At 54.6% G+C, this 57,671-nt stretch carries 53 protein-coding genes and 2 tRNA genes (1 of these 55 running past the window's edge); 34 read left to right on the top strand and 21 right to left on the bottom strand.

Features of this window, described 5'->3' with window-relative positions:
- Positions 1-407, top strand: the final stretch of a protein-coding gene (carB, locus tag B3729_RS12830) for a carbamoyl-phosphate synthase large subunit (RefSeq protein WP_286788090.1). 2,815 nt of this gene lie to the left of the window's left edge; 407 of the gene's 3,222 nt are visible here — the last part of the coding sequence; its start codon lies beyond the left edge, outside the window; its stop codon occupies positions 405-407.
- Positions 404-880 carry a transcription elongation factor GreA gene (greA, locus tag B3729_RS12825; protein ID WP_286788089.1) on the top strand — a complete coding sequence of 159 codons (477 nt, stop codon included), beginning with the start codon at positions 404-406 and terminating at the stop codon, positions 878-880. The genes carB and greA overlap by 4 nt, the downstream gene beginning before the upstream one ends.
- 179 nt (positions 881-1,059) lie before the next feature.
- On the opposite strand, the gene yhbY is transcribed toward greA, so the two are convergent.
- Positions 1,060-1,371 carry a ribosome assembly RNA-binding protein YhbY gene (gene yhbY / locus B3729_RS12820; protein ID WP_010796801.1) on the bottom strand — a complete coding sequence of 104 codons (312 nt, stop codon included), beginning with the start codon at positions 1,369-1,371 and terminating at the stop codon, positions 1,060-1,062.
- A gap of 267 nt (positions 1,372-1,638) precedes the next feature.
- Between yhbY and B3729_RS12815 the strand changes: the two genes are divergently transcribed.
- The 17 genes from B3729_RS12815 to B3729_RS12735 all read left to right on the top strand — a co-directional run bounded on the left by B3729_RS12815 (position 1,639) and on the right by B3729_RS12735 (position 17,462).
- Positions 1,639-1,944 carry an SAM-dependent methyltransferase gene (locus B3729_RS12815; RefSeq protein WP_312125553.1) on the top strand — a complete coding sequence of 102 codons (306 nt, stop codon included), beginning with the start codon at positions 1,639-1,641 and terminating at the stop codon, positions 1,942-1,944.
- A gap of 78 nt (positions 1,945-2,022) precedes the next feature.
- The gene (gene ftsH, locus B3729_RS12810) at positions 2,023-3,933 is read left to right on the top strand and encodes an ATP-dependent zinc metalloprotease FtsH (RefSeq protein WP_019366086.1); all 1,911 of its coding nucleotides are present in this window, start codon (positions 2,023-2,025) and stop codon (positions 3,931-3,933) included.
- Between the two features lie 7 nt (positions 3,934-3,940).
- Positions 3,941-4,789 (top strand): dihydropteroate synthase, encoded by an 849-nt coding sequence (gene folP, locus B3729_RS12805; protein ID WP_286788088.1) that lies wholly within the window; start codon positions 3,941-3,943, stop codon positions 4,787-4,789.
- Positions 4,790-4,804: 15 nt separating this feature from the next.
- A complete protein-coding gene (gene glmM / locus B3729_RS12800; protein WP_010796805.1) occupies positions 4,805-6,142 on the top strand; it encodes a phosphoglucosamine mutase in 1,338 nt (445 codons plus the stop codon).
- Between the two features lie 66 nt (positions 6,143-6,208).
- Positions 6,209-6,967, top strand: a complete 759-nt coding sequence (tpiA, locus tag B3729_RS12795) for a triose-phosphate isomerase (protein ID WP_286788087.1) — start codon at positions 6,209-6,211, stop codon at positions 6,965-6,967.
- Positions 6,967-7,353 carry a preprotein translocase subunit SecG gene (gene secG, locus B3729_RS12790; RefSeq protein ID WP_286788100.1) on the top strand — a complete coding sequence of 129 codons (387 nt, stop codon included), beginning with the start codon at positions 6,967-6,969 and terminating at the stop codon, positions 7,351-7,353. The genes tpiA and secG overlap by 1 nt, the downstream gene beginning before the upstream one ends.
- Before the next feature lie 12 nt (positions 7,354-7,365).
- Positions 7,366-7,451, top strand: a tRNA-Leu gene (locus B3729_RS12785).
- Between the two features lie 84 nt (positions 7,452-7,535).
- Positions 7,536-7,612 (top strand) — tRNA-Met (locus B3729_RS12780).
- A 128-nt stretch (positions 7,613-7,740) separates the two neighbouring features.
- The gene (rimP, locus tag B3729_RS12775; RefSeq protein WP_010796808.1) at positions 7,741-8,199 is read left to right on the top strand and encodes a ribosome maturation factor RimP; all 459 of its coding nucleotides are present in this window, start codon (positions 7,741-7,743) and stop codon (positions 8,197-8,199) included.
- Positions 8,200-8,246: 47 nt separating this feature from the next.
- Positions 8,247-9,728, top strand: coding sequence for a transcription termination factor NusA (nusA, locus tag B3729_RS12770; RefSeq protein ID WP_010796809.1), 1,482 nt, complete (start codon positions 8,247-8,249; stop codon positions 9,726-9,728).
- A 26-nt stretch (positions 9,729-9,754) separates the two neighbouring features.
- Positions 9,755-12,349 (top strand): translation initiation factor IF-2, encoded by a 2,595-nt coding sequence (infB, locus tag B3729_RS12765; RefSeq protein WP_286788086.1) that lies wholly within the window; start codon positions 9,755-9,757, stop codon positions 12,347-12,349.
- Positions 12,350-12,443: 94 nt separating this feature from the next.
- A complete protein-coding gene (gene rbfA, locus B3729_RS12760) occupies positions 12,444-12,824 on the top strand; it encodes a 30S ribosome-binding factor RbfA (RefSeq protein WP_286788085.1) in 381 nt (126 codons plus the stop codon).
- 2 nt (positions 12,825-12,826) lie between these two features.
- Positions 12,827-13,741, top strand: a complete 915-nt coding sequence (truB, locus tag B3729_RS12755; RefSeq protein ID WP_286788084.1) for a tRNA pseudouridine(55) synthase TruB — start codon at positions 12,827-12,829, stop codon at positions 13,739-13,741.
- A gap of 95 nt (positions 13,742-13,836) precedes the next feature.
- Entirely contained in the window at positions 13,837-14,106 is a 270-nt protein-coding gene (gene rpsO / locus B3729_RS12750) for a 30S ribosomal protein S15 (protein WP_074829470.1), read from the top strand.
- A 154-nt stretch (positions 14,107-14,260) separates the two neighbouring features.
- On the top strand, positions 14,261-16,366 hold the full coding sequence (gene pnp, locus B3729_RS12745) for a polyribonucleotide nucleotidyltransferase (protein WP_197873312.1): 2,106 nt from the start codon (positions 14,261-14,263) through the stop codon (positions 16,364-16,366).
- Between the two features lie 235 nt (positions 16,367-16,601).
- A complete protein-coding gene (locus tag B3729_RS12740) occupies positions 16,602-16,964 on the top strand; it encodes a BON domain-containing protein (protein ID WP_010796815.1) in 363 nt (120 codons plus the stop codon).
- A gap of 54 nt (positions 16,965-17,018) precedes the next feature.
- Positions 17,019-17,462 (top strand): PA2169 family four-helix-bundle protein, encoded by a 444-nt coding sequence (locus B3729_RS12735; RefSeq protein WP_010796816.1) that lies wholly within the window; start codon positions 17,019-17,021, stop codon positions 17,460-17,462.
- Here the strand turns inward: B3729_RS12735 and B3729_RS12730 are convergent, their stop codons facing one another.
- The 16 genes from B3729_RS12730 to dksA all read right to left on the bottom strand — a co-directional run bounded on the left by B3729_RS12730 (position 17,463) and on the right by dksA (position 37,627).
- Positions 17,463-17,774, bottom strand: coding sequence for a DUF2845 domain-containing protein (locus tag B3729_RS12730; protein WP_010796817.1), 312 nt, complete (start codon positions 17,772-17,774; stop codon positions 17,463-17,465).
- 9 nt (positions 17,775-17,783) lie between these two features.
- On the bottom strand, positions 17,784-18,077 hold the full coding sequence (locus B3729_RS12725; RefSeq protein ID WP_019367430.1) for a DUF2845 domain-containing protein: 294 nt from the start codon (positions 18,075-18,077) through the stop codon (positions 17,784-17,786).
- 8 nt (positions 18,078-18,085) lie between these two features.
- Positions 18,086-20,944, bottom strand: a complete 2,859-nt coding sequence (locus B3729_RS12720) for a DUF748 domain-containing protein (protein ID WP_286788083.1) — start codon at positions 20,942-20,944, stop codon at positions 18,086-18,088.
- Positions 20,945-21,024: 80 nt separating this feature from the next.
- Positions 21,025-22,041 (bottom strand): class I SAM-dependent rRNA methyltransferase, encoded by a 1,017-nt coding sequence (locus B3729_RS12715; protein WP_286788082.1) that lies wholly within the window; start codon positions 22,039-22,041, stop codon positions 21,025-21,027.
- A gap of 71 nt (positions 22,042-22,112) precedes the next feature.
- Positions 22,113-22,991: an oxygenase MpaB family protein gene (locus B3729_RS12710; RefSeq protein WP_286788081.1), complete on the bottom strand. Its 879-nt coding sequence runs from the start codon at positions 22,989-22,991 to the stop codon at positions 22,113-22,115.
- An 87-nt stretch (positions 22,992-23,078) separates the two neighbouring features.
- On the bottom strand, positions 23,079-25,028 hold the full coding sequence (acs, locus tag B3729_RS12705) for an acetate--CoA ligase (protein ID WP_286788080.1): 1,950 nt from the start codon (positions 25,026-25,028) through the stop codon (positions 23,079-23,081).
- A 161-nt stretch (positions 25,029-25,189) separates the two neighbouring features.
- Positions 25,190-26,854 carry a glucose-6-phosphate isomerase gene (gene pgi / locus B3729_RS12700; RefSeq protein ID WP_286788079.1) on the bottom strand — a complete coding sequence of 555 codons (1,665 nt, stop codon included), beginning with the start codon at positions 26,852-26,854 and terminating at the stop codon, positions 25,190-25,192.
- Between the two features lie 182 nt (positions 26,855-27,036).
- Positions 27,037-27,891 carry a pantoate--beta-alanine ligase gene (panC, locus tag B3729_RS12695; RefSeq protein WP_286788078.1) on the bottom strand — a complete coding sequence of 285 codons (855 nt, stop codon included), beginning with the start codon at positions 27,889-27,891 and terminating at the stop codon, positions 27,037-27,039.
- Entirely contained in the window at positions 27,888-28,688 is an 801-nt protein-coding gene (gene panB / locus B3729_RS12690) for a 3-methyl-2-oxobutanoate hydroxymethyltransferase (RefSeq protein WP_150348152.1), read from the bottom strand. The genes panC and panB overlap by 4 nt, the downstream gene beginning before the upstream one ends.
- 255 nt (positions 28,689-28,943) lie before the next feature.
- Positions 28,944-29,429 (bottom strand): 2-amino-4-hydroxy-6-hydroxymethyldihydropteridine diphosphokinase, encoded by a 486-nt coding sequence (gene folK, locus B3729_RS12685; RefSeq protein ID WP_286788077.1) that lies wholly within the window; start codon positions 29,427-29,429, stop codon positions 28,944-28,946.
- Positions 29,430-29,432: 3 nt separating this feature from the next.
- Complete coding sequence (locus B3729_RS12680) at positions 29,433-30,836, bottom strand: polynucleotide adenylyltransferase PcnB (protein WP_286788076.1); 1,404 nt, start codon at positions 30,834-30,836, stop codon at positions 29,433-29,435.
- Between the two features lie 688 nt (positions 30,837-31,524).
- Positions 31,525-32,955 (bottom strand): sigma-54-dependent transcriptional regulator, encoded by a 1,431-nt coding sequence (locus tag B3729_RS12675; protein ID WP_286788075.1) that lies wholly within the window; start codon positions 32,953-32,955, stop codon positions 31,525-31,527.
- 62 nt (positions 32,956-33,017) lie between these two features.
- Positions 33,018-35,975: a sensor histidine kinase gene (locus B3729_RS12670; protein WP_286788074.1), complete on the bottom strand. Its 2,958-nt coding sequence runs from the start codon at positions 35,973-35,975 to the stop codon at positions 33,018-33,020.
- Positions 35,959-36,135 (bottom strand): hypothetical protein, encoded by a 177-nt coding sequence (locus tag B3729_RS12665; RefSeq protein WP_010796831.1) that lies wholly within the window; start codon positions 36,133-36,135, stop codon positions 35,959-35,961. The genes B3729_RS12670 and B3729_RS12665 overlap by 17 nt, the downstream gene beginning before the upstream one ends.
- 103 nt (positions 36,136-36,238) lie before the next feature.
- Positions 36,239-37,126 carry a tRNA glutamyl-Q(34) synthetase GluQRS gene (gluQRS, locus tag B3729_RS12660; protein WP_219652533.1) on the bottom strand — a complete coding sequence of 296 codons (888 nt, stop codon included), beginning with the start codon at positions 37,124-37,126 and terminating at the stop codon, positions 36,239-36,241.
- A gap of 57 nt (positions 37,127-37,183) precedes the next feature.
- Complete coding sequence (dksA, locus tag B3729_RS12655; RefSeq protein ID WP_010796833.1) at positions 37,184-37,627, bottom strand: RNA polymerase-binding protein DksA; 444 nt, start codon at positions 37,625-37,627, stop codon at positions 37,184-37,186.
- Between the two features lie 238 nt (positions 37,628-37,865).
- Between dksA and B3729_RS12650 the strand changes: the two genes are divergently transcribed.
- The 6 genes from B3729_RS12650 (at position 37,866) to deoA (ending at position 44,253) form a co-directional block, all read left to right on the top strand.
- Positions 37,866-39,038: a pyridoxal phosphate-dependent aminotransferase gene (locus B3729_RS12650; RefSeq protein WP_286788073.1), complete on the top strand. Its 1,173-nt coding sequence runs from the start codon at positions 37,866-37,868 to the stop codon at positions 39,036-39,038.
- 21 nt (positions 39,039-39,059) lie between these two features.
- Entirely contained in the window at positions 39,060-39,767 is a 708-nt protein-coding gene (gene sfsA / locus B3729_RS12645; protein WP_125888599.1) for a DNA/RNA nuclease SfsA, read from the top strand.
- Positions 39,768-40,133: 366 nt separating this feature from the next.
- Complete coding sequence (locus B3729_RS12640; RefSeq protein WP_286788072.1) at positions 40,134-41,072, top strand: nucleoside-specific channel-forming protein Tsx; 939 nt, start codon at positions 40,134-40,136, stop codon at positions 41,070-41,072.
- Positions 41,073-41,130: 58 nt separating this feature from the next.
- Positions 41,131-41,544, top strand: a complete 414-nt coding sequence (locus B3729_RS12635) for a cytidine deaminase (RefSeq protein ID WP_074829428.1) — start codon at positions 41,131-41,133, stop codon at positions 41,542-41,544.
- A 66-nt stretch (positions 41,545-41,610) separates the two neighbouring features.
- A complete protein-coding gene (locus B3729_RS12630; RefSeq protein WP_010796838.1) occupies positions 41,611-42,876 on the top strand; it encodes a NupC/NupG family nucleoside CNT transporter in 1,266 nt (421 codons plus the stop codon).
- A gap of 69 nt (positions 42,877-42,945) precedes the next feature.
- Positions 42,946-44,253 carry a thymidine phosphorylase gene (gene deoA / locus B3729_RS12625; RefSeq protein WP_286788071.1) on the top strand — a complete coding sequence of 436 codons (1,308 nt, stop codon included), beginning with the start codon at positions 42,946-42,948 and terminating at the stop codon, positions 44,251-44,253.
- A 236-nt stretch (positions 44,254-44,489) separates the two neighbouring features.
- On the opposite strand, the gene B3729_RS12620 is transcribed toward deoA, so the two are convergent.
- The 3 genes from B3729_RS12620 to B3729_RS12610 form a co-directional block, all read right to left on the bottom strand.
- Complete coding sequence (locus B3729_RS12620; protein ID WP_150348146.1) at positions 44,490-45,287, bottom strand: Crp/Fnr family transcriptional regulator; 798 nt, start codon at positions 45,285-45,287, stop codon at positions 44,490-44,492.
- A 75-nt stretch (positions 45,288-45,362) separates the two neighbouring features.
- Positions 45,363-45,650, bottom strand: a complete 288-nt coding sequence (locus B3729_RS12615) for a TfoX/Sxy family protein (RefSeq protein WP_010796841.1) — start codon at positions 45,648-45,650, stop codon at positions 45,363-45,365.
- A 115-nt stretch (positions 45,651-45,765) separates the two neighbouring features.
- Positions 45,766-47,307: an AAA family ATPase gene (locus B3729_RS12610; protein WP_010796842.1), complete on the bottom strand. Its 1,542-nt coding sequence runs from the start codon at positions 47,305-47,307 to the stop codon at positions 45,766-45,768.
- Between the two features lie 117 nt (positions 47,308-47,424).
- Between B3729_RS12610 and mrcB the strand changes: the two genes are divergently transcribed.
- From mrcB to B3729_RS12595, 3 genes are read left to right on the top strand one after another with little or no spacing between them, the layout of a single operon-like run.
- Positions 47,425-49,746 (top strand): penicillin-binding protein 1B, encoded by a 2,322-nt coding sequence (gene mrcB, locus B3729_RS12605; RefSeq protein ID WP_125888595.1) that lies wholly within the window; start codon positions 47,425-47,427, stop codon positions 49,744-49,746.
- Positions 49,747-49,757: 11 nt separating this feature from the next.
- On the top strand, positions 49,758-50,495 hold the full coding sequence (locus B3729_RS12600; protein WP_150348143.1) for a tetratricopeptide repeat protein: 738 nt from the start codon (positions 49,758-49,760) through the stop codon (positions 50,493-50,495).
- Positions 50,495-50,821, top strand: a complete 327-nt coding sequence (locus B3729_RS12595) for a YqcC family protein (RefSeq protein ID WP_010796845.1) — start codon at positions 50,495-50,497, stop codon at positions 50,819-50,821. The genes B3729_RS12600 and B3729_RS12595 overlap by 1 nt, the downstream gene beginning before the upstream one ends.
- 3 nt (positions 50,822-50,824) lie before the next feature.
- Here the strand turns inward: B3729_RS12595 and B3729_RS12590 are convergent, their stop codons facing one another.
- Entirely contained in the window at positions 50,825-51,274 is a 450-nt protein-coding gene (locus B3729_RS12590) for a DUF4124 domain-containing protein (protein WP_125888593.1), read from the bottom strand.
- A gap of 387 nt (positions 51,275-51,661) precedes the next feature.
- On the opposite strand from B3729_RS12590, the gene B3729_RS12585 reads away from it, so the two are divergent.
- The 6 genes from B3729_RS12585 to msrQ all read left to right on the top strand — a co-directional run bounded on the left by B3729_RS12585 (position 51,662) and on the right by msrQ (position 57,665).
- Positions 51,662-53,389 carry an acetolactate synthase 3 large subunit gene (locus B3729_RS12585; protein ID WP_010796848.1) on the top strand — a complete coding sequence of 576 codons (1,728 nt, stop codon included), beginning with the start codon at positions 51,662-51,664 and terminating at the stop codon, positions 53,387-53,389.
- A gap of 2 nt (positions 53,390-53,391) precedes the next feature.
- Positions 53,392-53,883, top strand: a complete 492-nt coding sequence (gene ilvN, locus B3729_RS12580) for an acetolactate synthase small subunit (protein ID WP_010796849.1) — start codon at positions 53,392-53,394, stop codon at positions 53,881-53,883.
- A 39-nt stretch (positions 53,884-53,922) separates the two neighbouring features.
- A complete protein-coding gene (ilvC, locus tag B3729_RS12575; protein ID WP_010796850.1) occupies positions 53,923-54,939 on the top strand; it encodes a ketol-acid reductoisomerase in 1,017 nt (338 codons plus the stop codon).
- Positions 54,940-55,107: 168 nt separating this feature from the next.
- Positions 55,108-55,974: a CDP-diacylglycerol--serine O-phosphatidyltransferase gene (pssA, locus tag B3729_RS12570; protein ID WP_074829418.1), complete on the top strand. Its 867-nt coding sequence runs from the start codon at positions 55,108-55,110 to the stop codon at positions 55,972-55,974.
- A gap of 63 nt (positions 55,975-56,037) precedes the next feature.
- On the top strand, positions 56,038-57,048 hold the full coding sequence (gene msrP, locus B3729_RS12565; RefSeq protein WP_286788070.1) for a protein-methionine-sulfoxide reductase catalytic subunit MsrP: 1,011 nt from the start codon (positions 56,038-56,040) through the stop codon (positions 57,046-57,048).
- Entirely contained in the window at positions 57,048-57,665 is a 618-nt protein-coding gene (gene msrQ, locus B3729_RS12560; RefSeq protein WP_286788069.1) for a protein-methionine-sulfoxide reductase heme-binding subunit MsrQ, read from the top strand. Before msrP ends, msrQ begins: the two co-directional genes overlap by 1 nt.
- The last annotated feature ends 6 nt before the right edge of the window (positions 57,666-57,671 follow it).

The raw sequence follows: 57,671 nt of genomic DNA, 5'->3' as shown, positions 1-57,671 counted from the left end.
CTAATAGTGGTTGTGCCTTTATCAGTGTTCGGGATGACGATAAGCCTTTTGTCGCTGAAGTCGCTAAAGAGCTGGTTGAGCTGGGCTTTGAGGTTGTTGCTACGGCTGGTACGGCCCGTGTCATTGAGGATGCTGGCCTGCCGGTTCGCCGTGTTAACAAGGTTACTGAAGGTCGCCCACACGTTGTCGACATGATCAAAAATGATGAAATTACATTGGTGATCAATACAACCGAAGGTCGTCAGTCTATTGCTGACTCCTACTCAATTCGCCGGAATGCGCTTCAACACAAGATCTGCTGCACGACAACGCTTGCAGGCGGCCAAGCGATTTGTGAAACTTTGAAGTTTGGTGCAGAAAAGTCTGTGCGCCGGCTTCAAGATTTACATGCAGGAATCAAGGCATGAACAAATATCCTATGACAATCCAGGGCGCTCGCGCCCTGGAGGAAGAGCTCAAGCATCTCAAGGCGGAGCTTCGTCCCCAAATTACACAGGCGATTGCCGAGGCGCGCGAGCTGGGTGATTTGAAAGAAAATGCGGAATATCATGCGGCTCGCGAGCAGCAGGGTATGGTCGAGGCGCGTATTCGTGATATCGAAGGGCGTTTATCCAATGCCCAGGTAATCGATATCACAACGATTCCGCGCTCGGGCAAGGTGATTTTTGGTACAACCGTTGAGATCATAAACGTTGATACGGACGAGTCGGTGACGTATCAGATCGTTGGTGACGACGAGGCAGATATAAAGTCTGGCAAGATCTCGGTTAGTTCTCCAATTGCTCGCGCATTAATCGGCAAGCAAGAGGGCGACGCGGTGATCGTCAAGACCCCGGGTGGCGATGTTGAATACGAAATCGTCGAAGTGCGTCATATCTGATGTAGGTAGCCAGCTGTCCAATCGCTTCCCTTGAGGTAGCGATTGGAGGCGGGTAGGCAGGTTGTCAAAAGATGACTTGTCGAACAAGCATTAAGGTGAGAGGTCTGCCCAAGGTGGGCCTGCTTTCTCTTCCCATCAGACAGAATGCAGTTATCTGTATGCCTGATTCGTCCCGGGCATTACAGGCTGTGGCGGACTACGTTTGAAAGCGAACGGTTCTGCGGCTGAGCCTTGCGATAGATAAGTGCCATTTTGCCAATGGTCTGAATCAGGTCGCATTTGGCGGACTGGCAAAGTTCTTCCATTAGGGTTCGCCGATCTTCGCGCTCACTTAAATTGAACTTGACCTTGATGAGTTCATGATCGTTGAGTGCCCGCTCAAGCTCAGCCAGTACACCTTCAGTAAGACCATTTTCACCTACTATCAATACAGGCTTTAAATGGTGTCCGATAGATTTGAATTGCTTTTTCTGCTCTTGATTGAGAGCCATAATTAAACCCCAGAGAAAAGGTATCTATTGTACCCTAGCGGCTAGGTATAGCCCAGAAGGACAGGATAAAGTACGCGTGGCTCGATCAGAAAAGCAGCGTGTTTTTGCTCAGGTAACATTGTTCAGAGTGTTTTCGCGCAACATAAAGTTTTGAACGAATTGGCGAGGCGACTAGTGGAGCTTCCGAAGACCTTGTTATTTCTGATAGGGCCCCAATATGTGGGGTTTGAGTACAGTAAGTCAGCTGCAAGCTAAGTATTTTGTAAGCTGACGCCTGATCCTGCGCAGTGTCTACTGCGTCCGGCTGGTGAATTCTTAATCAAAATATTTCAAGACGAGGGGTTTGGCAGTTACCTAAAGCTGGAGCGGGAGAACTTCGACAAGGTTGTTATGCGCACGTCTTCTGCGTCACAAGATCGTCTGCATGAGCAGTATTTGCTGGTGCGAGGCCTAAAGGTAACGCGCAGTCAGATGCAACGGCAGACTCTTCTGAAAGTCTCAGCTAAAGTGAGAAGAGCGACGGATCTCATAAAGGGTTACAGACGGCCGCTGCTCAGCGTCAGCGTTGTGTAGTAACTTACCGGCCAATAGCCGGTTTCGATACGAACGGTTCCAAGCGAAGCCGGCTCAGAGGGTAGTCAATTGAACGATATGGCAAAGAATCTGATTCTGTGGCTCATCATCGCGGCCGTACTGGTCACGGTGATGAACAATTTCTCCAGTCCCAATGAGCCGCAAACGCTCAATTATTCTGACTTCATTCAACAAGTGAAGGACGGTCAGGTTGAGCGTGTGACTGTCGACGGTTACGTCATCACGGGAAAACATCGTGGCGGCGATACGTTCAAGACGGTTCGGCCTGCTATTCAGGACAACGGTCTGATTGGTGATCTGGTCAACAATAATGTGGTCATTGAAGGCAAAATGCCTGAACAGCAGAGCATCTGGACGCAGCTACTTGTAGCGAGCTTCCCGATTCTGGTGATCATTGCCGTATTTATGTTCTTCATGAGGCAGATGCAAGGCGGCGCAGGTGGACGCGGCGGCCCCATGAGCTTCGGAAAGAGCAAGGCACGACTACTATCTGAAGATCAGGTGCGAACAACGTTCGCAGATGTTGCTGGCTGTGACGAGGCAAAAGAAGAAGTTACTGAGCTGGTAGAGTTTCTACGTGACCCCGGTAAGTTCCAGCGCCTGGGCGGACGTATTCCTCGTGGTGTGCTGATGGTAGGTCCGCCCGGTACAGGCAAGACCCTGTTGGCAAAGGCTGTTGCCGGTGAGGCCAAGGTACCTTTTTTCACTATCTCAGGTTCCGACTTCGTTGAAATGTTCGTGGGCGTTGGTGCTAGCCGCGTTCGTGACATGTTTGATCAGGCGAAAAAACATGCGCCCTGCATTATTTTTATCGACGAGATCGATGCGGTTGGCCGCCACCGTGGAGCGGGTATGGGCGGTGGTCATGATGAGCGTGAGCAGACCCTGAACCAATTGCTGGTTGAGATGGACGGCTTCGAAATGAATGACGGTATCATCGTCATAGCTGCTACCAACCGTCCTGATGTACTTGACCCTGCTTTACTACGCCCGGGTCGCTTCGATCGTCAGGTCGTAGTAGGTCTTCCAGATATTCGTGGTCGTGAGCAAATCCTTAAGGTTCACATGCGGAAAGTTCCAATGGGAGATCGTGTGGATGCCGCTGTTATTGCGCGTGGCACCCCGGGGTTTTCGGGCGCTGACCTTGCCAATCTGGTAAACGAAGCCTCTCTATTTGCAGCGCGTTCCAATAAGCGCACCGTAGATATGCGTGAATTCGAGTTGGCCAAAGACAAGATCATGATGGGCGCAGAGCGCAAGACAATGGTCATGTCCGAGAAGGAGAAGCGCAACACTGCTTATCACGAGGCGGGGCACGCTATCGTAGGTCGCCTGGTGCCTGAGCATGACCCTGTCTACAAGGTCTCGATTATTCCTCGTGGACGCGCTTTAGGTGTAACCATGTTCCTGCCTGAGGAGGATCGTTACAGTCTGTCCAAGCGGGCACTGGAGAGTCAGATCTGCTCGCTGTTTGGAGGACGAATCGCTGAGGAGATGACGCTTGGCTTCGAAGGTGTCACTACTGGCGCTTCGAATGACATCATGCGCGCTACTCAGTTGGCTCGCAATATGGTCACCAAGTGGGGCTTGTCTGAAAAGCTCGGCCCGCTACTCTACGGTGAGGAAGAAAGTGAAAGCTTCCTGGGTCGTGGTTCGGGTGGTGGTAGCGGCAGCATGTCAGGTGAGACAGCCAAAGAGATCGACTCTGAAATCCGGCGAATCATCAATGACTGTTACAACACAGCCAAGCGTCTGTTGGATGAGAATCGAGACAAGCTGGAAATGATGTCTGACGCTCTGATGAAGTACGAGACGATTGATGCTGATCAGATCGACGACATCATGGCAGGTCGTGTGCCGAGGGAGCCGCGTGATTGGCAGGACGGTTCAGGTCCTACCGGCACCAATGCTACTCAAGGAGATAGTCGTCCCGAAACACCAATAGGTGGACCGGCAGGCGAGCACTAATTTCTCCATGATTCCTGTTTCAATCCAAACCCGACTGCTTTGCGGCAGTCGGGTTCTTGATTTATCACATCCCCATGTCATGGGGATCCTCAATGTCACCCCTGATTCCTTTTCTGATGGCGGCCGGTTCAATACCTTGGATAGCGCGCTGTTTCATGCACGTGCTTTGGTATCGGCAGGTGCCACCCTTGTTGATATTGGCGGCGAGTCAACAAGGCCTGGAGCTCCTGCTGTTTCAGAGGACGAAGAGCTCAGTCGGGTAGTGCCTGTAGTTGAAGCTATATCCAAAGAATTGGACGTTATCATTTCGGTTGATACCTCTTCACCTCAGGTGATGCTTGAGAGTGCAAAGGTGGGGGCGGGACTGATTAATGACGTGCGTGCCTTGAAGCGTCCCGGTGCGCTTGAGGCTGCCGCCGCAACAGGCTTACCTGTCTGTCTGATGCATATGCAGGGTGAGCCTGGGACAATGCAGCAAAACCCTCATTATGAGGATGTGGTTACCGATGTGATTGCCTTCCTGAGTGAGCGGGTTGCTGCTTGTGAAAAGGAAGGGATTCGTCGCGACCAACTTATTCTTGATCCTGGCTTCGGGTTTGCCAAAACGCTTGAGCATAACCTTGTTCTGTTCAAGCGTATGCCAGAGTTGTTTGAGCTGGCGTTGCCGCTGTTAGTAGGCGTTTCACGTAAGAGCATGATCGGGGCGGTCCTGACCAGGCCTGTCGAAGAGCGTTTATATGGCAGTCTCGCTTTAGCTGCACTCGCGGTTGCCAAGGGAGCCAGTATTATCCGGGTGCATGATGTAGAGCAGACGGTTGATGTTATAAAAATGATTGCTGCGGTAGAGCAGGCTTAAGGCAAGGCGATAGCAATGGCTAGAAAGTATTTTGGAACAGATGGAATTCGTGGTCGCGTAGGTGAGTATCCCATTACGCCTGACTTTATGTTGAAGTTGGGATGGGCTGCGGGCATTGCGTTTCGTAGTCAGGGTATCTGTCGTGTCTTAGTGGGTAAGGATACGCGTAACTCTGGTTATATGTTCGAATCTGCACTTGAGGCCGGCCTTTCAGCCGCTGGCGCAGATGTCATGCTTTTAGGGCCGATGCCAACGCCAGGTATCGCTTATCTTACGCGTACATTCCAGGCTAATGCCGGCATTGTTATCAGTGCCTCCCATAACCCGTTCTACGATAACGGGATCAAGTTCTTTTCCGGGTTGGGCACTAAGTTGCCTGATGAGGTAGAGCTGATGATTGAGGAGTTACTGGATCAGCCGATGACTGTTGTGGAGTCTGCTCGCATCGGTAAAGTGTCTCGTATCAATGATGCCGCAGGGCGCTATATAGAGTTCTGCAAAAGTAGTGTGCCAGCGGGTACCAGTTTTGCTGGTATGCGGATCGTAGTCGACTGTGCTCACGGTGCGACTTACAAGATTGCCCCAAGTGTCTTCCGTGAGCTGGGTGCTCAGGTTAGTGTTATCGGTGCTCAGCCAGATGGTCTCAATATCAACAAAAATTGCGGCTCTACTCATTTAGGCGAGCTGCAGAAGGCTGTGCGGGATCAGCATGCTGACCTTGGTATTGCCTTTGATGGCGATGGTGATCGTGTGTTGATGGTTGATCATACAGGCGCAATCGTTGATGGGGACGAGCTCTTGTTCCTGATTGCGAAGGATCTCAAGGGCCGCAATCGCCTTGATGGTGGGGTCGTGGGTACTCAGATGAGCAATCTGGGGTTGGAGCTTGGTCTGGCTGAGTTGGGAATTCCATTTGCCAGGGCCAAGGTCGGCGACCGCTATGTCATGGCTGAGCTCTTGTCCAAGAAATGGACGCTAGGTGGCGAGAGTTCTGGTCACATTGTATGTTGCCAGTACACCACAACGGGCGATGCCATTATTTCCGCTTTGCAGGTTTTGATGGCATTGAGGCGCGCTGGGCAAACATTGGCAGAGGCGCGTAAGGGCCTCAAAAAGTATCCTCAAGTGCTTATCAATGTGCGCTACTCCGGAGATGTAGATCCCTTAGCCCATCCTGACGTACAAAAAGCATGTACAGAGGTGACCGAGCAAATGGCGGGTAAAGGGCGTGTTTTACTGCGTAAGTCGGGAACAGAACCGCTTGTTCGAGTAATGGTTGAAGGCAGCGACGAACGCCAGGTTCACAAGCATGCAGAAGCCTTGGCTAAGCTGGTAAGTGAGGTATGTGCTTGATTTGGCTTGTCAAAGCAAAAAAACTTAGATAATATCTGCGCCCACTTCGCTCACTGAGGCATTAGCATGCGCAAGCCTTTGGTCGCTGGTAACTGGAAAATGCACGGAACACGTGCAGATGTAGCCGAGCTGATAGAAGGGTTGAGTAAGCTCGCCTTGTCTGATGAAGTTGAGATGGTAGTGTTTCCGCCATTTCTGTTTATTGATCAGGTAGAGGTAGGCCTTGCGGATAGTAGTATAGGCCTCGGCGCGCAAGATTGTGCCGTGCAGCCTGAGCAAGGTGCGCTCACTGGTGAGATATCAGCTTCTCAGTTACGCGATGTGGGCTGTGAATATGTCCTTGTAGGGCATTCCGAGCGTCGTTTGATCTTGCTAGAAGATGACGATACGGTTGCAAAAAAGTTTGCTTCAGCCCAAAAGATGGGTATAGTGCCGGTCCTTTGTGTTGGTGAGACTCGAGAGCAGCGAGAAGCTGGTAAGACCTTTGACGTTGTTAAAGGGCAGCTCAAGTCTGTAATAGATGTGCTGGGTGTCGAGGCTTTTGAGTCTGCGGTTGTAGCCTATGAGCCTGTATGGGCGATAGGTACAGGATTGACAGCAACTCCTGATGAGGCTCAGGCGGTGCATCAGGAATTGCGACAGTTTATCCGCTCTTATAGCAGTGTTGTGGCTGATAAAGTTCGGCTGCTATACGGTGGAAGTGTAAAGGGCGGTAATGCTGCCGAATTGTTCGGTATGCCTGATATCGATGGTGGGCTTGTAGGTGGAGCCTCCCTAAATGCGAATGAATTTGGCGTGATTTATCACGCTGCTGGAAGTAAATGATGTTAGAAACTCTAGTTGTTGTCGTGCATCTGCTAATGGCGCTGGGACTGGTTATCCTAGTTCTTCTTCAGCAGGGTAAAGGTGCGGACGCTGGTGCTTCTTTTGGTGCAGGTGCTTCGGGTACTGTTTTTGGAAGCCAAGGTTCTGCTACCTTTTTGAGTCGTTTTACTGCTATACTGGCGGCGGTTTTTTTTGCTACTAGTTTAGGTTTGGCTTATTTCGCTAAGGAAAAAGCCAACGCGTTGCAGGAAGTGGGACTTCCTAAGCCTGCAGCCATGCAGCAGGCGCCTGAAGTTCAGAAGCCTGCGGCAAATGATGATGTTCCTATGTCACAGCAGAAACCTTCGACATCCTCAGAAGGTGATGTTCCGGGAAATCAGAAATAGTAAGAAGTTTTTGCCGAAGTGGTGGAATTGGTAGACACGCTATCTTGAGGGGGTAGTGGCCAACGGCTGTATGGGTTCGAGTCCCATCTTCGGCACCATATTTAGACGCTGAAAATAGTGTCGTGAGCGTAAGTAGATTGACCTGAAAGAGACTCTTTCTTATACTTTCGCTCCAGCTTTGACGCGGGGTGGAGCAGTCTGGTAGCTCGTCGGGCTCATAACCCGAAGGTCGTAGGTTCAAATCCTGCCCCCGCAACCAGTCAACAAAGGCCCCTTTATAGGGGCTTTTTGTTAGCTGAACAATCAGGTCGTGCGTTCTTGCAGCGACCACAAGGGATGGGCGTTATCGCCCATTTTTTATTTGCACAGCATGCGTGAGGCAACCAGGTGTCGAGCAAGCTAGAACAGTTGCAAGCCATGCTGGCCCCCGTCATCGAAGCGCTTGGCTATGAATGCTGGGGCATCGAGTACATTTCCCAGGGCCGGCATTCTCTGCTAAGGGTCTATATCGATCATTCAAACGGAATTCTGGTTGAGGACTGTGAAAAAGTCAGTCGTCAAGTTAGCGGGATTTTAGACGTAGAAGATCCTATTCCGGGCGAATACACCTTGGAGGTTTCATCTCCAGGTATGGATAGACCTTTATTCACTCTTGAGCAATTCAACGCTTTTGTCGGTGAGCAAGTAAAAATAAGGCTTCGTTCGCCTTATGAAGGCCGCCGCAATTTTCAAGGCCTTTTGCGCGGTGTGGAAGAACAGGATGTCGTGGTTCAGGTTGATGACCATGAATATCTGCTTCCCGTCGAGATGATCGATAAGGCTAATGTCATTCCCCGATTTGAATAAGGCGCAAATCCGCGGATCCCAAAGGATTGCGACAGGCGAGGCGTACGATGAGTAAAGAAGTTCTACTGGTAGTGGAATCGGTTTCCAATGAAAAAGGTGTTCCGCCCGGTGTCATTTTCGAGGCATTGGAGCTAGCCCTGGCCACTGCCACAAAGAAACGCTACGAAGAAGATGTAGAGCTGCGTGTGGCTATTAATCGCCACAACGGTAGTTATGAAACGTTTCGCTGCTGGACAGTTGTCAAAGATGAAGACTTTGATAATCCAGCAGCAAACCTGACGCTCGATGAGGCTCAGGAAATCAATCCAGATGCCAAAATTGGCGATCTGATTGAAGAAAAGATCGAATCCATAGAGTTCGGCCGCATTGCGGCTCAAACAGCCAAGCAAGTTATTGTCCAGAAAGTGCGTGAAGCTGAGCGTGCTCAGATTGTTGATGCTTACCGCGAAAAAGTGGGTGAGATCATTTCTGGTACAGTCAAAAAAGTTACGCGAGACAATGTAATCGTCGACTTGGGCAACAATGCAGAAGCCTTACTGGCTCGTGATCAGATCATCCCACGGGAAAACTTCCGTGTTGGCGTTCGGGTTCGTGCACTGCTCAAGGAAATCCGTACGGAAAATCGTGGCCCTCAGCTAATCCTGTCGCGCACAGCGCCTGAAATGTTGATTGAGCTGTTCCGGATTGAAGTACCGGAAATATCTGAGCAGCTGATTGATGTTATGGCCGCTGCTCGGGATCCAGGCTCGCGTGCCAAAATTGCTGTGCGCTCGAAAGACAAGCGTATCGATCCGCAGGGTGCTTGTATCGGCATGCGGGGATCGCGTGTCCAGGCCGTGTCTGGCGAATTGGGCGGTGAGCGAGTAGACATCGTTTTGTGGGATGACAACCCTGCTCAGTTCGTTATCAATGCCATGGCGCCTGCTGAGGTTGCGTCAATCATTGTTGATGAAGATACCCACACCATGGATATCGCAGTTGCCGCTGATAATTTGGCTCAGGCTATTGGTCGTAGTGGCCAAAACGTTCGCCTTGCAAGTCAATTGACAGGCTGGACGCTGAACGTGATGACCGAAGAGGACATCATGGCCAAGCAGCAGGCAGAGACGGGCGATATTCTTCAGCAGTTTGTAGACGAACTGGACGTAGATGAAGAGTTGGCTCAGGTGTTGGTTGAAGAAGGTTTCACCACGCTCGAAGAAATCGCCTACGTTCCCATGGAGGAAATGCTCAATATTGATGGTTTCGATGAAGACATCGTCAATGAGCTTCGTAATAGGGCTAAGGACCGCCTGTTAACCCGTGCCATCGCGACGGAAGAACAACTGGCTGACAAGAAGCCGGAAGAAGATTTGCTTAGTCTCGAAGGCATGACTGAGGAACTCGCGCTTGAGCTGGCGCAGCGAGGCGTTGCCAATCGCGAAGATCTTGCCGAGCAGTCCATTGATGACCTGCTCGATATTAACGGCATGAATGAAGAGCGTGCCGGCAAGTTGATCATGGCTGCCCGTGCCCATTGGTTTGAGTGAGCGGTGCTGCCTGAGGAGAAGAGTGCATGACGCAAGTCACGGTGAAAGAACTGGCCCAAACGGTCAATACACCGGTTGAACGCCTGCTGCAGCAAATGCGGGAAGCGGGTCTGTCCCATAGCAGTGCAGACCAGGTTGTGACCGACACTGAAAAGCAAAAACTGCTGTCTCATCTGAAAGGAAACACCAAGCTGGACGAACCGCGTAAAATAACGCTCCAGCGCAAGACTCAAACGACATTGAAGGTGTCTGGAAGCAAGACGGTTAATGTCGAAGTCCGTAAAAAGAAGACCTACGTCAAGCAAAGTCCCGATGAGTTGGCGACCGAACAGCAGCGTGAGCTTGAGGCGCAGCGCGAGGCCGAAGAGGCTGCTCGCTTGAAGGCCGAAGAAGAAGCTCACCAGCGAGCAGAAGAAGAGATTCGCTTGAAGGCCGAAGAGGAAGCTCGCCTTAAAGCTGAAGAAGAAGCTCGCCAGCAGGCTGCTGCCAAGGCCGCTCAAGAAGTGGCAGAAGCGGCTGCGAAAGCCGCTACAGAAACCAAGCCCGAGGAAGTAGTGGAAGAAGTGGTTGCAAATAAAGCAGCACCGGCAGCGCCGGCGGTTGCATCTGATGAGCGTAAGCGCGAAGAACCGCGTCGTCCCGTAGCGCCGCCTGTAGCAGGCAAGCGGGATGAGGATGAGCGTCGCGATCGCAAGCATGCACAGCACCGTCCTTCCTTGAAGGAGAAGGATAAGGTTAGTAGTCCGCGCGTTGTTCGTAGCGCCGGCGATGATGAAGATGATGGTTTTGGCGGTCGCCGTGGCGGCCGAAACAAGTCCAAGCTCAAAAAGCGTAACCAGCATGGCTTCCAGAACCCTACAGGGCCGGTTGTTCGTGAAGTCGCTTTAGGCGAAACAATTACTGTTGCCGAGCTGGCCCAGCAGATGTCTGTCAAGGCAGCTGAAGTCATCAAGTTCATGTTTAAGATGGGCTCGCCTGCTACGATCAACCAGGTGCTGGATCGTGAAACCGCTCAGCTGGTTGCTGAGGAGCTTGGTCACAAGGTTAAGCTGGTTAGCGAAAATGCGTTGGAAGAGCAGCTGGCTGAGTCCCTCAAGTTCGAGGGCGAGCAGGTTCACCGTGCGCCGGTGGTTACGGTCATGGGTCACGTTGACCATGGCAAGACTTCCTTGCTGGACTACATCCGTCGCGCCAAGGTTGCAGCAGGCGAAGCGGGTGGCATTACCCAGCATATCGGCGCCTACCATGTAAACACTGATCGTGGCATGGTGACGTTCCTGGATACCCCTGGTCACGCAGCATTTACCGCCATGCGTGCTCGTGGTGCTCAGGCAACCGACATCGTTATTCTGGTTGTCGCTGCCGATGACGGTGTCATGCCACAGACAGAAGAAGCTATCCAGCACGCTAAGGCTGCTGGTGTGCCGATCGTTGTTGCCGTAAACAAGATCGACAAGCCTGATGCAGATCCGGACCGTGTTAAACATGATCTGGCTGGGCGTGATGTCATCCCAGAAGAGTGGGGCGGTGATACTCAGTTTGTTCATGTATCTGCCAAAGCAGGTACTGGCGTTGATGAGCTGTTAGAAGCCATTCTTCTGCAGGCTGAAGTTCTTGAATTGACTGCAACACCTTCGGCTCCAGGTCGTGGTGTAGTAATTGAGTCGCGCCTTGATAAGGGTCGCGGACCGGTTGCTACTGTTCTGGTGCAAAACGGTACTCTGCGTCAGGGTGATATGGCCCTGGTCGGTGTTAACTTCGGTCGTATCCGTGCCATGCTCGATGAGAACGGCAAGCCGATCAAAGAGGCAGGCCCATCCATCCCCGTCGAAATTCTTGGTTTGGATGGCACGCCGGATGCCGGTGATGAGCTGACTGTTCTGACCGATGAGAAAAAAGCGCGTGAAGTTGCCTTGTTCCGTCAGGGTAAGTTCCGTGAGGTCAAGCTGGCACGTGCTCAGGCAGGCAAGCTCGAAAATATTTTCGAAAACATGGGCCAGGACGAGAAAAAGACGCTTAACATCGTTCTCAAGTCCGATGTGCGCGGCTCTCTAGAGGCTCTGCAAAGCTCGCTAAGTGGTCTGGGTAACGATGAAGTTCAGGTGCGTGTTGTTGCTGGTGGTGTAGGGGGTATCACTGAAAGTGATGCGAACCTAGCGCTGGCTTCTAATGCGGTTCTCTTCGGCTTTAACGTTCGTGCCGATGCTGGTGCTCGTAAGATCATTGAGCAGGAAGGTTTGGATCTACGTTATTACAACGTGATCTACGACATTATCGAAGATGTTAAGAAAGCGCTAACGGGTATGCTGGGCAGCGATGTTCGCGAGAACATTCTGGGCATTGCAGAAGTTCGTGACGTCTTCCGCTCGCCGAAGTTTGGCGCTGTTGCAGGCTGTATGGTTGTTGAAGGCATGGTCCATCGCAATCGTCCGATTCGTGTTCTACGTGAAGATATTGTGATCTTTGAAGGTGAACTTGAATCTCTGCGTCGCTTCAAAGATGACGTGGCTGAAGTTCGTGCCGGCATGGAATGCGGTATCGGTGTGAAGAGCTATAACGACGTTAAGGTCGGCGATAAGATCGAAGTTTTCGAGAAGGTCGAAGTAGCACGCTCGCTGTAATTCACGCAAGCGAAAAGCCAGGAGCTGGAAGTTGCCGCAAGGCAGCTTCCAGCTTCGTCTTTTTAACAGCACCTGGCTTTAAGAGAGAGCGAAGATGGCTAAAGAATACACTCGTACTCAGCGCATCGGTGATCAGATGCAGCGTGAGTTAGCGCTTTTGATTCAGCGGGAAATTAAAGATCCTCGTCTGGGCCTGGTAACGATTACTGACGTCAATGTGGCGCGTGATCTTTCCCACGCCAAAGTATTTATTACTGTTTTGGGTAAAGATTCGTCTGAGGATATTGCCCAGAATTTAGGGATTCTGAATGAAGCCTCTGGCTTTTTGCGTCAGCAGTTAGGACGCGCAATGAAGCTTAGGACGATCCCGCAATTGCGCTTTCATTATGATGAGAGCATCCGTCGCGGAGCGGAACTGTCTGCGTTGATCGAGCGTGCAGTATCTGAAGATCGTCGTCACGAGGATGGAGAGTAAGCGTGGCGCAAGTGAAACGAATCCGTCGATCGGTTAACGGTATTCTGGTACTCGACAAGCCGCGAGGCCTGACCTCTAATGCGGCCCTGCAGAAGGTACGCTGGTTGCTTAATGCTGAAAAAGCGGGGCATACCGGTAGCCTTGATCCATTGGCAACAGGTGTTTTGCCGTTGTGCTTTGGTGAGGCAACAAAGTTCTCCCAGTATCTGCTTGATGCGGATAAAGGGTATGAAACGGTCATGCAGCTAGGTGTCACTACAACGACAGGTGATGCCGAGGGTGAAATCGTTGACCGTCGAGAGGTGAACCTTGACGCCTCGGCTGTAGAAGCAGCCCTGCCAGTGTTTCGAGGTGATATCCTACAGGTCCCGCCTATGTATTCGGCGCTGAAGCGAGACGGTCAGCCGCTCTATAAGCTGGCTCGTGCAGGCGAGGTGGTGGAGCGTGAACCGCGTTCTGTTACTATTAGCCGTCTCGAGCTGCTGGCGCTGACAACGGATCGCGCTACACTCGATGTGCACTGTAGCAAGGGCACCTACATTCGGTCCCTGGTCGAAGACTTAGGCCAGACGCTTGGTTGCGGAGCTCATGTAGCGGAACTACGCAGAACCCAGGCAGGCCCCTTCGCTCTGGCTCAGTCTGTAAGCCTTGAGATGCTTGAAAAAGCGCACGAAGAAGGTGGTGCAGAAGCGTTGGATGCCTTCCTGCTCCCGGTTGATAGTGGTCTGGAGCACTGGCCGCTGCTACAACTGACCGAGCACACAGCCTACTATTGGTTGCATGGTCAGCCAGTGCGAGCGGCGAACGCGCCCAAATTTGGCTGGATGCGAGTACAGGATAATGAAGGTCGCTTCATCGGTATCGGTGAGGTGACTGACGACGGGCGTATTGCGCCGCGTCGTTTGGTTCGGTCGTAAGACTGATATGAGGGTGGCTGTTAACAGGCATGGTCATTCCTCTTCTCTGAACACGGGGGTAGTTCCCTCGGCCTGTTATATCTAGGAGCCCTATCATGGCACTTAGCGTTGAAGAAAAAGCCCAGATCGTTAGCGACTACAAGCGCGGCGAAGGCGATACCGGTTCTCCGGAAGTGCAGGTTGCTCTGCTGTCTGCCAATATCGACAAGCTGCAGGGTCACTTCAAGGCCAACAGCAAGGACCACCACAGCCGTCGTGGTCTGATCCGTATGGTTAACCAGCGTCGTAAGCTGCTGGACTACCTGAAGGCCAAGGACACTACTCGTTACAGTGACCTGATCAGCCGTCTGGGCCTGCGTCGTTGATCACGATGCAAGCTGGACGCTAGTCGCTTAAAAGCTGGGGGTCGGCTATGCCGGTTTCCAGCTTTTTTGCTTCATGCGTCCCCTGAGATCGCGCCGGGTCCGATACCCTGCCGCTCTCAAGATTTCCCCAAGGGCAATACAAGAAGGAAATACTGTGAATCCAGTAATCAAGACATTCAAATTCGGTCAGCAGACCGTAACCCTGGAGACGGGCCGTATTGCGCGTCAGGCCAGTGGTGCAGTACTTGTCAGTACTGAAGACGTTAGCGTCCTGGTCACTGTTGTGGGCGCCAAGTCTCCAGCAGAAGGCCGTGACTTCTTCCCGCTGTCTGTCCACTATCAGGAAAAGACGTATGCGGCAGGTCGTATCCCCGGTGGCTATTTCAAGCGTGAAGGTCGTCCAAGCGAAAAGGAAACATTGACCTCCCGCCTGATCGATCGCCCGATTCGTCCTCTATTCCCCGAAGGCTTCATGAACGAAGTACAGGTTGTCTGTACTGTAGTTTCTACCAACAAGAAGTCTGATCCGGATATTGCTGCCATGATCGGTACGTCTGCCGCTCTGGCTATTTCCGGCATTCCGTTCGCAGGCCCGATTGGTGCTGCACGCGTAGGGTTCCACCCAGAGCTGGGCTATATCATCAACCCAAGCTATGAGCAGCTTCAGAGTTCCAGCCTGGACATGGTTGTTGCAGGTACCTCTGACGCGGTTCTAATGGTTGAGTCCGAAGCGGACGAGCTGACTGAAGACCAGATGCTGGGCGCTGTACTGTTTGCCCATGAAGAGTTCCAGGTTGTCATCGAGGCAATCAAGGCATTTGCTGCTGAAGCAGGCAAGCCTACGTGGGACTGGCAAGCGCCGGTCGAGAACACAGCTTTGGTTAACCAGCTGCGTGCCGAATTTGGTGAGGCAATCTCTCAGGCTTATACCATTACCATCAAGCAGGACCGTTATGCGGCTCTGGGTGAGCTGCGCGATCAGGCTGTGGCCAAGTTTGCGGGTGAGGAAGAAGGTCAGTACAGTGCTGCCGAAGTCAAGGAAATTTTTGGCCTGTTGGAATATCGCACTGTACGCGAGAACATCGTAAGCGGTAAGCCGCGTATCGATGGTCGTGATACCCGTACTGTTCGTCCGCTGAATATTGAGGTGGGTGTTCTGCCCAAGACTCACGGTTCCGCACTGTTTACCCGTGGTGAAACTCAGGCACTGGTAGCGACTACCCTGGGTACTGCGCGTGACGCTCAGATCCTCGACATGCTGGAAGGCGAGCGCCGTGACACCTTTATGCTGCACTACAACTTTCCGCCTTTCTCGGTCGGTGAATGCGGACGTATGGGTAGCCCAGGCCGCCGTGAAATCGGTCATGGCCGTCTGGCACGCCGTGGTGTGCAGGCTATGCTGCCTTCTCAGGAAGAGTTCCCCTACAGCATTCGTGTTGTTTCAGAGATCACTGAGTCAAACGGCTCAAGCTCCATGGCTTCTGTCTGTGGTGCCTCTTTAGCATTGATGGATGCTGGTGTTCCAGTTCGCGCTCCGGTTGCTGGCGTTGCGATGGGCCTGGTAAAGGAAGGCGACAGATTTGCTGTTCTGACCGATATTCTAGGTGATGAAGATCACCTCGGCGATATGGACTTCAAGGTAGCCGGTACTGACAAGGGCGTTACCGCTCTGCAGATGGACATCAAGATCAACGGTATTACCGAAGAGATCATGGAAGTCGCTCTGGCTCAGGCTCTGGAGGCTCGCCTCAACATCCTGTCCCAGATGAATCAGGTAATCGCCAAGCCGCGTGCAGAGCTGTCTGCCAATGCACCGACCATGATTGCCATGAAGATCGAGCCGGACAAGATCCGCGACGTCATCGGTAAAGGCGGCGCTGTTATTCGTGGAATCTGTGAAGAAACCAAGGCGTCGATCGACATCGAAGATGATGGCAGCGTCAAGATTTACGGCGAAACCCGTGAAGCTGCCGAGGCCGCCAAACAGCGCGTTCTGGGTATTACTGCAGAAGCTGAAATCGGCAAGATTTACGTTGGTAAGGTCGAGCGCATTGTCGATTTCGGTGCGTTCGTAAATATCCTGCCTGGCAAAGATGGTCTGGTACACATTTCCCAGATCAGCGATCAGCGCATCGAGAAGGTTTCCGATGTACTGAAAGAAGGACAGGAAGTGAAGGTATTGGTATTGGACGTGGATAACCGCGGCCGTATCAAGCTCTCTATCAAGGATGTCGCAGCAGCTGAAGCTTCTGGCGCCTGATAGTTAGTAAGTTGAAAGCCCAGCCTTGGCTGGGCTTTTTTATGTCCGTTGTTCATGCAACTTGCATGTATTGCATGAACGATTTATTGCAATGTGCAACGGTTTATTAAAAAGCCAAATTATTAACTTATTGATATTTAATGATTTTTTTGTGAAGCCGAGTTGGCATGCTGATTGCGATCATGATTAGTGCTAGCGCCAGGATACGGCGTACACTCAAAACAGGAGTCACACCATGAAGAAGACTTTCAGCCATTTCGCTCTTGCCGCCGCCGCTGTTACCGCTCTAAGCATGCCGCTTGCCGGAGGTGCGTTTGCTGCCACAAACCATCAAACGATGACGTTGGCCGCTAATGACAACGTGGAGAAGGCAGAGGAAACAGTTTCCGACACATGGATCACTGGAAAGGTGAAATCTTCTTTCCTTGCTGATGATCATATCAAAGGGACCGATATCAAGGTCGAGACCAACAAAGGTGTAGTCTCCCTTTCAGGTACCGTTGCGACAGACGCTCAGCGTGAGCTGGCTGTTGAGAAAGCAAAAAATATCAAAGGCGTTAAAGCCGTATCGGCTGATGGCTTGAAATCGGCCGAGTAATCTAAAGTGGCGGGCTTGAAGCCCGCCACTTTTAGTATCTGTGAGGTAAGTGCCATGTCTGGAAAAGCAGATGCCTTTGTGGATCTGATTGAAGTTTCTCGTAATGGCAGAACATTCTACGAGTCAGCGATCAATGCAGTGAGCAGTCCCCAGCTCAAAGCGTTGTTCTCTGAGATGGCTCAGATGAAAGCGGGTCTGGTTATCCTGTTAAGTAGCCAGACATCCTTGCATGGCAGGCAGCCTGCTAATGACAGTCTTTTTGTAAGCTCTTTCAAAGTGCTTTATGAACAGACCAGAGCTGCTCTGGCAGAAGCGGGGGATACCACCTATATTCAAGTGTTAGAGGAGTCTGAGGACCAGCTTCTCCACCTGTTGGAACAGGCCATACACGATATGCCGGAACTGGAAGCCAAGCCGCTGGTTCAGGAGCAGCTACAAAAAGCCAAGCTGTGCCATGATCACCTTTTAGAGCTCAAGCTTCGCCTTAACGTGGCCTAATTACTGGCCGCGCTTGCTTTCAATCTTGAACAGCCGGTCGCCGCGAAACGTCAAATAGTGATACATGCCGTTCCATGGGCCATACACCCATTCTTCGACTTTAACGTCGCTGCGTCTTCTGTAACTGTCTACAACCTCAATGTAACCCAGGTTAGCACGGCTGCCGGGCCTTCCACATTTACGGTAAATTTCGCTGATATGGTCATCTGTATTGACCAGCTGACTACCGCATCGTAAGGACTCGGCATGAGCAGGCCACACTATGGTAGAGAGGATGAGCAGTACAGAGACTCGAAGAGCATTAAAGGGCATGAACAGGCTCTAATCACGTGTGAATTCGATGCTGACAAGCCGGTTGGCTTCAAATGTCAAAATGTAGGTTCCACCATTCCAGGGACCGTAAACCCATTCTTCCCGTGTCGATTCCCTACGACCATAGTCACCCTGCGTGTAGCCTATAAAATCTCGATGCGCAGGTTCGCCGCATTTCTGTTGTACCTCAAACGTACGGTCGCCCCGGTTAACCAAGTTACTGCCGCAGCGGAGCGTGTCACCTAGCGCCACCGAGGCGGAGAGCGCTAGTAATAGGGCTATGGCGGTTGTGGTGTATCTCATCTGCTGTCCTAGCTACTGCCAAGATGAAGTTGTGCCGCGATACGCCCATTATTGCCTTGCTGGCTTGTATTGACATCAATTAAATAAATACGGCCTTCCTCAAGCCCGGTCTTTTCTACGAGGTATTGCTTGATGTTTTGAGCACGCGCCTGTGCCAGTCGTCGCAGAAGCAGATCACTCGTTTTCCATGAATCAAGAATGGCAGCACTCAGACGCTGCTGCCGCTCGGTATCGCTCAGGTGTGTCCACTCGGCAGGCGGCTGTTGTTTAAGGCGGGTACGGTAAATCCCTTCTAGCAAGGCAGGTCGCATATCTTCCGGTACGGCAAGCTGGGTGGCATCTGCGGGAACCTTGTCGCCTCGCCGCTGCAGCAAATTGTAGTACTGTGTCTGGAATTCGCGCTCCAAGCGCTGCGCAGAAAGTGAAGGGCCGTCGATCTCAACCGCGCTACGGCCTTCTACATCCAGTTGCAGCTGCGGACGCCTTTTTAGCGCCTGGGCCAGCGTATCGAGCGACTGACGCGCCTCACCCGTCAAGTTGACCGAGGCCGCTTCAAAGGGTATCTCGTTGAGATCCGTTTCTGCTCGACCTGCCAAGCCTGCCAGCATCTTGAAGGGCGATTGGACGGCCCTTGCAATAACGTTGCGCATCGTTTGCCAGATGATGGGCGCCACGCTGAAGTTAGGGTCGTTGAGGTTACCCGCGACAGGGAGAGTCAGGTCAATTCTGCCGTGGGAGTCCTTGAGTAGCGCAACCGCAAGCCTGACAGGCAGGTCGACGGCATCAGGGCTGTCAATCCGTTCACCTAGCTCAAGCTGATCCAATACCAGATGGTTTTGAGCATCCAGCTTGCTGTTGTCGATCCGGTAGTTGAGATCCAGGTCCAGGCGCCCTTTGCGGATGGCATAGCCGGCGAATTTTCCGGAATAGGGCGTGAGGGTTGTAAGTTCAACATGACGGAATGCTGCTGTTACGTTGAGTTTGTTGAACGGATCCAGTGGGTTCAGACGACCTTTGATATTGACGGGTGCAAAGCGATCCACCTTGCCGGTCAGGCTTATTTCCGCCGGATCGGAGGCCTTTGTATCCAGCGTGCCGACCTGACCGTTCAGCTCCTGAATAGCCGTTATGAAGCTGGGCGTAAGGCTATAGTCTGCAAAATTGGCCGAGCCGTTAACGACATGAATACCGCCGATGTGCAGGGTTAGCGGAGTGGTGTTGTCAGGTGCTTCGTCTTTGGGTTGAGGAATCAGCAGCTGACGAAAGTTGGTGGTCAGGTCTTCGTTGATAATAAGACGGGCATAGGGGCGCAGCAGGGTAATGTCATCAATGGCGAGACGCTGGCCATGCTCGTAGCTGATACCTTTGAGCGTAAGCGTTTGCCAGCGCAGGAAGTCACGCTGGCGCTGGGTATCTAGAGTATGTAGCTGGGTGAGCTGGGCCTGCCCGGTCACGGACAAGGCAAGAGGCGCTGTATCATGGAGAGAGAGGTTGATGTCGCTTGCCAGCATGCCGCTCCGCACTTCAAGGCGGATATAGGGGGCAATATAGGCTTGGGCCAGACGCAGGTCGATATCATTATTCACGATATGCAGGCGAGCGGTCACAGGACTCAGTGTCAGCTCACCGCTAACCTCAAGCTGCCCATGTAGACCAACTTGAGCGTTGAGGTTGACCGTGGTCGGCATTTGGCCTGCCAGATCAAGGCTGGATAACGCCAGGTTGATGTCCTTTATGTCCAGATCTACAGGTGCTGAAGCGGCCAGGTCTTTTAGATGAAGACGGCCGCCTTGTAGGTCAGTCTTGCCAATGCTGATCTGCCAATTCGGTGTGTCGGGTAACGCCTCGGGTTGCTCCGGGAAGGTAAACAACTTGGCCCAATCCAGCTGACCGTCCCGATCCCGAGATACCCAGGCCTCCAAGTTTCGGGTCTCGAGCTTTCCCAGATGGATCTGGCGTTTGGTCAGGTCCAGTGTGGCATCGGCAATAGCGAGGTGGTTTAGATGTATCTGTGGCGTGGCATTGACTGCTTTGCTGGAAAACTCATCAAGGCTCAGGCTGGTCTTGGACAGTTGTAGTTGAAAGGTTTTTCCTGTTTCGAGGTGGTACTGAGCATGCCCATTCAACCGACCCTTATCGAGTGAAAGCGGTAGCGCTTCGCTGACGTAGGCCCACCAGGGGGCCAGCGCAGCCTCCTTGAGCTCCAGGGAGCCATTAAGGGTGAAGGGGACCAAGTGGAGCGTTCCTTCGCTTGTGAGTGCCCCATCCTGGCCTGCTTGGGCATTCAGGCTGTAGCGGCCTGGATTTTCTGTGCGGGTGCCGATGTTTTCCAGGGTCAGATCAATGGGGTTGAAACTGACTTCGACGGGCTGTTTGAGCTGTTGATCTCGGTAATGCACTTGGGCCCTCTGAAGGACAAGAGCATCGATGGTCAAGGGAAAGGGTGGCTCGGTTGCATTTGCCGTAGGCTTGTCTTGAGGGTCAGAACTCTCAGGCGTTTTAAACAGCTCGGTAAGATTTAGCGTACCGTCTTTCTCGAGCGTAACGTCGACAAGGGGCTCTTCCAGCTCCAGACGCGCCAGATGTGCTTCCCTTCGCCATAAGCTGTTCAGCTCAAGGTCAGCATAGAGGCGCTTGGCTGCCAAGACGGGGTGTTCGGGAGAGCCAATGCGAAACCCTTTCAGTTCTACTTCAAATGTGAAGGGATTAAGGCTGATCTTATCGATCTGAGCAGGCTGCGTGGTGTAACGCGTCAACTGTTGGTTTGCAACGTGCAACGCAACGCGCGGGAGAATCAGAAAACCAAGCAGGCAATACAGCAGGAGGAGCGACAACACAATGGCGGCGCGTTTCAATGCTTTGGGCATGGCGTCTATCCATCAAGAGTGCTCTCCAGTATCGCACGTGCCGCTGTGGTGCCAACGGCAGCATGCGCAAAGCGTGATCGTTACAACTGTAAAATCAAGGTTTTAAGGGGCGGCTGGCCGTCAAAGGACGGGAAGTCCTCGTCTGGCGCGATAACCTGACAGTCACGTACCGGTCTTCCTTGTTTGCTGGCGCAGCGCAGGACAGACTCGCGCCATTCTGCCATGGAGACTTTGGCCAGGTTGTTACAGCACACCAGGGTGCCGTTTTCGGCAGTAGCCAGAAGCGCTGGTTTGAGCAGGCTTTGATAGTCACGCTGAAGGTCTACCGTTCCAAAGGCACTTTTGGCCCAAGCCGGTGGATCAAGAAATACAAGGTCGAATTGCTTTGGGTCCAGGCGAGGATAACTGGGCAAGCGCTGGCCTCGACGATGAGTGATAGGTAAGCCGGCTAGCTGGCGAATAGCGGGGAAATAGTCCGACTGAACGAACTGCATGGGCGGCAATGAAGGATTGAGAGTACCGTTTTCCTGACCTACAGCCAGATTGCGCGTAGCGAAGTCCAGATTCCAGACCTCCTGCGCTCCACCAGCCGCCGCGCAGAGTCCTACACCGCAAGTATAGGCAAAGAGATTCAGGACTGACTTGTCCTGGCTGTTCTGCTTGACCCAGCCTCGCGCGTTACGCAGGTCAAGAAAGAGTAACGGGTCTTGGCCGGCATGGCGGCCCCGCACACGATAGGTCAAGCCCCATTCGCGAGCGGCGGTGGCCTCCAGTGCATCTGGTTCGGTTGTATGGGCGGTGCTGCTGCGATCAATCCGGGAATTGCCTTGCGACCGGTCGTTATAGACAAGAAATAATTCCTGGCCCAAAAAACGCTGAACCTGCTGATGCAGTGCAAGGATTACCTCATTTTCAACAGGGGCATGAAAGCTCTGAATCAGTAACTGCGGGCCGTACCGGTCGAGTGTAAGTCCTGCTGCTCCCTCCTGTGATCCATGAAACAGTCGATAGCAATCCGTACCCTGGGTATGAAGTCGTGCAAGGAGCGACTCACGGCGGGACAATGCTGTGTCCAGGGCGGAGAAAAGGGTTTGCATGGGCAGGCCTTGAAGCGAAGAGCAATGAAGGCGTACAGAATACAGATTATTGCGTCCTGCCGTACGACCGATCAGGACTTGGTGGGCTGACCCATGCGGCGTCGTGCCCGATGTGAGGAACCGTTGCGAACCGCCCAGCGTAGCAGGGGAGCTGTACGGTTGACTCCAGCCCTTACCAAATGCCGCTCCGCATGGCCGGGCAGGATATCCAATTGCTGGGCGGCCCATTCAGGTAGCAGATCAATCCCTGCTCTCATGATCAGTGAACCGAACGGCTTGGCCAGCGCACTGGGTGCCGGCGCTGAAAGCAGGATCTGCGTAATCTCACGCGTACGTTCGTCACAGACCAGCTCTGGGCGCATCATATTGAGGTAGTGTTCGATTTCTATCCGGGATGCCGGGACCTGCTGAGCCCCCAGTTGCTTGGCAATCAGAGAGACTTCGCGGTAATAACGGTCCTGCTCTGCGAGGGAAAAGTGGGGATTGAAATAGCGAAGGTAGGCTTTCAGGAAGCTGCTTACCTCTGCGACGTGTACCCACGTCAAAAGATCAGGGTCATCGGCTGCGTAAGGGCGTCCATCCAGGGCAACTCCTTTGATATGACCATGAATCGTCCGGACTTTTTCGATCAACCGTTGTGCATCGGCCTGGTTGCCAAAGGTAGTGGCGGCAATGAATTGGCCGGTACGCCGTAATCGGCCCAGCATATCTTCTCGAAAGCGGGAGTGATCCCAGACACCTGCCAGTGCCAAGGGATGCAGCATTTGCAGAAGCAGGGCGGCGACCCCGCCGATCATCATGCAGGTAAAGTCACTGTGTACCTTCCAGCAGGCGGAATCAGGTCCGAACAGGCCAGGATCCCCAGGTGGGTTTTCGTAATCGACTCCGCCCAGGCTTAGCCCGGTAAGGCTCATGACCTGACTTTCAATACGGCGTCGCAGGATTTCCATTACAGCCCCAAATGATGCTTCATCACGTAAAGCTTAATGGATAACGAGCCGCCAGACATCCAACGCTATGCCCGGCGGCGGTTTTACTCACTTTTTGGCTGCAAGATTCTGCCGATGCTCAATCAGCTCCTGCACGACGGAAGGATCAGCCAGGGTGGAGGTATCGCCCAGAGTGTCCAGCTCATCACAGGCAATCTTGCGCAGGATACGTCGCATGATCTTGCCAGAGCGTGTCTTGGGTAGCCGCGGCGCCCACTGGAGGAAGTCCGGTTTTGCAAAGCTGCCAATCTCGGAACTGACCTGAGCCAGCAGGCGCTTTTTCAGCTCATCCGTGGGTTGCACACCGCCCATTGGGGTGACAAATGCATAGACGCACTGGCCTTTCACATCATGGGGGCAGCCTACTACAGCGGCCTCGGCCACTTCGTCATGCAAAGCCAGCACGCTTTCCACTTCTGCCGTGCCGATTCGGTGGCCGGATACGTTGATTACGTCATCCACGCGGCCGGTAATCCAGTAATACCCATCTTCATCACGGCGGGCACCGTCACCGGTGAAATAGTAGCCGGGGTAAGCCTTGAAGTAGGTATCGATCATACGTTGATGATCGCCATAGATGCTTCGGATCTGGCTGGGCCAGCTGGCCTTGATAGCCAGAACACCTGCGGCAGGGCCTTCGATCTCCTTGCCTTTGTCGTCCAGAAGAACAGGCTGAACGCCAAAGAAGGGGCGTGTAGCCGAGCCGGGCTTGAGGTCCGTTGCGCCAGGGAGCGGTGCGATCAGGATGCTGCCTGTTTCGGTCTGCCACCATGTGTCGACAATAGGGCAGCGCTTCTCACCTACGACGCGGTAGTACCATTCCCACGCTTCAGGGTTAATGGGCTCGCCTACACTACCCAGCAAGCGGAGGCTGGCGCGGGAGCTTTTGTGCACATGGGCGTCTCCCTCACGCATTAGTGCCCGAATGGCGGTGGGGGCTGTATAGAAGATGTTAACCTGATGCTTATCCACGACCTGCCAGAAGCGTGAGGCATCCGGATAACTGGGCATGCCTTCGTACATCAGCGTTGTTGCCCCATTGGTCAAGGGACCATAGACGATGTAACTGTGGCCGGTTACCCAGCCGACGTCCGCGGTGCACCAGAAGATCTCACCTTCGTGATAATCAAATACATACTTGAAGGTCATTGCAGAGCCCAGCAGGTAACCCCCGGTGGTATGTAATACCCCTTTGGGTTTACCGGTCGAGCCCGAGGTGTAGAGGATGAAGAGCGGATCTTCCGCATCCACCGGTTCGGCTGGACATTCATCACTGACGTTTTGCACGGCGTCGTGGTACCAAACGTCCCGACCTTCGGTCCATGCAATATTGCCCTTGGTGCGCTGTACTACGATCACATTGGAAACATTCGGGCATGAGGCTAAGGCCTTATCCACATTGTTTTTGAGCGGGACACATTTGCCGCCGCGGGTCCCTTCATCGGCGGTAATGACGGTACGGCAATCGGCATCCAGGATACGGTCGCGCAGGGCGTCGGGAGAAAAACCGCCAAACACCACAGAGTGGACCGCACCCAGCCGGGAGCAGGCCAGCATGGCATAGGCCGCTTCGGGAATCATGGGGAGATACAGGCACACACGCTCACCTTTCTTGACGCCATGCGCCTTCAGAACGTTAGCCAGCCTGCAAACATTCTGGTGCAACTCACGGTAGGTGATTTTCTGGGAGTCGGAGGGATTGTCGCCTTCCCAGATAATGGCGACCTGGTCCGCACGCTTGTCCAGATGGCGGTCGACACAGTTGTAGGACACATTCAGTTGACCACCCTTGAACCATGAGGCTTCACCCTTGGCCAGATCGCTATGGTGAACTTCATCCCACGGTTTGAACCAGTCAAGCATGGCTTTGGCCTGCTCACCCCAAAAGCGCTCAGGGTCTTCAATGGACTGGCGATAGAGACGCTCATAGCCTTCTTTATCCAGAAGGGCTTGCTTTTGCACTGCTTCGGGCACGGGGTAGCGATGGTGTTCCGACATGGCGGGCTCCTGTTGTGGTTGTTCTCCGCTTCCATCCACATTAGGCGCTATTTGGGCGATGGGGTTCAGCCAGGCGATAGAGTGTGTGTATTTCTGGCCGAAAGTCGTAGGTGAAAATAAAAAAACGCCGCAAGAGCGGCGTTTTGAGCGGAGCGGATTGGTCAGCCGCGATGGTGCTGGCGGAAGTACTCGATCAGACCTTGAGTCGAGGCATCTTCCGCAGCCTCTTCTCCATTGCCAACCAAATGCTGATAGACGCTGTTACCCAGCTCTTTACCCAGCTCTACGCCCCACTGGTCAAAGGCATTGATACCCCAGATCACGCTTTGTACGAATACCTTGTGCTCATAGAGCGCCACCAGGGCGCCTAGGCTGCTCGGGGTTACGCGCTCGAATACCAGCGTATTGCTGGGGCGGTTGCCCGGGATGACCTTGTGCGGAGCCAGGAATGCTACTTGCTCATCAGGCAGGCCCTTAGCGCGCAGTTCGGCTTCCGCTTCTTCAAGCGTCTTGCCGCGCATGAGGGCCTGGCTCTGGGAGAGGCAATTGGCATACAACCAGGGGTGATGATCAGCAATGGGATGATGGCTGGAGGCCGGCACGATGAAATCGCATGGAATCATCGGGGTGCCCTGGTGCATCAGCTGGTGATACGCGTGTTGCCCATTGGTGCCTACGCCACCCCAGATGACCGGGCCGGTTGCCGTGGCGACGGGAGTACCGTCCTGGCGAACACGCTTGCCATTGGACTCCATATCCAGCTGCTGCAAATGCTTAGTGAAGTCGCGCAGATAGTAATCGTAGGTCAGTACAGCGTGGCTCTGAGCATCCCAGAAGTTGCCATACCACACACCCAGCAGGCCCAGCAGCACGGGCAGGTTGCTTTCGAAGGGCGTGTTCAGGAAGTGCTGGTCCATAGCATAGGCGCCAGCCAGCAATTCCTTGAAATTGGATACACCGATGGCAATGGCAACAGGCAGGCCGATTGCCGACCACAGCGAGTAACGGCCGCCGACCCAATCCCACATCGGGAAAATGTTTTCTTCGCTGATCCCGAACTCAACGGCTGTCTTCACGTTACTGGAGACCGCAATGAAATGCTTATGCAGATCCTGCTCGGCGCAGCCCTGGCCAAGGCACCACGCACGTGCAGCCTGGGCGTTTTTCAGGGTTTCCAGGGTACCGAAGGATTTGGAGGAAACGATGAATAAGGTCGTTTCGGCTTCCAAGCCGGTCACCAGTTCATGGAATTCGCTGCCATCGATGTTTGCGAGGTAATGGCAGCGGACCTGCGACTGTGCGTAAGGCGTGAGTGCCTCGGCAACCTGCTGGGGCCCGAGGAAGGAGCCGCCGATTCCGATATTGACGACATCTGTGATCGGCTTGCCTGTGTGTCCTCGCCAGAGGCGGTTATGGATACGGTTGACCAGGTCGGTCATGCGGCCCAGTACCCGATGTACCTCCGGCATGACATCTTGCCCGTTCACCATCACCTTGTTGCCTAGCGGGCGGCGCAGGGCTGTATGGAGTGCAGGACGATTTTCCGAGGAATTGACGGGCTCGCCTGACAATAACGCCTTGATCGCGCCTTCAAGGTTTGCTTCACGTGCCAGGTTGATCAGCAGGTCGCGAGTCTGCTGAGTTAGCAGATTCTTGGAGTAGTCCAGAAACAGCCCGCAGGCGCTCAATGAAAATTGCTTGAAGCGTCCTGGGTCCGCCGCGAACGCATTACGCATAGTGAAGGACTGCATCTCCTGACGATGTTCTGTCAGTGCCTGCCAGGACTTCAACTCGGTAACGTTGATAGGCTGTTTGTAATACTCCATTGGGATTCGCTTCCTTCTGTAGGTATTGTCGTACGTTGTGCACTACATCTTGGGATAAAGCTTGTGGCACGCCCAGCTATAGCACGCCAGATAGAGCGCGTCAGTCAAGCTAATGATGGCCGTCAGACACGAAAAAGCCCGGGGTGTTCCGGGCTTTAGCGAAGCGGTGCTCATCCTGCTGATTAGATATCAAGCTCGAATGACAAATTATCAATCAACCGCGTGTTTCCAACATAGACGGCCAATAGTATTACCAGTTGCCGATCGGCTTCTGCCGCCGGGCGCAATGTGCCTTGCTGGCGAAGCTCCAGATAATCCACTCGCAGGCCATCCGCTTCAAGCTGCTGTCTGGCTTCGTCGAGCAGGGCAGGGTAATCGCGGCGACCTGCCTGGATATGCTCGGCCACTTGTTTCAGCAAGCTATACAGGCAAGGGGCCGTGGCGCGCTGTTCGCCATTGAGGTAGCCGTTACGTGATGATAGTGCCAGCCCATCGGTGTCTCGAACGGTAGGCTGACCTATGATCTCGATAGGCATGTTCAGGTCATTGACCATTTTGCGGATAACAGCGAGCTGCTGGTAGTCCTTTTCACCAAACACAGCGACATCAGGCTGGACCATGTTGAACAGCTTGCTGACAACCGTGGCGACGCCTTCGAAATGACCGGGGCGGCTGGCGCCACACAGGCCTTCCGAAACGACCGGGACGCTGACCCGTGTCTGGTGGTCCATCCCTTCGGGATACATCTCCGATACGGCAGGTGCAAACAGAACTGCGCAGCCGGCCGCTGCCAGTTTCTCCTGGTCAGCGGCAAGCGTTCTCGGGTATTTGTCCAGGTCTTCGGTGGGACCGAACTGCAGTGGATTGACAAAAATACTGGCAACCACAAAATCGCTATGGGCCCGCGCTGTATCAACCAGGGCGACATGGCCTGCATGCAGATTGCCCATGGTGGGAACAAAGCCGATGCGCTTGTCTGAGCGGCGGGCCTCGGCGACTGCGTTTCGCAGCTCGCTGATAGTGTGTACGGTAATCATGCCGAAAATCCGTGTTCTGGTGCGGGAAAGGTGCCGCTCTTGACAGCCTGGACATAGGCTGTGAAGGCTTCTTGGATACTGCTCTGGCCGGCCATGAAATTCTTCACGAACTTGGGTGAGCGGCCTGTCAGAGCAAGGCCTAGCATGTCGTGCATGACCAGTACCTGCCCATCCGTGTCCGCGCCGGCACCGATACCGATGACCGGTATGTTGGCAGCGCGTGTGATGTCGGCCGCCAGCGGGCTGGGGACACACTCAAGCACAATCATGGCAGCTCCGGCTGCCTCAAGCGCCTTGGCATCTTCACGCAGCTGCTGGGCGCGAGCCTCATCACGCCCTTGTACCTTGAAGCCACCAAACACATTTACTGACTGAGGCGTAAGGCCCAGGTGCGCGCAGACCGGAACGCCCCGTTCAGCCAGCTGGCGAATGGGTTCTGCCAGCCAGGCAGCGCCTTCTAGCTTGATCATGTGCGCGCCGGCCTGCATCAGTGTGCCAGCATTCTGGAAGGTCTGCTCCAGTGTCGAGTAAGCCATAAAGGACATATCGGCCACGATAAGTGCGCCACGATTGCCGCGTTTTACGCAGGCCGTGTGATAGGCCATATCGGCTGTGGTAACAGGCAGTGTACTGTCGTGGCCCTGAAGGACCATGCCCAGGGAGTCGCCTACCAGCAGTATTTCGACGCCCGCCTGGCTAGCCGTATGGGCAAAGGTCGCGTCATAGCAGGTCAGCATGGTGATTTTTTCACCGCGCTGTTTCAGCGCCTGCAAAGTGGTGAGGGTAACCTCAGGCATATCAAACTTCCTCTTCAGGCTGTGTCCTGAATGGCTGGGGACATAACAGTCGTATCTTTTTGTTCTGGTTGATGGCTGTAGCGAACTACAGATCTCATCGCTTGCCTGCCAATTCTGCAGAGGACACAGCCTGTCTGTAGGCGGTAACAAAGGGATGGCCAGGCAAGTGGGTGCCTATAGTCTCGGCGAGTTCAGGGGAAGTCAATCACGATGTGTTACCGGAACGTTACGGTAACACTATGACTTGCAAGTCCCTTATTCCAGTCGCTCCAGGCCCACGAACGGGCACTGGTCCAGCAGAGCCTGCAACAGGCTGCCATCGGGCAGGCGCAACTCACCCGAGGCAATTTCGGCCAGAGGGTAGAGAACGAACGCCCGGGCATGCATGTGATAGTGCGGTACGGTCAGGCGGGGCTCATTGATCGTGTGGCTGCCGAATAGCAGGATATCAAGGTCTAGTGTTCTGGGGCCCCAGCGCTCATCCTTGCGGACTCGACCCTGCTGTTGCTCGATGGCTTGCAGCTCATCCAGCAGCGCAAGTGGTTCCAGAGCGGTATCAAGCGCCGCGACAGCATTTACATAGCGGGGCTGATCAGCCGGGCCCAATGGGTCGCTTCCATAAAAGGAGGATCGGGAGACAAGTCGGCTTTGCGGAAGTGTATTCAACGCCGCCAGCGCTGATTCAAGCTGGGTGCGGGGCTCCGCCAGATTACTGCCGAGCCCGATGTAAACACGCTCCATCGATTACTCCGCTGGCGGGGTAGGTTTGTCGGTGCCAGGTGTGCGACGCTTGCGTGACCCACCGCCACGGCGACGCTTGCGGACCGCGCCCTTGCCGTCCTCCTGACTCAGTTCACGAATCATCTCTCGACGTTGACTGTCGCTGACTTCCTGATAACGCGTCCACCATTGACCCAGGTTACCGGTACGCTCGCCGGCGCTCTCACGCAACAGGAGGAAGTCATAGCCTGCCCGGAAGCGGGGGTTTTCCAAGAGCATATCGGCGCGTTTGCCTTGACGGCGAGGCAAGCGTTCCTGCATGTCCCAGATCTCGCGCATGGGAATGGTAAAGCGCTTGGGAATGGCGATCCGGCGACACTGTTCGAGCGTAATGTCGTGAGCCGCTTCCTGCATGGCTGGAATCGGCGGCAGCCCCTTTTCCTGATGGTAATCCACGCGGGCGGGAAGGGCAGGCCAGAGCAGCGCTGCAAATAGGAAGGCGGGTGTTACCGGCTTGCCTTCACGAATACGTGCGTCCGTATTGGCCAACGCCTGCTTGATGAGACGGCCTGTGTATTCAGAGTTCTTTTCGAGCGCTTCAGCTGTTGCCGGGAACAGAGGGGCAAAGAGATCATAGGTGACCAGCAGCTCATAGGTGCGCTCTGCGTTACCGCTCAGGAACAACTTGAGCACTTCATCGAACAGACGGGAGGCTGGGATATCCCTTAACAGGTGTGCCAGGCGGCGAATAGGTGCCGCTGTCTGCTCTTCGATCTCGAAGCCCAGCTTAGCCGCGAAGCGTACGGCTCGCAGCATGCGTACTGGATCTTCCTGGTAGCGCTGCTCGGGATCTCCAATCAGGCGAATCAGGCGATTACGAATATCCGAGGCGCCATTGGCATAGTCGAAGATACGTTCCTGGGTAGCTTCGTAGTACAGGGCATTGATCGTGAAGTCACGCCGCTGTGCATCCTGCTCCTGATTGCCATAGATGTTGTCACGAAGGATGCGCCCACTTTCGTGGCGGGCGGAGTGAACGGAGTCTTCATCCTCTTCTTCTTCGGGGTGATTGGCACGGAAGGTCGCCACTTCAATGATCTCTCGGCCAAAATGCACGTGGACCAGCTTGAAGCGACGTCCAATGACGCGTGCATTGCGAAATTCAGCGCGTACCTGCTCAGGCGTTGCGTTGGTCGCGACGTCGAAATCCTTCGGCTCAACGCCCAGCATCAGATCTCTTACGCAACCACCGACCAGATAGGCCTGGTAGCCAGCCTTCTCCAGCCGATCCACAACGCTCAGGGCATGGCGACTAATCTGTTCACGCTCCAGCGCGTGCTGGCTACGAGGAATCACGATAGGTAGTTCAGGCTTACTGGGTGCGCGACGTAATGGCGAACGCAGGGACTGGATCAGCTTTTTCAGCATTGATAGCACTGTTCTTGAGGTCGGCGGAGCGAGCGGAAACCCGCGGTTATGGCGGATTCTAGCATTATAGGAGGGGATCTTGAATGATGGCTGGCGTGAAGCTTAAGGCACTGGGGGAGCCGAAGCTCCCCCCCAAATTGGTACGTGCTTTGTTTTTATTGTTATATCGAACCTGTTGTTTTTCTTGTCTGGTCCGTCCTGGTCGGATACCTGCCGCCAGGAGGGCTCCCAAATTCGGGGCCAAGAGCAAACGGATTACTTTGGACGCTGATGCCGTCATGATCACAATTGATCTATCCAGTGCAGGTGCTGCCTCAGGGCAGTTTTATTGTTCTCGGCCTGGTACGGGGCAAATGCTCCGCAATCGACTCTTCTCCAAAATGATCAGTTAGCTACGCCTCCGCCTGCTTGTTCTTATTGTGCTGGAGTCGTTACGTCTTATTTTTATTAGGGGTTTTACTGATTTTTTATTTTTGTTGTGCCAGATATAAAGCAGATGCTGTGCCAACTTTTAAAAATCGTTTTAAAACAATGGCTTATGAAAATATGTAGTGTTTTTTTAGACGGGCAACATGAGAAATTCGTTACCGTTAACCTCGCCTGATGTTACGGCGGTAACACATTCTGAAATGATGGCCCTGTGTTACCCGCAAAAAAAACGCATCGGTAACGATGCGTTTTCTGTCTATCAGGACAGGTCGGTGCTGGTAGCGCCCGTTTTTCGGCGCGGAATACCAAGCCGTTGACGTCGCTCCCACAAGCACTTGCGACTTATGCCAAGCTTGCGGGCTAATTCGGTCTCGGTCATGTGGTCCTGGTGTTCAAGCACAAAGTGCTGGAAATAGTCCTCCAGGGAGAGGTCTTCCGTAGGCTCATGGCTGACATTGGAGGAGCCCAGAGGCGTCTCGAGTGGATCAAGGAAGTGTTCGGAAAGGTCCAAATCTTCCAGTTCAATATCGATGCCGAGCAGGTCCGGTTCGATTTCGTTCTTCTCGCTGAGAATGACGGCTCGTTCGATTGCATTCTCCAGCTCCCGAACGTTACCCGGCCAGCTGTAATGGCGAATGGCGAGTTCAGCTTCCTGGCTGAAATGCATGGCCTCGCGACCCATGCGGTTGGATTGGCGGGCCAGAAATACGCGGGCGATTTCCAGCACGTCATTGCTTCGCTCACGCAACGGCGGAAGGCGCAGGGAAATAACATTCAGACGATAATAGAGGTCTTCCCGGAATGGCCCGGTCTTGGCCAACGTCTTCAAATCACGGTGAGTGGCTGCAATCAGGCGGACATTGACCTTTTGCGACTGCACCGAGCCGACGCGGCGAATCTCGCCTTCCTGCAAGACACGCAGCAGGCGTGCCTGAGCTTCCAGCGGCAGCTCGCCGATTTCGTCCAAAAAGAGCGTACCGCCATCAGCTGCCTCGACCAGGCCAGTGCGGCTTGCGCTAGCACCTGTAAAGGCACCTTTCTCATGGCCGAACAGTTCGGACTCGATCAACGTTTCGGGAATGGCAGCGCAGTTCACAGAAATCAGAGGCGCTTTTACCCGGCGTGACAGGTTATGAAGTGCACGAGCCACCAGCTCCTTGCCCGTACCGGACTCCCCCTGAATGAGCACGGTGGAATCAGTAGGGGCAACCTTGCGAATCTTCCCATACAGATCCTGCATGGGAGCACAACTGCCGATGATACCAATGTCGCTGTCGTGGACTGGCAGCGCTTCGGCGCGAGTGGCTGGACGCTCCGGCGGTGTCTGCTGCGGGGCCTGTTCGCGCTCGATGAGAATGCGCGCAACCGCCTGCAGCATTTCGTCATGGTCGAATGGCTTGGCGATGTAGTCGACAGCGCCTTGCTTCATGGAGTCTACGGCAGAGCGCAGGCTGGCATAGCTGGTCATGATCAGCACCGGCTTGCCTACAGCCAGGTCGATCAGCTCAGTCCCAGGGGCACCGGGCAGGCGCAGGTCACTGATAATCAGGTCGAACGATGGAATGTCGTAACGATCCTGCGCTTCCTGCACAGAGCCAGCCTCGCTGACCTGAAACTGATTGCGCTCGAGCAATCGACGCAGGGCCGAGCGAATGATGGTTTCGTCTTCGACGATCAAAATATGTGCCATATTGGGCTCTCTCGACGGTGGCAGAGCGGAGGCGCCAGGCAGTGGCGCATCTCGTTTCCGCTCTACGTTCCGGTTACGGCTCGATCAGGTTGTTCAAAATGACGCGGCAAATTCACACGTATACGCGTACCGCGGCCTTGCACAAGGTCGATCGGGCTGTCGATCATTATGTCTCCATAATGCTCTTCCACGATGGAATAGACCAGAGCAAGGCCAAGTCCCGTCCCTTTACCAGGGTCTTTGGTTGTAAAGAAGGGCTCGAAAAGACGGCTGATTATGGCTTTTGGGATGCCGGAGCCTTCGTCCTCGACGATAAGCGTTACCGTCTGCCCACGGGCTTCGCTACGCACCTTGATCGTGCCGGTGGGTGGCGAGGCATCGCGAGCATTGGACAATAGATTGATCAATACCTGAGCAAGCCGTTGTGGGTCGCCTTTGACCCAGTGCTCCGGATCGCACAGGTTCTGGAACTCGACATCGACGCTGCGGCGGTTAAGCGACAACAGCGAGATGGCTTCTTGTGCAGTATCTAACAGTCTGACCGGCTCTGGGTCATGTTGCCGACCACCGGCATGGGCAAAGCTCATCAGTGATTGAACGATGCGGGTGATGCGGCGTGTCTGCTCGACGATCTGTCCGCTAATCTCCTGAATTTCTGCATCCGCTTCGCGTTCTTCCTGAAGGATCTGTGCCAGGCAGGCAATACCGGTAACCGGATTACCAATCTCGTGGGCGACTCCTGCTGCGAGGCGGCCAATAGAGGCGAGGCGCTCGGAGTGAATCAGTCGATCCTCAAGCAGTTGGGTCTCACTGATGTCTTCCACGACCAGAACGTTGCCGCTGTTACCGGGGGCAAGAGGCTCGTCGATGGCCGCCTTGTGCAAATTGAGCCAGCGCTGGTTGCTGTCGAGTGCCAGGCGCTGTTTGTATAGATGCTGGTCGGGAGAGCGGAGAAAGCGTTCGAACAGGGCTTTCCAGGGCTCAGGTAGTGCCGAAAGGCGCGAGCCTACAACTTGCACTGAGTCGATGTTTGTCAGCCGCTCCATGGCCCGGTTCCACATCAGGATCTCGCAGTCCTGGGCTAGCGCGCAAACACCCATGGGCAGTTCCTGCAGGGTTTGCCGGTGGTAACGACGCAATGCGTCCAGTTCGGCTGCAAGACCTGTAAGACGGGACTGATAATCTTCCAGACGGCTTTCAATAAAATGGATGTCTTCGGTGACATAGGCCTCGCTGCCTTCCTTGTAAGGCAGGAACGTTTCGACGATATCCTGGGCGACCCGTGGCCCCATCAGGCCTGACAGGTTGGCCTCGATACGGTCTCTGAGCCGACGTAGCGCGTACGGGCGGCGCTCGTCGAAGGGAAGCAGCAGATCGCTGAGGGCGCGCTCTACTTCCTTCTGGGCGGTCTTGGCACCCAGGGGCTTGGCCAGCTGAGTAGCGAACTCCTGGGGCGAGGCGGCAATCAGCTCCCGTCGCTGGGGCCGTCTGACATTGTCTACCGCACAGGCTTCCGCCGCGCTTTTTTCCTCATCGCTGGCTTCGGTGAACAGAGAGACCAGTGCAAACACCAGAACGTTAGCGGCCAGTGACGCCAGGGCTGCCAAGTGCCAGTTGGTGGCATCGATGTAGTAGGAGAAAGGACCGACTTCGAAGCCTTTCATGAAGCCAAGCGCCGGCAGCAGCATGTTCAGCGTCCATAGGCCCATGCCGGTCAGAAGGCCTGCGATGAAGCCGCGGTGATTGGCGGTCTGCCAGTAGAGAACAGATAATGCGCCTGGTAGAAACTGCACCGTGGCCACAAAGGCAACAATGCCAAGGCTCGACAGGTCGCTATGATTACCGATCAGACGGTAAAACCCATAGGCGGCCATGATGATGGCTGCAATCAATCCGCGGCGCGTCCAGCGTAACCAGCGATAGATATTGCCGTCGGTAGGTGGCTGATACAGGGGCAGCACCAGGTGGTTGAGCACCATGCCAGACAAGGCCATGGTCATCACGATGATCACGCCGCTGGCGGCGGACAGGCCTCCTACAAACGCTACCAGCGCCAGCAGCGGTTTATCCAGCGCCATGCCCACGCCCAATGTGAAATATTCCGGGCTCGTGGGAGCACCAAGAGCAAGACCGCCCCAGAGAATCGGTGGAATAGCCAGGCTCATCAATAACAGGAACAACGGAAGGCCCCAGCTGGCGCTGACAAGGGCACGGGGGCTCAGGTTTTCCGTGAACGCCATGTGATACATGTGTGGCATCACGATGGCCGCCGCAAAAAAGACAAGGAGCAGGATCCGCCAGGGGCCTTCCTGCAAGGGTGTATGCAGTGTGGAAAGTGCTGTCTGATTCTGGGTCAGCCAGGTTTCAAGCCCAGAGGGACCGTCGAACACGGTATAGAGCGTTACCAGGCCAACAGCACCTAGCGCGATGAGCTTGACCAGCGATTCGAAAGCAATCGCTACCACGAGTCCTTCATGGCGTTCGCGAGCGGTAATCTGTCGCGCGCCAAACAGCATGGCGAACAGCGTAATCAGAAAGCAGAAGGCCAGTGCCGGGCCGTCCTGTGCCGGTGCGCTGATCAGAATGCCCGTACTGGTAGCGACCGCCTGGATCTGAAGGGCCAATAGTGGCAGAACGGCAACCACCATCAGCAGGGCCGTGAGTGCGCCTGCCCAGGTACTTCGAAAGCGAAAGGCGAAAAGGTCTGCCAGTGAAGACAGCTGATAGACACGGGTCAGCCGCAGAATGGGGTAGAGCAGCACAGGCGCCAGCAGAAATGCGCCACATAGACCCAGATAATAGGAAAGAAAGCCGTACCCATAGTCATAAGCCAGGCCAACCGTTCCGTAAAAGGCCCAGGCGCTGGTGTAGACGCCCAAGGACAGGGTATAGATGATCGGATGTCTGACCAGGCGGCGGGGGACCCAGCCTCGCTCGGTCATCCAGGCTACGCCAAAGAAAATCAGCAGATAACCTGCGCTAATGGCAAGCAGTTGGGAAATACTAAAGCTCATCGGCATCGCGTTGGCTCTGAAGAATAAAAGTAACCACGATCAGAATCAGCCAGAGTAGGTAAGGGCGATACCAGGCACCAGTCGGGTCGATCCACCAATCCATGATGGCAGGGGAAAACAGGTAGATGCCCACAACCAGGAGCAGGACCAACCGATAGATATACATACTGCATTCTCAAATAGGCCTTGGCTGGATGGTAGCCGATGGACGGGGGGCCTGCATCCGTTAACGCAGGTCTGCCTTATCCGTTTTGAGACGATCTGCGTTGTTACCGGAGTTCAGCTTCGGCAAGCGTATGGGTACGTGGTATCCGGGCAGGCTGCCAGGATTGTATACCCCAGGTCAGAATCTCTCGGGCACTGGCGCCATGGAGCTCGGAGGATGGCTGCTGGCCTAGCGCACGCAGGGCTCTGAGCAGTAGCGGTCCGGCTTGATCGTGCGGAAGAGGCGGGGAGCGGTACGATTTGCCCAGCTTGTGTCCGTCAGGCTGAATGATCAGCGGGACGTGCAGGTAGCGAGGCTGGGGAAAGCCCAGCAGTTCCTGCAGATAGAGCTGACGCGGCGTGGAGTCGAGAAGGTCTGCACCTCGGACGATATCGGTAATGCCCTGCCAGGCATCGTCCAGTACCACGGCGAGCTGATACGCAAACAAGCCATCACGCCGACGGATAATAAAGTCGCCTACGTCCCGTCCTAGATGCTGGCGGAATTCGCCTTGTACCCTGTCGGTAAAGGCATATTCGAGCTCAGGAACCCGGATGCGTATCGCGGCCATGTCATGGGCATGCTGGGCGTTACGGCAGTGGCCTGGATACAGTCCCCCATAGCCTTCCAGCTGTTTGCGCGAGCAGGTACAGGCATAGGCCAGGCCGCTATGCAGCAGGCGCGCTACGGTAGCCTCATAGGCATCATGACGATCACTTTGCCGCTCTACAGCGCCATCCCATTCGAAGCCATAGCGTTCCAGCGTGTCGAGAATGGCTGTTTGGGCACCTGGAACCTCACGAGGCGGATCGAGATCCTCCATGCGTACAAGCCAGCGTCCTCCTGCGGCACGGGCGTCCAGATAAGACGCAACGGCTGCAACCAGTGACCCGAAATGCAGGTAACCGCTAGGTGTCGGGGCAAACCGGCCTATATAGGATGAGGTCGTCATGGTGGGGAATGACAATCGTTAAAAAGCAAGCGGGGCGCCTGAGCGCCCCTTGATCGGTCAGGAACCGATCTGCTTTTCCTTGATTTCCGCCAGTGTCTTGCAGTCGATGCACAGACTGGCTGTCGGACGGGCTTCAAGGCGGCGGATACCGATTTCGATACCGCAAGAGTCGCACCAGCCGTATTCGTTGTCTTCGATCAGCTGAAGCGTCTCGTCGATCTTCTTGATCAGCTTGCGCTCACGATCACGGGTACGTAGCTCGAAGCTGAACTCTTCTTCCTGGGTCGCACGGTCGGCCGGGTCGGCATGGCTGCCGGCATCTTCCTTCATGTGACTTACAGTGCGGTCTACTTCTTCCCGCAGTTCCTGCTTCCATTTATTCAGGATGTTAGTGAAATGGGCGCGCATGCGCTCACTCATGTACTCCTCGCCAGACTCCTCCTGATAAGGTTCGAAGCCACGGGTCAAAGGGGTGTTTTGCTGTTTTTCGTCGGTCGCCATGGATGACCCTCTCACTTTCGCTAATCCTGTCCGCAGGCTGGATACGTCTACTGGGCAAGAGGCCCCCGCGGATGCAAGCGGGCGAACTTACCAGAAGCCTTGGTGCGGCGCTACTACCTGAAGTCCTTGTTATCAAGCCCCAAGGCATATCTTGTGGGTCTTGCTCGAATTATATGTATTGGTGCCGTCTTTATAGCCTTGGTTAGAATCCCCTCTCTCTAACAAGTTCGGATAGACCATGACCAAATCATTTAGTGCGCGTAGCCGTGCCATTGAGCCCTTCCATGTCATGGCCCTGCTGGCTCGTGCCAATCAGTTACAGGCCGCTGGGCATGATGTCATTCATCTGGAGATCGGCGAGCCGGATTTCACGACAGCAGAACCTATCGTCCAGGCTGGGCAGGCGGCGCTGGCGAATGGTAATACCCGTTACACCGCTGCGCGAGGTCTGCCTGAGCTGCGCGAAGCCATTGCCGAATTCTATGCCAAGCGCTATGCCGTCAATATTGATCCCGAACGCATTATGATTACGCCCGGAGGCTCAGGCGCACTTCTGCTAACCAGTGCGCTTCTGGTCGACCCGGGCAAGCACTGGCTGATGGCTGATCCCGGTTATCCCTGTAATCGCCATTTCCTGCGCCTGATCGAAGGGGCGGCCCAGTTGGTCCCGGCCGGTCCGCAGACGCGCTACCAATTGACGCCTGAGCTTGTCGACGCCCATTGGACGCAGGACAGCGTAGGTGCTCTGGTGGCATCGCCTGCCAATCCCACGGGAACAGTCCTGCACAGGGATGAGTTGGAGGCGCTCTCCAGGAATCTATCCACGCGAGGCGGTCATCTGGTGGTGGATGAGATCTACCATGGTCTGACCTATGGGTCGGACGCGGCAAGCGTGTTGGAAGTCGATGACGAGGCCTTCGTTCTGAACAGTTTTTCCAAATACTTTGGAATGACCGGCTGGCGCCTGGGCTGGCTTGTCGCACCGTCGGAGGCTATTCCAGAGCTCGAGAAGCTGGCACAAAATCTTTATATCAGCGCACCCACGATTGCTCAGCATGCGGCCTTGGCCTGTTTCAAGCCAGACGCGATCGAAATTTTCGAGGCCCGGCGTACAGCGTTTCAGCAGCGTCGCGACTTCCTGCTGCCAGCCTTGCGGGCGCTGGGCTTTAAAGTTGAGGTCGAGCCGGAAGGCGCGTTTTACCTCTACGCCGATATGTCTGCCTTTGGCGGTGATGCGTATGCTTTTTGCCAGCACTTCATCGAGACCGAGCATGTAGCCTTTACTCCGGGGCTCGACTTCGGACGCTACCGTGCCGGTCAGCATGTCCGCTTTGCCTATACCCAAAGCCTGCCGCGGTTGGAGGAGGCCGTCACACGCATTGCTCGCGGCCTCAAAACCTGGCGTCCCTGATCATCGAAGCGGAAGTAGTCCATGCAGTTTGATCCACCTCTGGAAGAGGGGCTTTTGATCCGGCGTTATAAACGTTTTTTGGCTGATATCGAGACGGTGACGGGCGAGACTCTGACGATTCATTGCCCGAATACGGGATCAATGCTCAATTGTCAGGCAGAGGGTGCTCGTGTCTGGTTCAGCCGTTCCAATGATCCCAAGCGCAAGCTTCCTGGGACATGGGAGCTTGTAGAGACGCCTCACGGGCGGCTCGCCTGCATCAATACCAGCAGAGCGAACCGGTTGGTGGAGGAAGCGCTATTGGCTGGGGCAATTCCAGAACTTGCCGGCTTTAGCGCGTTGCGTCGTGAGGTGGCTTATGGCGCTGAAAATAGCCGGGCGGATTTTCGTTTGACGTATCCCTCAGGAGAGGTTTTTGTCGAGGTGAAGAGCGTAACGCTCGGCTACAACATGGACTGTGTGGCAGCTTTCCCGGACGCCGTTACGGTTCGGGGAGCCAAGCATCTACGTGAATTGTCGGCGCTGGCGCGTGAGGGCGCGCGTGCTGTGCTGTTGTATTGCGTCAATCTCACAGGTATCGAGGCGGTTCGTCCTGCCGATGATATCGATCCTGCCTACGGACGTGCATTGCGCGAGGCGCTGGAGGCCGGAGTCGAGATTCTGGCTTACGGCGCTGATGTTACGCCACAAGCCATACAGGTGACTCGTCGGCTTAAGGTCGTGATGTAACTCTCGGTGAGATGAGCACGACCACGCCGCTGTGCCCTTCACAGGGCACGAATGAGTCATGACGGTGCAGCGACCAATGGATTCAGTAATGTGAGGCCGACTGATTCCGGTGTGCATGGGAAAATGCGGGCCGGCAGCGGCTCTTGCCTGAATCCTGCTCAGCGAGTCAGGTTTGGCACATCCCGTGCTTACGCTCCCTCCCACTTTACAAACGTATCAATACGTAACCTTTTTGTAATGCGGTTACTCCGTACAGGGTAAAGCCTATGGCCTTCTGCTGTGCCTAATCTGGCGGGTGATGTAACCCTTTGAAGGAGTGAAACATTGGAGTACGCGGTTATTTCTCGTTTCTTCACCTGTTTACCTATGACCAAGCGGACTCAAAAGGTCTTGTTAGGTGTCTCGCTGACTGCAGGCATTGGCATGCCCGTGTTTGGAGCGACGCCACCTGCGCAAGGAGAGGAGAGTGCCCAGGGCGAGGACCTCAGCTACGAAGTCGCTCCGCCGGAGAAAGGAACCTATCTGTCCTCCTGGTATAACCAGAACGTGACACTGATCGGTAGCAAGGACATCAGCTTCGGTCCACGGCCCGTCGATGATATCTATCTCGAATATGAATATTTCGGGCGTAAAGGGCCTTTCGAGCTCTATGGCTATGTCGATATTCCCAAGGTATTAGGGATTGGTAACAGTCACGACAGCGGTGTATGGGATAAAGGCTCTCCCGTGTTCATGGAGCATGAGCCGCGGGTATCCATCGATGAACTGCTGGGTCGCAAGTTGGGGTTCGGCCCTTTCAAGGAGTTCTATGTTGCGTTTGACTGGATTTATGATCACGGTCATAACCGCGAGAACCGGGGCAACACGCTTTATAGCGGCCTGGGAACGGATATCGAGACGGGGACGCGTCTCAACCTCTCCGCTAACCTGTATGTGCGTCGTCAGTGGGAAAATTATGGCGCTGCCAATGAAAACTCCTGGGATGGCTACCGGGCGCAGCTAAAGTACATTCTACCCTTGGGGACGTTCGACAACGGAGCGTCCCTAACATATGTCGGCTTTACCAACGTTGACTTCGGCTCAGATCTGCACGACAAGGCAGGCCCTGCTCGTACCGCCAACGCGACCGTCGCTACTAACGTCCTTATGTATTCCTTTACGCACCTGCGCCTGATGGCAGTAGGGCGCTATTTCCATAATGGCGGACAATGGAAGGATGGCACCGAACTGAATTTTGGTGATGGCCCCTTCAGGGCTCGCTCGAACGGTTGGGGCTATTACTTCGGCGTAGGTTATCAATTCTGATTCATAAAACGAGGCTGGAACGTTTAAAGTGCCGGCCTTTTATCTGCGAGGACCCTTTATGAGCGAGCATGCCGCCACTGAGCATGAACAATTGTTGGAAGAAGCCAAGCTGGCTGCTGACCAAACTTACTCACCGTATTCTCAGTTTCCAGTGGGCGCTGCACTGTTGACCGAGGACGGGCGCGTAATTCATGGCGTAAACGTCGAAAATATTTCCTACGGCCTCACCAACTGTGCCGAGCGTAGCGCATTGTTTTCGGCCATCAGTCAGGGATTTGCTCCACGCAGCTTCAAGGCAATTGCCGTTTATGCTCCCAAGGTTCCTCTGATCAGCCCGTGCGGTGCCTGTCGTCAGGTCCTGCTCGAACTTATGGCGCCTGATGCAGTGATCATCTGCCAGGGTAGCGACGCGTCGGCCACCAAGGTCTGGACACTCAAGGAATTGCTTCCGGGCGCCTTTGATTCTTTCTAACGTCACCGAAGGCTTGCCGGCGTTCGAGTCGGCGCTTGAGGTCCTATTGTGTTCGGAGACAACACTATGATCAGTCTTGTCGGGATGGCTGTGCTCGTCGCTATTGCCGTCGTGCTATCCAGCCATCGCCGCGCTATCCGGCCGCGTACGGTTCTCTGTGCCTTTGGCATTCAGGTCGCGCTGGGGGCCTTTGCACTCTACATCCCCTGGGGCCAGACCGTATTGGCATCGATCTCCAGTGGCGTCTCGTCGCTACAGCTCTATGCGGACAAGGGCATCGAGTTTCTCTTTGGCGGTTTGAGCAGTGCACGCATGTTCGAGGTGTTCGGCAATGGCGGCTTTGTATTTGCCATCAAAGTACTGCCGGTCATTGTCTTCTTTGGAAGCTTTATTTCCGTACTCTACTACCTAGGCATCATGGGCTGGATCATTCGGCTGATCGGAGGGGGCTTGAGGCTGATGCTGGGGACCAGCCGGATTGAGTCGATGGCAGTAACGTCGGCCATCTTTATTGGTCAGTCTGAGGTACCGCTTGTCGTTCGGCCATTTATCGCCGATATGACCCGGTCAGAGTTATTTGCAGTGATGGTTGGCGGGTTTGCAGCCGTTGCCGGGTCGGTATTGCTGGGCTATGCCGGGCTGGGTGTTGATCTCAAATATCTGATCGCTGCCAGCTTCATGGCCGCACCGGGAGGCTTGCTTATGGCCAAGCTGATGGAGCCTGAAACCGAGGCGACCCGGGACGAAACCATCGTGGGTAATCTGGGACAGGGCGAGAATCGGCCAGCCAACGTTATTGATGCTGCCGCAGAAGGCGCTCAGGCGGGTTTGAAGCTTGCCGTGGCCGTAGGCGCAATGTTGCTGTCGTTCATTGCGCTCATTGCCATGCTTAACGGATTGCTCGGCTGGGCTGGCAGTTGGCTGGGTTATCCGCAGATCACGATGCAGCTGATTTTGGGTTATCTGCTGGCGCCTGTCGCATTTCTCCTCGGCGTGCCGTGGAATGAAGCGGTTCAGGCAGGCGGTTTCATCGGCCAGAAAATCGTTCTGAATGAGTTCGTGGCCTATGTGGATCTTGCCAACTATATGGATCCTGCCAAGGCGGCTGCTGCAGGCGTGCAGGTCTTGTCTACCCATACACAAATCATTGTGACTTTTGCTTTGTGCGGCTTCGCCAATTTGGCATCCATTGCCATTCAATTGGGTGGCTTGAGTTCCATTGCTCCGCAACGCCGCTCTGAACTGGCACGGCTTGGACTGCGCGCCATGATTGGCGGGACGCTTTCCAACTTCATGAGCGCAGCGATTGTGGGATTTTTCATCTCGATATGAACCAGGCGGCGCGGTAGTTATATGCTGCGCCTACCTCGTGATGGTGGATTAGCCCGGAGGACTGCCAGGATGTGGTTGGCTCAGGAAGTGATTCGTCGCAAGCGTGACGGCTTGGTACTGGAGCGCTCGGATATCAAGCGTTTCGTTGCAGGAATAACGGACGGAACCCTCAGCGAAGGCCAGATCGCGGCGTTCGCCATGGCTGTTTTTCTCAAGGGCATGACGGTCGACGAGCGCATTTCCCTTACGACTGCCATGCGCGATTCGGGACAAACGCTCTCCTGGAGCCTGCCCGGTCCTGTAGTCGACAAGCACTCCACCGGCGGTGTGGGTGATGTGGTAAGCCTCGTTCTTGCGCCATTGCTGGCAGCTTGTGGCTGTTACGTGCCGATGATCTCAGGTCGCGGCTTGGGCCATACCGGCGGTACGCTGGACAAGCTGGACAGTATTCCCGGTTATAACTGCCAGCCATCGCCTGAACAGTTGAGGCGAGTCGTAGCTGAAGTGGGCTGCGCCATCATTGGGCAGACCGCTGACTTGGCACCGGCGGATAAACGGCTTTATGCCATTCGCGATGTGACCGGTACGGTTGAGTCCATTGATCTTATTACCGGGTCGATCCTGGCCAAGAAGCTGGCGGCAGGACTGGATGTTCTGGTCATGGACGTCAAGATGGGTAACGGTGCCTTCATGGCAGAGACTAGCCAGGCGCAAGCGCTGGCGCAGAGCATTGTCGCGGTAGCCAACGGGGCAGGTGTCAAAACGCGGGCATTGGTTACCGATATGAACCAGCCGCTGGCACGCAGTGCGGGAAACTCGCTGGAAGTGGCTGAGGCTATCGCGCTTCTCAAAGGCGAGATCCGTAGTCAGCGACTTTGGGAGGTAACAATGGCCTTGGCTGCACAGGCCCTGGTTTTAGCAGGGCAGGCCAATACAACAGTCCAGGCCCATGAACAATTGCTCGGGGTCTGGAGAGACGGTTCCGCCCTAGAGTGTTTCGCTCGTATGGTGGCCGCGCTGGGCGGCCCGGTTAACCTGACCAAAGCACCGGAGCGGTATCTACAGCAAGCGCCTGTCGTCATGCCTGTTTTCAGCGAACGACCGGGACGTGTGGTGTCCATCGATACACGTTCGGTAGGCCTGGCTGTTGTGGTCCTGGGTGGCGGTCGCCAGCACCCAGCCGATCAGATCGATCTGTCGGTCGGTTTAAGTGAGCTGGCTTTTGTAGGCGAGGCCGTAGACGAGCAGAAACCTCTCTGCTGGGTTCATGCTGCCAATGAGGACAAAGCCCAAGAAGCAGCTGTCTCGATCAAGCGTGCCTACCGCTTGGGAATGGAGAGCCCTGTGCCCGGCAGACTGATTCACGAGTACATCTGAAGGCTGGATAACCAGTTACGCACTTAGAGCAGTCGCTTTTCTCCAGGCAAAAAAAGACCCGGCAGAGCCGGGTCGAAACCGTGATTAGCCTGATGAGGAGATAACCTGAAAGGCCGACCTGCTAGTCTCTCAGTTATCAGAGCCAGTCTCGCGACCAGCTGATTCAAATAATAGCTATTCTCATTTCTGTGTCAAGCTATTCGAGAATATTTCTTATTCTCAAATAGGAAGCGGGCTTATGATTTGAGCTGCTGGCGCAACTGCGTGACTTCCTTATTGAGCAGATCGATGCGGCGAGCCATATTCTCAATAAGGTTGTGAGCGATACGGGGCGTGCTGTACATCAGGCTTAAGAACTGATCCTTGGGAATGATCATCACTGTGCAGGGCTCTGTCGCTATTACAGTCGCGCTGCGTTTCTCCTGGGTGAAAACCGCCATGGCGCCAAAGATTTCGTCTTTGCACACATCGCCTACCTTCTGATCATTGACCCGCGCCTCGGCGTGGCCTTCGATAATAATGAAGACGTGGTCAGCCTCATCCCCCTGACGGATCAACTCTTCGCCTATGGCAAATTGCTTGAAGCCTGTGCTGGGGCGTACTTCCTGGGGCTTGAGTCGCACCAGTGCATCGGAAAGCAGCGCGTTTTGACCAATAAGGTATTGAAGCAGCAGCTCCTGGCGCTGTTCGCTGCTGTGGATATGGCGAAACACATCCGAGCGCCGATAGGGAATGAGCGTGACGGGCTCATCGCTTTTATAGGTGCACTCGGGAAGGTCCAGCCCTTGTCTCATGCCAACCAGGTCGCCTTCCTGCAAATAAAACAGGGGACGCCCCTCCACTAAGGCATGCACCATGCCTTTCTGTATCAAAAAAAGATGGTTGGCTGGCTCAAGCTCGCTCAAGCCATACAGGCAGTAAACGGAAATAGGCTCGCCTGAAGGGGAAAGTCCTTCGAGCAACTGCGCCGGAATACCCTGTAGACGGCTGATCAGCTGGTCGGCATAGGTAGGCTGCTCGCCAAGGAGATACATGGCCCTGAATCCTTTATATCAGAGGTGTGAAATAGCTCGCACAATAAGCAAGCCGGTGGACGGCGTAAATCCTCATCAGCGGAGCTTGTGAGCTATCTCGTGTTCCTGAGCCAAGGCTCTGGCCTGAGCGAGTAGGGCCTGCTTGTGTTGAGGTGTCAGTTCATTCCAGTGAATGTTGAGCAGAGCGCCCTCCAGGGCATAAAGCAGAACTTTCGATGTACGAAAACCGCGTGCACATACCGCCATGTAAGCTCCCGCCGAGCCCCGATTGCGCAACTCGTCTACCGTACGGATACCTACCGCATGTAACCAAAGTACTGACGTCTTGCCGAGATTCTTCAACAACAGTAAGTCATTACTCATCGTGCCCTCCAGGCCCGTTTTGCCTAGTGCTCACTGAATGCACTCGCCTGAGTACCTCTTCAGTGTAGCGGTCTCTCCGGGCGCTGGAGGAGGAAACGATGTGTGGAGCCTGCAGTCAGTTGACCGGTAGCTTGTCTTGCATGGCCTTGACGAGCGCATCCAGGTTGGTCGGATCGGTCATGTCAACATGCCGTGTTCGGATCAATTCCTGCTCTGTCAGTGCTTCACGGCCTTGCTGCTGAGCCTGGACGACCGCCAGGGTTGCATCAGACGGATCACGGCCTTCAGCCTGGCGCTCGGCAAGCCACTGGGCAATCACGGTATCCGGGGCGTGGCAGTCGATAATCAGGAAGGGGACGGCTGCCGTTTCTGCCACCTGAGCAGCTGCTTCGCGCTGGGCCTGTTTCAGATAGGTTGCATCCAGTACTACCGGATAGCCGGCCTGAAGGATATCTGCCGCTAGGTGATGCAGGCGATCATAGGTTGCCTTCCCGGACTCAGCGCTATACAGCACGTCAGGCGTAGCGTCTTGAATCAACCGCTTGCGCTCGACATCCGAGCGAATACGAATCGCGCCCAGTGCCTCCACCAGTTTGAGCGCTGCGCTGCTTTTGCCTACAGCGGATACGCCATGGGTAATGGCCAGCAGGCAGTACGGAATGGCGCAGTAACTTTCTGCCAGAGACGCATAATTGCGGTAGCGTGCCAGGATTTCAGCCTTTTGAGCCGGATCGGAGGTCTGTCCGTACTGGAAGAGGTTGACCTTGGCCCGAACCATGGCCCGGTAAGCCTTATAGAACGGCAGAACATGCAGCCCGTCATAATCGCCGGTCATCTCGAAATAGGCATTGATGAAGCGGCGGGCTAGCGTCTTGTGCTTGCGGTCTTCCAGGTCCATCGCCAGGAAGGCGGTATCGGCAATCACATCCGTCATACGGAAAGGCTCGTTGAACTCGATGCAGTCAAAGAGTACGACCTGTCCGTCCAGTTGGGTCACATTGGCAAGGTAGATGTCGCCATGGCATTCACGAATGAAACCCTCCGCCTTGCGCCGCTCGAACAGGGGATGCAGCCGGGCAAAATGTTCCTCTGCCCAGGCCTCCAGGTGATCCAGTTGGGCAAGGTCTTGTGCATGCTCAAGCATCGGGCGGATCTGCTCGAAGTTCTGACGCACAGGTGCCATCACCGCATCGGGCGACCCCAGTTCGTTTGAAGCATCGACAACCGGTGCGCTCAAATGGAAGCGCGCAATCTGCTCGGCCAGTGCATCAATATGCTGCTCGGTGAGTTCGCCGCGCTTTTCAATCTCGCTTAATAGCTGACTCTGAGGAAACTCGCGCATCTTGATGGCATATTCAATAACCGGACCTTCGCCACTTATCTGGGGTGCCTCCGGACGGCCTGTAATGGGAACGACATCCAGATACAGTCCTTTAGTCAGGCGTTGGTTGAGGCGTAGTTCCTCGCTACAGAAATGCTCTCTGGCTTTCAGGTCAGTAAAGTCAAGAAAACCGAAGTTCACCGGCTTCTTGATCTTGTAGGCATACTCCCCTGTCAGAACAACCCAGGAAATATGCGTCTCGATAACATTGAACGCGGTAACCGGGTGCGGATAGAGGGCCGGGTTCTGCAGCGCAGCGATCAGGGTCTGACTCACAAGCGGTCCTTAGCGTAGCCATGAAAAAGTGATCGCCATTATGGCTGCTGTGAGTGACCCTGCAAACCGCTGGCTGGCGTCTGCCCGCTAGAAGCAAAGTGCGTATAATGCGCCGCCATGAAACGCACCCGATCCTCTCGCTCAAAAAAACCGTCCCGCCAATTCTTCAACTGGCGCTCCCTGTCCGGCTGGGCTCTTAAATTAGGCCTGGTGGGCTTGGTCGTCCTTGCGGGATTTTCCATTTATCTCGACGCTATCGTGCAGGAGAAATTTTCCGGCAAGCGCTGGATGGTTCCTGCCAAGGTATATGCACGGCCGCTTGAGCTGTTTACAGGGCTTAAGCTAAGCAAGGATGACTTCCTGACCGAGCTTGATGCACTAGGCTATCGCCGTGAAAAAGCCATTCAGGGGCCGGGTGACGTCTCGGTAGCAGGCTCCAGCGTTGAGCTGGATACCCGAGGCTTTCAGTTTTACGAGGGTGAGGAGCCTCCTCGCTCGATCAAGGTGAACTTCTCTGGCGATTTTGTCTCGGGGCTAAGTAGCAAGGACGGCTCAGATCTGGCTGTGGCGCGTCTTGAGCCTCTGCTGATCGGCGGAATATACCCCGCCCACAACGAAGACCGTATCCTCGTTAAGCTGGATCAGGTTCCGCCTGCACTTATCAATGGACTGGTCTCGGTCGAAGACCGCGAGTTCTGGGATCACCATGGTGTTTCGCTAAAGTCGATTGGGCGAGCCGCCTGGATCAACGTCACCACAGGGCAGTTGCGTCAGGGCGGCAGTACGCTGACTCAGCAGTTGGTCAAGAACTTCTACCTCACCAGTGAGCGCAGTCTGACGCGTAAGCTTACCGAAGCCCTGATGGCGGTATTGCTGGAGCTGCATTACGACAAGAACGAAATCCTTCAGGCCTACCTCAATGAGGTTTTCCTGGGGCAGGATGGCACCCGCGCCATTCATGGTTTCGGTTTGGCCAGTCAGTATTTCTTTAGCCAACCGTTGTCCGAACTCAAACTGCACCAGGTCGCTCTGCTGGTAGGAATGGTAAAAGGACCTTCCTACTACAATCCGCGGCGTTATCCGGAGCGTGCCCTGGCTCGTCGTAACCTGGTCATCGACCTGATGGCCGAACAGGGTGCAGTCACAAAGGAAGATGCGGAAGCGGCCAAGCAGCGGCCCTTGGGGATCAGCAAAGCAGGCTCGCTGACAAACAGCTCCTATCCCGCCTTCATCGATCTGGTTAAGCGTCAGCTCCAACAAGACTACCGGGAAGAAGATTTGACTGGTGAAGGGCTGCGTATTTTCACCAGCTTCGATCCAATTCTTCAGCTCAAGGCCGAAACCTCCATGACCGAGGCCTTGAAGCGCCTCGACGGCCGCAAGGGTGTGGAAGGCATTGAGGCGGCCATGGTGGTCACCAACCCTGAAACCGGTGAAGTTCAGGCATTGCTGGGCGGGCGTGATCCTCGCTTTGCCGGCTATAACCGGGCACTGGATGCAGTTCGGCAGGTCGGCTCCATCATCAAGCCTGCGGTATACCTGACAGCACTGGAAAGGCCGAGTCAGTACACCCTGACCACGTTCATCAAGGACGAGCCGTTCTCCGTTAAGACAGGTGATGGTCAGGTTTGGCGTCCGCAGAATTACGAACGTGATTCCCACGGGACGATTTTCCTATATCAGGGACTGGCTCATTCCTACAACCTGTCTACTGCCCGACTGGGCCTGGATCTGGGCGTGCCTGAGGTGCTCAAGACCATCGAGCGTCTGGGAGTGAGTCGCTCGTTGCCGCCTTATCCTTCAACGCTTCTGGGTGCTGGTGCGTTAACTCCCATGGAAGTCGCCACCATGTATCAGACGCTGGCCAATGGTGGGTTCAATACACCGCTGCGTAGCATTCGTAGCGTTCTGGCATCTGACGGTGAGCCGCTCAAGCGTTATCCGTTCCAGATTCAGCAACGTTTCGATCCGGGGGCTATTTACCTGACCCAATACGCGATGCAGCGTGTCGTGCGCGAGGGTACTGCTCGCTCGGTCTATAACCAGCTGCCTTCATCCTTGAATCTGGCGGGCAAGACCGGTACGACCAACGATTCACGAGACAGTTGGTTCTCGGGCTTCAGTCAGGACTTGCTTGCCGTGGTCTGGCTGGGTCGTGATGACAATGGCAAGACGCCGTTGACCGGCGCGACAGGAGCCCTGCAGGTATGGACCGGGTTCATGAAGCGTGCCAAGCCAACCTCGCTGGACCTTCCGCTGCCCGATAATGTTGTTCAGGCATGGGTTAATCCGGCCACAGGGCAGGGGACCGATCCAAATTGCCCCGGCGCGGTCCAAATGCCCTATATTCAGGGAAGTGAGCCGCCCCCTGGGCCGGCATGTGGTGGACAGAACCCTTCCGACTCTGTCATGGACTGGGTCCGCGGTTGGTTGAATTAAGAGGGTAGAACGTGACTAAAGCGGTATGGGCGGCACTGGCCGCTACGGTAGTTCTGGCTGGTTGTGCCACGCCACAGCAAGGTGCTATTCCGGTTGTGGATTCAAGCACGCCTGTTTCCAATCAGGAGCTGGCGCGTAGTGGCGGTCGCATGCCGACTAATTCACCGCCGCCTATGGCTGCCCAGGCGCCACAGCAGGATGGCGGTGTAACGGTGATGGTGCCCGGTGATAACCCGGCGCCCATCCAGACCTTTGCGGCAGCTCCGGCTACAGCGCCTATTTCGACGGGGCCTATAACGGTGGGACCCTCTACCGGTGCGCCAGCTGCTCAGGGGTATGACAGCTACTCAGCGCCCCAGCCGGCACCCAGCGCGCCTACGGGAATTCCTTCCGGCCGTAGCAGTGCGCTGTCGGCCGATGAGCAGCTCGATGGTCCCGTATTGGCCTTGCTGACAACGGCTCAGCAACAGCAGGGCGGCGGCGACCTTAACGGAGCGTCCTCAAGCCTGGAGCGTGCCATGCGCATCGCGCCTCGCGAGCCGCAAGTGCTATATCGGCTGGCCGAAGTCCGCCTGGCCCAAGGCGATGCCGCGCAGGCTGAGCAGCTGGCTCGACGTGGACTGACGTATGCCAATGGCCGTCCTGCCCTGCAAGCCAGTCTGTGGGAATTAATCGCTCAATCGCGCGAACGCCAAGGCGATGCCGCGGGTGCGGCTACAGCACGTCAGCGTGCCAAGGTGGGTGCCTGATGGATGCTCGCCTGTCTGATCTGGCGGAGCAATTGCTTCTGATCGAGCGAGAGTTGCGTGTGCTGGGGTGGTGGGAAAGCGTGCCGCCCAGCGATCAGGACCTGGCCAGCCAAGAGCCGTTCTGTGTAGACACGTTGAGCTTTGCGCAATGGCTTCAGTGGATTTTTCTACCACGGATGAAGGTCATCATTGAGTCGGACAGCGGGTTGCCTGGACGCTCAGGCATCCGCCCTATGGCGGAAGTAGTCTATCAAAACGACATGCGCAACGTGGCAACGCTTTTGGAGGCGCTGGGCGAGTTCGATCGTCTGATCGAACATCGCTAAGGCTTAATTGCAGTTCTGATTGATCGAGAATTCGGCTTCGCTGATACGCTGCTGGCGTTCTTCCTCGGTGAGCCGTCTCATTTGACCCCGACCTTCTTCGACCATGACCCGAGGATTACTGCGCAGCTGTGCCAGGTTGGTTCGCGCAGCCTTGCAGTACTCCTCACGCTTCTTTTCTTGTTCTCTGACGTCTTGCTGAACCTTCTGCTCGATAGAGCGCTGTTCTGCATTGTTCACGGCGTCGCCCGTACCATTCCCGGCTCCCGGTGTGTTGGCCTGGCCTGAAAGACTGGGTGCCGGTTTTACCTTCATTTCATCTGCACTGCGGTCAGCAGGCGGTTGCGCGCTGAAGTGGGTGACGCCTTGGGCATCGACCCACTTGTAGACCTGAGCGGCGTGAACGGAGCCCATCAAGACAAAGGCACTGCTAATGGCTAAAAACGTACGCCACATGTTGAATCCTTTAGCGTAAGGGTTAGAGCGCTCTACTATAGCGAAACTTGCCTTTAAAAAATGAGACTTCGATCTGTGCATAAATTAAGTGCATAGACGGCTTGACTTGCACCGGCTGAATGCGAAGAATCCAAAGTTCGCTGTAGAAAGCCGGCCCAAAGCTAGCTTCTCGGCAGACCATGAGGTGCCTACCCGCGCCGCCGCAGTCATACCCGTAACGCGTTACCTCGCGCTGGGTGGAGGAACTCGGTAACTCTAGAGCTCTTCCAACACGGCTTTCTTGGCAGCTGTCCCGTCGGCGATCACCGTCGCCCATGCTCTGCCTTGCAGTCGATCGAACCCCGAAAGCCCACTCGTGGGCGCTCGTATTGCGTTGAGAGGTGAAACGTGGAGCTCTTATCCGGCGCTGAAATGGTCGTCCGTTTTTTGCGTGACGAAGGCGTTAAATACATTTATGGGTATCCTGGTGGTGCCCTGCTGCACATCTACGATGCCCTCTTTAAAGAAAAAGAAGTAACCCATATTCTTGTTCGCCATGAGCAGTCAGCCACGCATATGGCAGACGGCTATGCGCGTGCGACCGGAAAGGCAGGCGTCGTTCTGGTAACGTCAGGCCCCGGTGCCACCAACGCCATTACAGGTATCGCTACGGCGTATATGGATTCCATTCCGATGGTAATCCTGTCTGGGCAGGTTGGCAGCAACATGATCGGCTCCGATGCGTTCCAGGAAGTCGACATGGTGGGGATTTCCCGGCCTATCGTTAAACACAGCTTCATGATCAAGCACCCCTCCGAAATTCCAGAGGTCATGAAAAAGGCCTTCTATCTGGCGGAGTCGGGTCGTCCCGGGCCGGTTGTGGTTGATATCCCGAAGGATATGACCAGCCCCACGGAGAAGTTCGAATACGTATACCCCAAAAAGGTCAAGCTGCGTTCCTATAATCCGGCTGTTCGTGGCCATTCAGGACAGATTCGCAAAGCCGCTGAAATGCTGTTGGCGGCCAAGCGGCCTATCCTGTATTCGGGCGGCGGCGTCATCATGGGGAACGGTGCAGCCCAGCTGACCGAGCTTGCCAAGATGCTCAACCTGCCAGTTACCAACACGTTGATGGGGCTGGGCGGTTTTCCAGGCAGTGATCGTCAGTTCCTGGGTATGCTAGGTATGCACGGCAGTTACACAGCCAACCTGGCAATGCACCATAGCGATGTCATCCTGGCAGTAGGTGCCCGCTTTGATGATCGCGTCATCAATGGCGCCAAACGTTTCTGCCCCAATGCCAAGATCATTCACGTCGATATCGATCCTGCCTCCATCTCTAAAATGATCAAGGCGGATGTTCCGATTGTTGGGCCTGTCGATAGCGTTCTGACGGAAATGGTTGCCATCCTTAAGGAAATTGGCGAGAAACCCGCGGCAGAAGCTCAGGCCAATTGGTGGAAGCAGATTGAGGAATGGCGCAGCTCGCAGGGCGGCCTGTTCCCCTATGACAAGGGGGATGGAAGCATCATCAAGCCGCAGACGGTGATCGAGACGCTTTACGAAGTAACCCATGGAGATGCGTTCATCACTTCTGACGTAGGTCAGCATCAGATGTTCGCTGCACAGTACTATCTGTATGACAAGCCAAACCGCTGGATCAACTCCGGTGGCCTGGGCACCATGGGGTTCGGCCTGCCAGCGGCGATGGGCGTCAAGCTGAACTTCCCCGACGTCGACGTCGCTTGTGTAACAGGCGAGGGCAGTATCCAGATGAATATTCAGGAGCTGTCCACCTGTTTGCAGTATGACCTTCCCGTCAAGATCATTACGCTGAACAACCAGGCCCTGGGCATGGTTCGCCAGTGGCAAGACATGCAGTACAACAGCCGTTACTCGCATTCCTATATGGAATCGCTCCCTGACTTCGTCAAGGTGGCTGAGGCATACGGGCATGCCGGTATGCGCATCACGCGTCTGGCTGATCTCAAGCCCATGATGGAAGAGGCCTTTGCCATGAAGGACCGTCTGGTCTTCCTGGATATTCAGGTCGATACCAGCGAGCACGTCTATCCGATGCAGATTAAAGATGGGTCGATGCGCGAAATGTGGCTGAGCAAGACGGAGCGGACTTAATCATGCGGCACATCATTTCCCTTCTGCTAGAAAACGAGCCAGGCGCATTGTCCCGTGTGGTCGGCCTGTTCTCGCAGCGCAACTACAACATCGAAAGCCTGACCGTTGCTCCGACAGAAGACCCAACGCTCTCGCGTCTGACGCTGACAACCGTGGGGCACGATGAAACCATCGAGCAGATTACCAAGAACCTCAATAAGCTGATCGAGGTTGTAAAGCTGGTGAATCTGTCCGAGGGCTCCCACATTGAGCGTGAGCTTCTGCTGATCAAGGTCAAGGCGACCGGAGCTCAACGCGATGAAGTCAAACGCACCACGGATATCTTCCGTGGACAGATAGTGGATGTAACGAGTAGCGTCTATACGATTCAGCTGGCTGGTACGAGTGAAAAACTCGACAGCTTTATCCAGGCGATCGGTACGACGTCTATTCTGGAAGTCGTACGCAGTGGTGTCACAGGGATTTCCCGTGGCGACAAGGCTCTGAGCATTTAAATTTGATAAAGCCACGCGGCTAATTCTAAGGAGAATTTCATGCGCGTTTATTACGATAAAGATTGTGATCTTTCCATCATTCAGGGCAAGAAAGTCGCCATTATCGGCTATGGCTCTCAGGGCCACGCTCATGCAAACAACCTGAAAGACTCAGGTGTAGACGTTGTCGTCGCGCTGCGCCCGGGCTCTGCCTCTGCCAAGAAGGCCGAAGCGGCTGGACTGGCTGTTAAAAGCGTTCCAGAAGCCGTTAGCTCTTCCGATGTCATCATGATTCTGACGCCTGACGAATTTCAGGCTCAGCTATACAAGAATGAAATCGAACCTAACCTGAAGCAGGGCGCTACCCTGGCCTTCGCTCACGGCTTTGCAATCCATTACAACCAGGTTGTGCCGCGTGCGGATCTGGACGTCATTATGATTGCACCCAAGGCCCCGGGTCATACTGTTCGCTCCGAGTTCGTCAAGGGCGGCGGTATTCCTGACCTGATCGCCGTTTACCAGGATGCCTCCGGCAATGCCAAGAACGTAGCGCTGTCCTACGCTTGCGGCGTGGGTGGTGGGCGTACCGGTATCATCGAAACCACATTCAAGGACGAGACCGAGACCGACCTGTTCGGTGAGCAGGCTGTCCTGTGCGGTGGTACCGTTGAATTGGTTAAAGCAGGTTTCGAAACACTGGTTGAAGCGGGCTACGCTCCTGAGATGGCCTACTTCGAGTGCCTGCACGAGCTGAAGCTGATCGTGGACCTCATGTATGAAGGCGGTATCGCCAACATGAACTACTCCATCTCCAACAATGCGGAGTATGGCGAGTACGTGACAGGTCCTGAAATTATCAATGCCGAATCTCGCCAAGCTATGCGCAATGCGCTCAAGCGTATTCAGGATGGCGAATATGCCAAGATGTTTATCAGCGAAGGCGCAAGCAACTACCCATCCATGACGGCATATCGTCGCAATAATGCGGCGCACGGTATCGAGCAGATCGGTGAAAAACTGCGCGCCATGATGCCTTGGATTGCTGCTAACAAGATCGTCGACAAGAGCAAAAACTAATCATTAGGGCCATTAAAAGTCCTGTTGATCTCAGTTTCGGAAAAACGCGGCTACGGCCGCGTTTTTTCGTTTCAGCTCGTCTTCTGATATAAAAGCTGTAACGTGTTAAGGATGAACCCTGAGAGGAGGGGATCATCCAAGACTTTAAGTCCTATGCAAGGAATTTTCATGAGCGAGCGTCCCGACGAAGCTAACGAAACAGCTTCCTCAAGCACTGAAAGCATTATTCCCGTCGATGAGCATTTCGAAGAAACACACGATGCCCAGGGACGAAAGATTCGCCGTCGAGGCGTCTATTTACTTCCTAACCTCTTCACGACAGCCGCGCTTTTTGCGGGACTTTATTCAATCATCAAGTCCATTGCGGCACAGACTGCGTTTATCCAAGGGCAGTCGGAAGAGGCTGCTGTAGGGTTTGCAGCAGCAGCGGCAGCCATTTTTATCGCCATGATCCTTGATGGATTGGATGGTCGTGTTGCACGCTTGACCAATACCCAGAGTGCTTTTGGGGAACAGTACGATTCGCTGTCCGACATGGTGGCCTTTGGTGTGGCGCCGGCCATTCTTGCATTTGAATGGGCTCTGATCAGTCTAGGCAATGTAGGTTGGGCTGTGGCCTTTATCTATGTGGCAGGTGCAGCACTTCGACTGGCGCGTTTCAACACTCAGATCGGCTCCGTCGATAAGCGTTATTTCATTGGATTGGCCAGTCCGTCCGCCGCTGCGCTAGTTGCTGGAACAGTATGGTGCTTTAGCGACTTTGGTATTCAGGGCTCTAAACTCTCATTCCTGGTTGCGTTCATGGTTGCTGCTGCAGGAATGCTCATGGTTAGTAATTTCAAGTACTGGAGCTTCAAGACCCTGGATATGAAAGGGCGTGTTCCGTTCGTGGGCATCCTCATCGCTGTCTTGATATTCGCCATTATCTTTACTGATCCGCCACGTGTCCTGCTGCTGGGTTTCCTTGCTTATGCTGTGTCAGGTCCCGTCAAGGCATTAATGCGCTTCCGCCATCATCGCGACCGCATGCATTGATTAATTCCCTGATTATCTCCACAGTGAGACTACGTATCGACAGTAGTCGCTGTGGAGATTGCCATGCTGATCAACGTCCCTCCGCGTTCTGCCTGCAAGCCATCTGAAATCACTCCAGAAAATATCTATTTGTCTCGCCGTCAATTCATGGGTGCAGCCAGTGCTGCTGTCACTGCTACGATGCTGCCCGGCTGGGCGCTTGCTGACGGATCTGTTTATTCAGATGTGGAACCAGGCAAAGCGCCTGATTGGTTTGCCGAGAAACAGTCTGCTATTCATTGGAAAGCGGTAGATGTAAAAGGTGAGTCTATAACGCCTTTCAAAGACGCCACGCAATACAATAACTTTTATGAGTTCGGCCCTGATAAAGGGGATCCCTATGCCAATGCAGGGCAGATGGTGATCGAGCCTTGGACAGTTAAGGTAGACGGAGAGGTTGGTAAGCCAGGTACCTACTCGCTGGAGGACATTATCCGGCCTCAGCAGTTGGAAGAAAGGATATACCGCCTGCGTTGTGTCGAAGCCTGGTCCATGGTTATCCCGTGGCTGGGTATTCCACTGGCAGATGTCATTAAACAGTTCCAGCCAACAGCTAATGCCAAGTACGTCCGTTTTGAAACATTGAATGATCCCCAGCATATGCCAGGGCAGCGTTCCAGTTTCTCTCTACTGGATTGGCCTTATCGAGAAGGTCTGCGTATGGATGAAGCCATGCATCCATTGGCTATATTGGCGGTAGGCATGTATGGGCGAGTACTGCCTAATCAGAACGGCGCACCCATTAGATTAGTTGTGCCGTGGAAGTATGGATTCAAAAGTATCAAGTCGATTGTTCGCATCAGCTTGGTGAGTGATCAACCGCAGACAACCTGGCAAAGCATGGCGCCAAATGAGTATGGCTTTTATGCCAACGTCAATCCGCAGGTCGATCATCCCCGTTGGAGTCAGGCTAAAGAGCGACGGCTTCCTAGCGGTCTATTTAGTCCTAATATTAAAGAAACACAGATGTTTAACGGTTATGCAGAGGAGGTTGCTGGCCTATACGCCGGAATGGACCTAAGGACGCAGTATTAATGATGTTGCAAGTATGGCGATTGGTCGTTTTTATCAGTGCGTTTTCGGTGCTTGGTGTTTGGCTGTACGAGGCATGGAGTTCTGCCTTGGGTCCTGACCCTGGTAAAGTAATCATTGATAGGCTTGGCCTGGGGGCGCTAGTACTCTTACTGATAACGCTCAGCTTGACGCCCTTGCAGAAAATGACGAGCTGGAAAGGATGGGCATTGGTTCGCCGCCAGTTAGGCTTGTGGACATTCACCTATGCAGCGCTTCATTTCTGCTCTTACCTGGTCTTTGTATTAGGCTGGGATTTTTCCCGCTTGGGTATTGAATTGCAGAAGCGTCCCTATGTGATTGTAGGGTTCATTGCCGTGCTGGGGCTGCTTCCTCTAGCTCTGACCTCGAACCGTTACAGCATGCGTAAATTAGGCAAGCAGTGGAAGCGGCTGCATCGCCTCATTTATATAGCATTGGTTATGGCCTTGCTGCACATGTTCTGGATAACTCGCTCGGATATCCGCGAGTGGCTGATATACGCCTCGATAGGAGGCCTGCTGCTTGTGCTTCGCTTACCATTCATCGCCGCTCAGCTAAGACAAAAGAAGATTTTTCAGTCCGGCCAAAATAAAGCTTGACCTGTG

The organism is Pseudomonas sp. UBA3149 (assembly GCF_002364655.1).
GTDB classification, from domain to species: domain Bacteria; phylum Pseudomonadota; class Gammaproteobacteria; order Pseudomonadales; family Pseudomonadaceae; genus Chryseomonas; species Chryseomonas luteola.
Note: the sequence above shows the minus strand (reverse complement) of the source record. Positions and strands in the feature narration are given on the sequence as shown.

Bases quoted from the DNA above. Each gene is read 5' to 3' on its own strand.
- greA (WP_286788089.1), top strand. From the start codon at position 404: ATGAACAAATATCCTATGACAATCCAGGGCGCTCGCGCCCTGGAGGAA.
- yhbY (WP_010796801.1), bottom strand. From the start codon at position 1,371: ATGGCTCTCAATCAAGAGCAGAAAAAGCAATTCAAATCTATCGGACAC.
- ftsH (WP_019366086.1), top strand. From the start codon at position 2,023: ATGGCAAAGAATCTGATTCTGTGGCTCATCATCGCGGCCGTACTGGTC.
- folP (WP_286788088.1), top strand. From the start codon at position 3,941: ATGATTCCTGTTTCAATCCAAACCCGACTGCTTTGCGGCAGTCGGGTT.
- glmM (WP_010796805.1), top strand. From the start codon at position 4,805: ATGGCTAGAAAGTATTTTGGAACAGATGGAATTCGTGGTCGCGTAGGT.
- tpiA (WP_286788087.1), top strand. From the start codon at position 6,209: ATGCGCAAGCCTTTGGTCGCTGGTAACTGGAAAATGCACGGAACACGT.
- secG (WP_286788100.1), top strand. From the start codon at position 6,967: ATGTTAGAAACTCTAGTTGTTGTCGTGCATCTGCTAATGGCGCTGGGA.
- nusA (WP_010796809.1), top strand. From the start codon at position 8,247: ATGAGTAAAGAAGTTCTACTGGTAGTGGAATCGGTTTCCAATGAAAAA.
- infB (WP_286788086.1), top strand. From the start codon at position 9,755: ATGACGCAAGTCACGGTGAAAGAACTGGCCCAAACGGTCAATACACCG.
- rbfA (WP_286788085.1), top strand. From the start codon at position 12,444: ATGGCTAAAGAATACACTCGTACTCAGCGCATCGGTGATCAGATGCAG.
- rpsO (WP_074829470.1), top strand. From the start codon at position 13,837: ATGGCACTTAGCGTTGAAGAAAAAGCCCAGATCGTTAGCGACTACAAG.
- B3729_RS12740 (WP_010796815.1), top strand. From the start codon at position 16,602: ATGAAGAAGACTTTCAGCCATTTCGCTCTTGCCGCCGCCGCTGTTACC.
- B3729_RS12735 (WP_010796816.1), top strand. From the start codon at position 17,019: ATGTCTGGAAAAGCAGATGCCTTTGTGGATCTGATTGAAGTTTCTCGT.
- B3729_RS12730 (WP_010796817.1), bottom strand. From the start codon at position 17,774: ATGCCCTTTAATGCTCTTCGAGTCTCTGTACTGCTCATCCTCTCTACC.
- B3729_RS12725 (WP_019367430.1), bottom strand. From the start codon at position 18,077: ATGAGATACACCACAACCGCCATAGCCCTATTACTAGCGCTCTCCGCC.
- B3729_RS12720 (WP_286788083.1), bottom strand. From the start codon at position 20,944: ATGCCCAAAGCATTGAAACGCGCCGCCATTGTGTTGTCGCTCCTCCTG.
- B3729_RS12715 (WP_286788082.1), bottom strand. From the start codon at position 22,041: ATGCAAACCCTTTTCTCCGCCCTGGACACAGCATTGTCCCGCCGTGAG.
- B3729_RS12710 (WP_286788081.1), bottom strand. From the start codon at position 22,991: ATGGAAATCCTGCGACGCCGTATTGAAAGTCAGGTCATGAGCCTTACC.
- acs (WP_286788080.1), bottom strand. From the start codon at position 25,028: ATGTCGGAACACCATCGCTACCCCGTGCCCGAAGCAGTGCAAAAGCAA.
- pgi (WP_286788079.1), bottom strand. From the start codon at position 26,854: ATGGAGTATTACAAACAGCCTATCAACGTTACCGAGTTGAAGTCCTGG.
- panC (WP_286788078.1), bottom strand. From the start codon at position 27,891: ATGATTACCGTACACACTATCAGCGAGCTGCGAAACGCAGTCGCCGAG.
- panB (WP_150348152.1), bottom strand. From the start codon at position 28,688: ATGCCTGAGGTTACCCTCACCACTTTGCAGGCGCTGAAACAGCGCGGT.
- folK (WP_286788077.1), bottom strand. From the start codon at position 29,429: ATGGAGCGTGTTTACATCGGGCTCGGCAGTAATCTGGCGGAGCCCCGC.
- B3729_RS12680 (WP_286788076.1), bottom strand. From the start codon at position 30,836: ATGCTGAAAAAGCTGATCCAGTCCCTGCGTTCGCCATTACGTCGCGCA.
- B3729_RS12675 (WP_286788075.1), bottom strand. From the start codon at position 32,955: ATGGCACATATTTTGATCGTCGAAGACGAAACCATCATTCGCTCGGCC.
- B3729_RS12670 (WP_286788074.1), bottom strand. From the start codon at position 35,975: ATGCCGATGAGCTTTAGTATTTCCCAACTGCTTGCCATTAGCGCAGGT.
- B3729_RS12665 (WP_010796831.1), bottom strand. From the start codon at position 36,135: ATGTATATCTATCGGTTGGTCCTGCTCCTGGTTGTGGGCATCTACCTG.
- gluQRS (WP_219652533.1), bottom strand. From the start codon at position 37,126: ATGACGACCTCATCCTATATAGGCCGGTTTGCCCCGACACCTAGCGGT.
- dksA (WP_010796833.1), bottom strand. From the start codon at position 37,627: ATGGCGACCGACGAAAAACAGCAAAACACCCCTTTGACCCGTGGCTTC.
- B3729_RS12650 (WP_286788073.1), top strand. From the start codon at position 37,866: ATGACCAAATCATTTAGTGCGCGTAGCCGTGCCATTGAGCCCTTCCAT.
- sfsA (WP_125888599.1), top strand. From the start codon at position 39,060: ATGCAGTTTGATCCACCTCTGGAAGAGGGGCTTTTGATCCGGCGTTAT.
- B3729_RS12640 (WP_286788072.1), top strand. From the start codon at position 40,134: ATGACCAAGCGGACTCAAAAGGTCTTGTTAGGTGTCTCGCTGACTGCA.
- B3729_RS12635 (WP_074829428.1), top strand. From the start codon at position 41,131: ATGAGCGAGCATGCCGCCACTGAGCATGAACAATTGTTGGAAGAAGCC.
- B3729_RS12630 (WP_010796838.1), top strand. From the start codon at position 41,611: ATGATCAGTCTTGTCGGGATGGCTGTGCTCGTCGCTATTGCCGTCGTG.
- deoA (WP_286788071.1), top strand. From the start codon at position 42,946: ATGTGGTTGGCTCAGGAAGTGATTCGTCGCAAGCGTGACGGCTTGGTA.
- B3729_RS12620 (WP_150348146.1), bottom strand. From the start codon at position 45,287: ATGTATCTCCTTGGCGAGCAGCCTACCTATGCCGACCAGCTGATCAGC.
- B3729_RS12615 (WP_010796841.1), bottom strand. From the start codon at position 45,650: ATGAGTAATGACTTACTGTTGTTGAAGAATCTCGGCAAGACGTCAGTA.
- mrcB (WP_125888595.1), top strand. From the start codon at position 47,425: ATGAAACGCACCCGATCCTCTCGCTCAAAAAAACCGTCCCGCCAATTC.
- B3729_RS12595 (WP_010796845.1), top strand. From the start codon at position 50,495: ATGGATGCTCGCCTGTCTGATCTGGCGGAGCAATTGCTTCTGATCGAG.
- B3729_RS12590 (WP_125888593.1), bottom strand. From the start codon at position 51,274: ATGTGGCGTACGTTTTTAGCCATTAGCAGTGCCTTTGTCTTGATGGGC.
- ilvN (WP_010796849.1), top strand. From the start codon at position 53,392: ATGCGGCACATCATTTCCCTTCTGCTAGAAAACGAGCCAGGCGCATTG.
- ilvC (WP_010796850.1), top strand. From the start codon at position 53,923: ATGCGCGTTTATTACGATAAAGATTGTGATCTTTCCATCATTCAGGGC.
- pssA (WP_074829418.1), top strand. From the start codon at position 55,108: ATGAGCGAGCGTCCCGACGAAGCTAACGAAACAGCTTCCTCAAGCACT.
- msrP (WP_286788070.1), top strand. From the start codon at position 56,038: ATGCTGATCAACGTCCCTCCGCGTTCTGCCTGCAAGCCATCTGAAATC.
- msrQ (WP_286788069.1), top strand. From the start codon at position 57,048: ATGATGTTGCAAGTATGGCGATTGGTCGTTTTTATCAGTGCGTTTTCG.